General features: G+C 71.7%; 52 protein-coding genes and 2 pseudogenes (1 of these 54 running past the window's edge). 24 read left to right on the forward strand and 30 right to left on the reverse strand.

Annotated features, from left to right (window positions below; all coding sequences use genetic code 11):
* Positions 1 to 120: 120 nt before the first annotated feature.
* Positions 121 to 1326 (reverse strand): glycosyltransferase, encoded by a 1206-nt coding sequence (locus ABT297_RS09640; protein WP_350546763.1) that lies wholly within the window; start codon positions 1324 to 1326, stop codon positions 121 to 123.
* A gap of 256 nt (positions 1327 to 1582) precedes the next feature.
* On the opposite strand from ABT297_RS09640, the gene ABT297_RS09645 reads away from it, so the two are divergent.
* Positions 1583 to 1780 carry a hypothetical protein gene (locus ABT297_RS09645; RefSeq protein WP_350546765.1) on the forward strand — a complete coding sequence of 66 codons (198 nt, stop codon included), beginning with the start codon at positions 1583 to 1585 and terminating at the stop codon, positions 1778 to 1780.
* Between the two features lie 33 nt (positions 1781 to 1813).
* Here the strand turns inward: ABT297_RS09645 and ABT297_RS09650 are convergent, their stop codons facing one another.
* The gene (locus ABT297_RS09650; RefSeq protein ID WP_350546767.1) at positions 1814 to 3058 is read right to left on the reverse strand and encodes a LeuA family protein; all 1245 of its coding nucleotides are present in this window, start codon (positions 3056 to 3058) and stop codon (positions 1814 to 1816) included.
* Between the two features lie 73 nt (positions 3059 to 3131).
* Here ABT297_RS09650 and ABT297_RS09655 point away from each other — a divergent pair, with 73 nt between their 5' ends.
* The 4 genes from ABT297_RS09655 (at position 3132) to ABT297_RS09670 (ending at position 8094) form a co-directional block, all read left to right on the forward strand.
* The gene (locus tag ABT297_RS09655) at positions 3132 to 4460 is read left to right on the forward strand and encodes a citrate/2-methylcitrate synthase (RefSeq protein WP_350546769.1); all 1329 of its coding nucleotides are present in this window, start codon (positions 3132 to 3134) and stop codon (positions 4458 to 4460) included.
* A 102-nt stretch (positions 4461 to 4562) separates the two neighbouring features.
* Positions 4563 to 5195 carry a hypothetical protein gene (locus tag ABT297_RS09660; RefSeq protein WP_350546771.1) on the forward strand — a complete coding sequence of 211 codons (633 nt, stop codon included), beginning with the start codon at positions 4563 to 4565 and terminating at the stop codon, positions 5193 to 5195.
* Positions 5196 to 5239: 44 nt separating this feature from the next.
* Complete coding sequence (locus ABT297_RS09665) at positions 5240 to 7312, forward strand: M3 family metallopeptidase (RefSeq protein WP_350546773.1); 2073 nt, start codon at positions 5240 to 5242, stop codon at positions 7310 to 7312.
* Between the two features lie 92 nt (positions 7313 to 7404).
* Complete coding sequence (locus ABT297_RS09670) at positions 7405 to 8094, forward strand: hypothetical protein (RefSeq protein ID WP_350546775.1); 690 nt, start codon at positions 7405 to 7407, stop codon at positions 8092 to 8094.
* Here the strand turns inward: ABT297_RS09670 and ABT297_RS09675 are convergent.
* From ABT297_RS09675 to ABT297_RS09740, 14 genes are all read right to left on the reverse strand, one after another.
* The gene (locus ABT297_RS09675) at positions 8084 to 8527 is read right to left on the reverse strand and encodes a VanZ family protein (RefSeq protein ID WP_350546777.1); all 444 of its coding nucleotides are present in this window, start codon (positions 8525 to 8527) and stop codon (positions 8084 to 8086) included. The two genes, ABT297_RS09670 and ABT297_RS09675, sit on opposite strands and share 11 nt — an antisense overlap.
* A 52-nt stretch (positions 8528 to 8579) precedes the next feature.
* Positions 8580 to 9467, reverse strand: coding sequence for a methyltransferase domain-containing protein (locus ABT297_RS09680; protein ID WP_350546780.1), 888 nt, complete (start codon positions 9465 to 9467; stop codon positions 8580 to 8582).
* Between the two features lie 59 nt (positions 9468 to 9526).
* A complete protein-coding gene (locus tag ABT297_RS09685; protein WP_350546782.1) occupies positions 9527 to 10354 on the reverse strand; it encodes a phosphatase PAP2 family protein in 828 nt (275 codons plus the stop codon).
* Between the two features lie 55 nt (positions 10355 to 10409).
* Positions 10410 to 11927: an RICIN domain-containing protein gene (locus tag ABT297_RS09690; protein WP_350546785.1), complete on the reverse strand. Its 1518-nt coding sequence runs from the start codon at positions 11925 to 11927 to the stop codon at positions 10410 to 10412.
* A 1-nt stretch (position 11928) separates the two neighbouring features.
* Entirely contained in the window at positions 11929 to 12585 is a 657-nt protein-coding gene (locus ABT297_RS09695; protein WP_350546788.1) for a hypothetical protein, read from the reverse strand.
* Positions 12582 to 14276: a putative Ig domain-containing protein gene (locus tag ABT297_RS09700; RefSeq protein WP_350546791.1), complete on the reverse strand. Its 1695-nt coding sequence runs from the start codon at positions 14274 to 14276 to the stop codon at positions 12582 to 12584. The genes ABT297_RS09695 and ABT297_RS09700 overlap by 4 nt, the downstream gene beginning before the upstream one ends.
* Before the next feature lie 9 nt (positions 14277 to 14285).
* On the reverse strand, positions 14286 to 14843 hold the full coding sequence (locus ABT297_RS09705) for a type 4a pilus biogenesis protein PilO (RefSeq protein ID WP_350546794.1): 558 nt from the start codon (positions 14841 to 14843) through the stop codon (positions 14286 to 14288).
* On the reverse strand, positions 14843 to 16570 hold the full coding sequence (locus tag ABT297_RS09710; protein WP_350546797.1) for a PilN family protein: 1728 nt from the start codon (positions 16568 to 16570) through the stop codon (positions 14843 to 14845). Before ABT297_RS09710 ends, ABT297_RS09705 begins: the two co-directional genes overlap by 1 nt.
* Positions 16567 to 17592 carry a type IV pilus assembly protein PilM gene (gene pilM, locus ABT297_RS09715; protein WP_350546800.1) on the reverse strand — a complete coding sequence of 342 codons (1026 nt, stop codon included), beginning with the start codon at positions 17590 to 17592 and terminating at the stop codon, positions 16567 to 16569. Before pilM ends, ABT297_RS09710 begins: the two co-directional genes overlap by 4 nt.
* A gap of 48 nt (positions 17593 to 17640) precedes the next feature.
* The gene (locus ABT297_RS09720) at positions 17641 to 18465 is read right to left on the reverse strand and encodes a prepilin peptidase (RefSeq protein ID WP_350546803.1); all 825 of its coding nucleotides are present in this window, start codon (positions 18463 to 18465) and stop codon (positions 17641 to 17643) included.
* Between the two features lie 103 nt (positions 18466 to 18568).
* Positions 18569 to 19054: a prepilin-type N-terminal cleavage/methylation domain-containing protein gene (locus ABT297_RS09725; protein WP_350546805.1), complete on the reverse strand. Its 486-nt coding sequence runs from the start codon at positions 19052 to 19054 to the stop codon at positions 18569 to 18571.
* Between the two features lie 254 nt (positions 19055 to 19308).
* Positions 19309 to 20541: a type II secretion system F family protein gene (locus ABT297_RS09730; protein ID WP_350546808.1), complete on the reverse strand. Its 1233-nt coding sequence runs from the start codon at positions 20539 to 20541 to the stop codon at positions 19309 to 19311.
* A gap of 78 nt (positions 20542 to 20619) precedes the next feature.
* The gene (locus tag ABT297_RS09735; protein ID WP_350546811.1) at positions 20620 to 21852 is read right to left on the reverse strand and encodes a type IV pilus twitching motility protein PilT; all 1233 of its coding nucleotides are present in this window, start codon (positions 21850 to 21852) and stop codon (positions 20620 to 20622) included.
* A gap of 77 nt (positions 21853 to 21929) precedes the next feature.
* On the reverse strand, positions 21930 to 23600 hold the full coding sequence (locus ABT297_RS09740) for a GspE/PulE family protein (RefSeq protein WP_350546814.1): 1671 nt from the start codon (positions 23598 to 23600) through the stop codon (positions 21930 to 21932).
* Between the two features lie 198 nt (positions 23601 to 23798).
* Here ABT297_RS09740 and ABT297_RS09745 point away from each other — a divergent pair, with 198 nt between their 5' ends.
* Complete coding sequence (locus tag ABT297_RS09745; protein ID WP_350546817.1) at positions 23799 to 24989, forward strand: M48 family metalloprotease; 1191 nt, start codon at positions 23799 to 23801, stop codon at positions 24987 to 24989.
* 194 nt (positions 24990 to 25183) lie between these two features.
* On the opposite strand, the gene ABT297_RS09750 is transcribed toward ABT297_RS09745, so the two are convergent.
* The 5 genes from ABT297_RS09750 to ABT297_RS09770 form a co-directional block, all read right to left on the reverse strand.
* Positions 25184 to 25423 (reverse strand): NAD-dependent epimerase/dehydratase family protein, encoded by a 240-nt coding sequence (locus ABT297_RS09750; protein ID WP_350546819.1) that lies wholly within the window; start codon positions 25421 to 25423, stop codon positions 25184 to 25186.
* A gap of 31 nt (positions 25424 to 25454) precedes the next feature.
* Positions 25455 to 25757, reverse strand: coding sequence for a hypothetical protein (locus ABT297_RS09755; RefSeq protein ID WP_350546821.1), 303 nt, complete (start codon positions 25755 to 25757; stop codon positions 25455 to 25457).
* Between the two features lie 269 nt (positions 25758 to 26026).
* Positions 26027 to 27229, reverse strand: a complete 1203-nt coding sequence (locus ABT297_RS09760) for an LCP family protein (RefSeq protein WP_350546823.1) — start codon at positions 27227 to 27229, stop codon at positions 26027 to 26029.
* 364 nt (positions 27230 to 27593) lie between these two features.
* Entirely contained in the window at positions 27594 to 27719 is a 126-nt protein-coding gene (locus ABT297_RS09765; RefSeq protein ID WP_350546825.1) for a hypothetical protein, read from the reverse strand.
* 284 nt (positions 27720 to 28003) lie between these two features.
* Positions 28004 to 28792 (reverse strand): 2-oxoglutarate and iron-dependent oxygenase domain-containing protein, encoded by a 789-nt coding sequence (locus tag ABT297_RS09770; RefSeq protein WP_350546826.1) that lies wholly within the window; start codon positions 28790 to 28792, stop codon positions 28004 to 28006.
* A 13-nt stretch (positions 28793 to 28805) separates the two neighbouring features.
* Between ABT297_RS09770 and ABT297_RS09775 the strand changes: the two are divergent.
* From ABT297_RS09775 to ABT297_RS09785, 3 genes and pseudogenes are all read left to right on the forward strand, one after another.
* Positions 28806 to 29012 (forward strand): annotated as a pseudogene (locus ABT297_RS09775) (helix-turn-helix domain-containing protein); the annotation flags it as partial.
* Positions 29013 to 29143: 131 nt separating this feature from the next.
* A complete protein-coding gene (locus ABT297_RS09780) occupies positions 29144 to 29695 on the forward strand; it encodes a Clp protease N-terminal domain-containing protein (RefSeq protein ID WP_350546828.1) in 552 nt (183 codons plus the stop codon).
* Positions 29696 to 29844: 149 nt separating this feature from the next.
* Positions 29845 to 30876 (forward strand): winged helix DNA-binding domain-containing protein, encoded by a 1032-nt coding sequence (locus tag ABT297_RS09785; protein WP_350546830.1) that lies wholly within the window; start codon positions 29845 to 29847, stop codon positions 30874 to 30876.
* Here the strand turns inward: ABT297_RS09785 and ABT297_RS09790 are convergent.
* Both ABT297_RS09790 and ABT297_RS09795 read right to left on the reverse strand, forming a co-directional pair.
* Positions 30857 to 32665, reverse strand: coding sequence for an HNH endonuclease signature motif containing protein (locus tag ABT297_RS09790; protein ID WP_350546833.1), 1809 nt, complete (start codon positions 32663 to 32665; stop codon positions 30857 to 30859). The two genes, ABT297_RS09785 and ABT297_RS09790, sit on opposite strands and share 20 nt — an antisense overlap.
* 53 nt (positions 32666 to 32718) lie before the next feature.
* The gene (locus ABT297_RS09795) at positions 32719 to 33360 is read right to left on the reverse strand and encodes a hypothetical protein (RefSeq protein ID WP_350546836.1); all 642 of its coding nucleotides are present in this window, start codon (positions 33358 to 33360) and stop codon (positions 32719 to 32721) included.
* A 59-nt stretch (positions 33361 to 33419) separates the two neighbouring features.
* Between ABT297_RS09795 and ABT297_RS09800 the strand changes: the two genes are divergently transcribed.
* From ABT297_RS09800 to ABT297_RS09810, 3 genes and pseudogenes are all read left to right on the forward strand, one after another.
* The gene (locus ABT297_RS09800) at positions 33420 to 34214 is read left to right on the forward strand and encodes a phosphatase (protein ID WP_350546839.1); all 795 of its coding nucleotides are present in this window, start codon (positions 33420 to 33422) and stop codon (positions 34212 to 34214) included.
* A gap of 10 nt (positions 34215 to 34224) precedes the next feature.
* Positions 34225 to 34402 (forward strand): annotated as a pseudogene (locus tag ABT297_RS09805) (S1 family peptidase); the annotation flags it as partial.
* Positions 34403 to 34517: 115 nt separating this feature from the next.
* Complete coding sequence (locus ABT297_RS09810) at positions 34518 to 37994, forward strand: AfsR/SARP family transcriptional regulator (protein ID WP_350546842.1); 3477 nt, start codon at positions 34518 to 34520, stop codon at positions 37992 to 37994.
* Here the strand turns inward: ABT297_RS09810 and ABT297_RS09815 are convergent.
* Together ABT297_RS09815 and ABT297_RS09820 are read right to left on the reverse strand one after the other, a co-directional pair.
* Positions 37924 to 38754 (reverse strand): ABC transporter permease, encoded by an 831-nt coding sequence (locus tag ABT297_RS09815; RefSeq protein WP_350546845.1) that lies wholly within the window; start codon positions 38752 to 38754, stop codon positions 37924 to 37926. The two genes, ABT297_RS09810 and ABT297_RS09815, sit on opposite strands and share 71 nt — an antisense overlap.
* On the reverse strand, positions 38751 to 39695 hold the full coding sequence (locus ABT297_RS09820; RefSeq protein ID WP_350546847.1) for an ATP-binding cassette domain-containing protein: 945 nt from the start codon (positions 39693 to 39695) through the stop codon (positions 38751 to 38753). The genes ABT297_RS09815 and ABT297_RS09820 overlap by 4 nt, the downstream gene beginning before the upstream one ends.
* A 373-nt stretch (positions 39696 to 40068) precedes the next feature.
* Between ABT297_RS09820 and ABT297_RS09825 the strand changes: the two genes are divergently transcribed.
* From ABT297_RS09825 to ABT297_RS09835, 3 genes are read left to right on the forward strand one after another with little or no spacing between them, the layout of a single operon-like run.
* Complete coding sequence (locus ABT297_RS09825) at positions 40069 to 40542, forward strand: cysteine dioxygenase (RefSeq protein WP_350546849.1); 474 nt, start codon at positions 40069 to 40071, stop codon at positions 40540 to 40542.
* The gene (locus ABT297_RS09830) at positions 40539 to 40988 is read left to right on the forward strand and encodes a rhodanese-like domain-containing protein (RefSeq protein ID WP_350546852.1); all 450 of its coding nucleotides are present in this window, start codon (positions 40539 to 40541) and stop codon (positions 40986 to 40988) included. Before ABT297_RS09825 ends, ABT297_RS09830 begins: the two co-directional genes overlap by 4 nt.
* Before the next feature lie 13 nt (positions 40989 to 41001).
* A complete protein-coding gene (locus ABT297_RS09835; RefSeq protein ID WP_350546855.1) occupies positions 41002 to 41277 on the forward strand; it encodes a Smr/MutS family protein in 276 nt (91 codons plus the stop codon).
* Positions 41278 to 41422: 145 nt separating this feature from the next.
* Here ABT297_RS09835 and ABT297_RS09840 read toward each other — a convergent pair whose 3' ends face one another.
* Entirely contained in the window at positions 41423 to 41803 is a 381-nt protein-coding gene (locus tag ABT297_RS09840; protein ID WP_350546857.1) for a DUF6401 family natural product biosynthesis protein, read from the reverse strand.
* Positions 41804 to 42012: 209 nt separating this feature from the next.
* Here ABT297_RS09840 and ABT297_RS09845 point away from each other — a divergent pair, with 209 nt between their 5' ends.
* The 3 genes from ABT297_RS09845 (at position 42013) to ABT297_RS09855 (ending at position 46372) form a co-directional block, all read left to right on the forward strand.
* Complete coding sequence (locus ABT297_RS09845; RefSeq protein WP_350546859.1) at positions 42013 to 44502, forward strand: M28 family peptidase; 2490 nt, start codon at positions 42013 to 42015, stop codon at positions 44500 to 44502.
* A gap of 319 nt (positions 44503 to 44821) precedes the next feature.
* Positions 44822 to 45142, forward strand: a complete 321-nt coding sequence (locus ABT297_RS09850; protein WP_350546861.1) for a hypothetical protein — start codon at positions 44822 to 44824, stop codon at positions 45140 to 45142.
* Between the two features lie 567 nt (positions 45143 to 45709).
* Positions 45710 to 46372 (forward strand): hypothetical protein, encoded by a 663-nt coding sequence (locus ABT297_RS09855; RefSeq protein WP_350546863.1) that lies wholly within the window; start codon positions 45710 to 45712, stop codon positions 46370 to 46372.
* A 78-nt stretch (positions 46373 to 46450) separates the two neighbouring features.
* On the opposite strand, the gene ABT297_RS09860 is transcribed toward ABT297_RS09855, so the two are convergent.
* Positions 46451 to 48979 carry a SpoIIE family protein phosphatase gene (locus ABT297_RS09860; RefSeq protein WP_350546865.1) on the reverse strand — a complete coding sequence of 843 codons (2529 nt, stop codon included), beginning with the start codon at positions 48977 to 48979 and terminating at the stop codon, positions 46451 to 46453.
* Between the two features lie 119 nt (positions 48980 to 49098).
* Here ABT297_RS09860 and ABT297_RS09865 point away from each other — a divergent pair, with 119 nt between their 5' ends.
* A complete protein-coding gene (locus ABT297_RS09865; RefSeq protein WP_350546868.1) occupies positions 49099 to 50358 on the forward strand; it encodes a glycosyltransferase in 1260 nt (419 codons plus the stop codon).
* Between the two features lie 314 nt (positions 50359 to 50672).
* Entirely contained in the window at positions 50673 to 51512 is an 840-nt protein-coding gene (locus ABT297_RS09870; RefSeq protein WP_350546870.1) for a SigB/SigF/SigG family RNA polymerase sigma factor, read from the forward strand.
* 23 nt (positions 51513 to 51535) lie between these two features.
* On the opposite strand, the gene ABT297_RS09875 is transcribed toward ABT297_RS09870, so the two are convergent.
* The 3 genes from ABT297_RS09875 to ABT297_RS09885 are packed head-to-tail and all read right to left on the reverse strand — an operon-like array spanning position 51536 to position 53144.
* Positions 51536 to 52285 carry a metallophosphoesterase family protein gene (locus ABT297_RS09875; RefSeq protein WP_350546874.1) on the reverse strand — a complete coding sequence of 250 codons (750 nt, stop codon included), beginning with the start codon at positions 52283 to 52285 and terminating at the stop codon, positions 51536 to 51538.
* On the reverse strand, positions 52282 to 52527 hold the full coding sequence (locus tag ABT297_RS09880; RefSeq protein ID WP_350546876.1) for a hypothetical protein: 246 nt from the start codon (positions 52525 to 52527) through the stop codon (positions 52282 to 52284). Before ABT297_RS09880 ends, ABT297_RS09875 begins: the two co-directional genes overlap by 4 nt.
* A 17-nt stretch (positions 52528 to 52544) precedes the next feature.
* Positions 52545 to 53144: a nucleotidyltransferase domain-containing protein gene (locus tag ABT297_RS09885; RefSeq protein WP_350546879.1), complete on the reverse strand. Its 600-nt coding sequence runs from the start codon at positions 53142 to 53144 to the stop codon at positions 52545 to 52547.
* Between the two features lie 155 nt (positions 53145 to 53299).
* Here ABT297_RS09885 and ABT297_RS09890 point away from each other — a divergent pair, with 155 nt between their 5' ends.
* From ABT297_RS09890 to ABT297_RS09905, 4 genes are all read left to right on the forward strand, one after another.
* On the forward strand, positions 53300 to 53515 hold the full coding sequence (locus ABT297_RS09890; RefSeq protein WP_350546882.1) for a hypothetical protein: 216 nt from the start codon (positions 53300 to 53302) through the stop codon (positions 53513 to 53515).
* 122 nt (positions 53516 to 53637) lie between these two features.
* The gene (gene ddaH, locus ABT297_RS09895) at positions 53638 to 54441 is read left to right on the forward strand and encodes a dimethylargininase (RefSeq protein ID WP_350546885.1); all 804 of its coding nucleotides are present in this window, start codon (positions 53638 to 53640) and stop codon (positions 54439 to 54441) included.
* A gap of 31 nt (positions 54442 to 54472) precedes the next feature.
* On the forward strand, positions 54473 to 55687 hold the full coding sequence (gene rocD, locus ABT297_RS09900; RefSeq protein WP_350546888.1) for an ornithine--oxo-acid transaminase: 1215 nt from the start codon (positions 54473 to 54475) through the stop codon (positions 55685 to 55687).
* Positions 55688 to 55928: 241 nt separating this feature from the next.
* Positions 55929 to 56051 carry the 5' portion of a hypothetical protein gene (locus ABT297_RS09905; RefSeq protein WP_350546891.1) on the forward strand. Its footprint extends 6 nt past the window's final position, so only the first 123 of its 129 coding nucleotides appear in the window; it begins with the start codon at positions 55929 to 55931; the stop codon falls past the right edge of the window.

Genomic DNA, 56051 nt, shown 5'->3' on the forward strand with positions numbered 1-56051 from the left:
GTCGCGCCCGCGGGACCGTCCGCGGCCCGGTCCGCGCCACTGGGTCGTGCCCGCGCGGGCCGCAGGGTCGTGTCCCCGCGCGCCGCGTGGGCCGGCGGCGCCGTGCCGGCCGCTCGGGTGTCAGAGGCGCTGGGGGACCCGCAGGCCCGCCTCGCGGTGGGTGCGTTCGATGACCGTCGCGTACGAGGTGATCATCCGGGTGTGGCTGAACCGCTCGCGGCTGCCCAGCAGTCGCGGGGCGAACTCGGCGCGGCGGTCGACCGCCTCGGACCAGGCGGCGCTGATCGCCTCCGGGTCGGGCGGGGTGATGAGCCCGTGGCCGGCCACGATGGCGGCCGTGTCGCCGACGTCGGTCGACACCGGCACGGCACCGCACATGGCGCCCTCGATGAGGCACAGCGGCGCCGCCTCGCTGCTGACCGAGGTCAGCGCCACCACGTCGGTGGCGGCGTAGACGGACTCCATGTCGGGGCGGATGCCCAGCAGGTGCAGACGGCCGAGATGCCGCGGCTCGTCGTCGAACAGGTCGTTGAGCAGGCCGCACAGCTCGACGTTGGCCGTGGTCATGCCGGCGCCGCACAGCAGCACGTGGCCGTTGGGCGCGCGCTCCAGGTAGCGGCGCGCGGCGGCCAGGAACAGCGGGATGTTCTTCATCGGATCGTACCGGGCGGCCAAGGTGACCACCTCGGCCTTGACCGGCACGCCGAGCGAGCGGCGCAGTGCGGCGCGCCGGCGGGCGGGCACCGGCCGGAAGCGGGACAGGTCCACGCCGTTGGGGATGACCTCGAGCAGGCCGGCCGGGATGCCGACGGCCTCGTACGCCGACCGGGTCGACTCGGCGCAGCAGATCGCGGCGGCCACCCTGCCGTCCGCGACCGCCGCCTTGAACTCGACCAGCGCGCGGCCCTGATTCTGCGGGTCGGAACGGTGCAGGCAGACAATGACCGGCTTGCGCGGGAACCCGGGCAGGTTCACCAGCCGCAGCGGCTGCTCCTTGAGCGACAGGATGATGTCGGCCCGCTCCGCGTGCGCGACGGCGGTGGCGACCTCGGCCGCGCTGAACGTCCTGCGGGCCGCGGTGTCCCCGCCGATGCGGCGCCCGAGCGGGCGCACCTCGACGCCGGCGGCGCGCAGCGACCGGTAGCTGGCGTCGTCCTCCATGCGCTGCAGGATCGTCTCCCGGCGCATGGCGCCGTAGATGCTCAGCACCGCATGATGATGGCTGCCCCCGGAGTGCAGCCCGGCCACCACGGTGGTGTGCAGGGCCCGGGCGCCGCCGGAGAAAAAGCCCTCATAGATCGACATCACGCGCAGTTGGCTGGCCACGGGCAAATCATGACCTGCGGTGCCGGTTCTGTCAGGCCGAAACAGTGGTTCTGCGGTGAACTGTGCGTTTCGGAGAAATCACGGAATGGGTAATGGCCGCGCTCGATGCGCTGCGTGACCGCCGCCGCACGGTGACGCCGTGTTTTGCGCCAGGGTTCTCCTCCAATTGGTGTACGCGGCGTGGTGCGCTTGACGCACCGGGCGGCTCCGGCTGGCCGGGTAGGTGGTGCCGGGCGGCGCGGATAGCTTGACCGCCATGGGGAATGCGCATCGCTGCGGCAAGCATGTCGTCCTGGCCAACCCGGCCTCCCGCATCCCGGTGTGGATGGAGTGCGCCGTGCACCGGTTCACGCCGATGCAGGTGTCGCGCCGTTATGAAGAGCTCGTGACGCTGGAGTTCTCGTACGAGGAGACGCTGCGGCTGGGCTGGATCGTCGAGCACGCGATGCTCTGATCGGCCGGTCGGGTCTGCCGGGCTCTTCGGGTCTCAGGGCCGGTCCAGGTAGCCCGGGTAGAGCAGCGCGAGCTCGTTCGGGTGCGCGGCGATCAGGCGTAGCTCGTCGTCCGTGAGCGGGCGGCCGGTCGCGGCGTTGCACAGCTGGACCAGCTTGAACGTCAGCGCCTCGTCGGTCACCTCGACGCCGAGGTCGTCCATGACGTGACGGAAACCGGCGAGCCCGCCGTACTCGCCGGTGAGCACGATACGGCCGGCTCGGGCGTGCCGCTCCCGCGGGAACGGGCCGAGCAGCTCGTCGTCGTAGAGCTCGTAGTTGCGGTGGTCCTTCAGCGCGCCGTCGGCGTGGATGCCCGACTCGTGCGCGAACGCGTTGGGACCCACGCCGGGCTGGTTGTTCGGCAGCGGCTGGCCGAACGCGTACGACGCCCACCAGGCGAAGCGGCGCGCCCACGTCAGGTCGAGCGGGTCGCCGATCCGCGCACCCTCGGGCACGCCGAACCCGTTGCGCAGCGCCAGGATGCAGGAGACCAGGTCGGCGTTGCCGGAGCGCTCGCCGATGCCGTTGACGCACGTGTTGATCCAGGCGTCCTGTCCGGCAGCCAGGTCGCCGAAGGCTCCGGCCAGCGAGTTGGCGACCGCCATGCCGAGGTCGTTGTGGCAGTGCGTCTCGATGGGCATGCCGACAGCGCCGGCCAGCGTGGCGAACCGCTCGCCGATACGCCCGGGCGTGTCGCCGCCGATCGTGTCGCAGTAGCGCAGCCGGTCGGCGCCCGCCTCCCTCGCCGCGAGCGCGAACTCCGTCAGGAACCCCTCGTCGGTGCGCGAGCCGTCCTCGGCGTTGACGCCGACGGTCTGCGCGCCCGCCGCCTTGGCCGCCCGCACGGCCGCGACCATCTCGCGGATCAGCGCGTCGCGGTCGAGGCGGCCGCGGAACTTGTTCTGCAGCATCTGGTCCGAGGTCGAGATCGACAGGTTGTAGTGGCGCAGCCCGAGCCCCGCGGAGCGTTCGACGTCGGCCGGGACGGCGCGGCACCAGCCGGACAGCCGCAGCCTCCCGAACGCGCCGGCGCGCTCAAGCGCCGCCTGGGCGCGGATGTACGGCACCTCGTGGAACAGGAACGGAAAGCCGATCTCGGACTGCGCCACCCCGAGGCGGCCGAGATAGAAGTTCACCATCGTCTTGCCGAACTTGGACAGCCCGGTCCGGGCCGTCTGCACCCCGTCGCGATTGGTGACGTCGAGGAAGTGGATGCGCGGCTTCGTTGCGGTCGACATGAATCTAGATTGACGATATGGACGAGCATGTGTCAACGTTGACGAAAATCAACGTTGCTGGAGGGGGCTGAGGATGAGCGGATGGATCGGGGCGGACGAGGCGGCGCGGCGGCTCGGGGTCAAGCCGGCGACGCTGTACTCGTACGTGAGCCGGGGCGTGCTGACCCGCCGCAAGGCCCCCGACGGGCACAGCGCCTTCGACCCGGCCGAGGTCGACCGCCTCGCGCGCCGTGGGCGGCCCCGGCGGCAGCCCGGCGGGACCGAACTCGTCATCGAGTCCGCCGTCACGATGCTCGGCGAGGACCGGCACTACTACCGCGGGCGGGACGCCATCGGGCTCGCCGATGGCTGGCGGCTCGAGCAGGTCGCCGGCTGGCTGTGGACGGGGCTGGAACCGCCCGTCGAACCGCCCTCCGAACCGCTCGCCGAGGCGGATGTGCGCGGGGCCGGGAAGCGGGCATCGGGCGGGCAAGCGGCGGCGGGGACGCGGGTAGCGGAGGCGTGGGCGGCGGGAGCGGAGGCCGTCGCGGCGGCCCAGGAGGCGCAGCGTGGGCTCCCCTCCGCGGTGCTGCCGCTCGAGCGCCTCCAGGTCATCGTCACCGCGCTCGCCGTCGCCGATCCCGTGCGGCTCAACCTGGAGCCGGTGGCGGTCGCGCGGGTCGGGCAGGTGCTCGTCGCGGGGATGGTCGACGCGTTGCCGGCGTGGGACGGGCTCGGGGAGCCGGACACGCCGTACGTCGTGGTGGAGCCGGGGGTGCTCGCGCGGGACCGGACCGTGCACGGGCGGCTGTGGCGCAGGCTCGCCGGGGACGGGGCCGACGAGCGGCTCGCCGACGTGCTGCGGTTCGCCATGGTGCTGCTCGCCGACCACGAACTGGCGTCCTCGACACTCGCGGCTCGGGTGGCCGCCTCCGTGCGGGCCGACCCGTATGCCGTGGTCCTCGCGGGGCTCGGGGTCACCAGCGGGGCGCTGCACGGCGGCGCCACGCTCGGCGTCGAGTCGCTGTTCGCCGAGATCGGAGCGGCCTCCCGGGCCTCGTACGCGATGGGGGAGCGGCTGCGCCGCGGGGAGCGGATCCCGGGGTTCGGCCACGCCGTCTACCGCGCCGGGGACGCGCGCGGCGCGGCCCTGCTGGAACGGGTGCGCCGGGCGGTACCGGATCACCCCCGGCTGGCCGTCGCGGAGGCGATGCTCGACGAGGCGCGCCGGACGGGGCTGCCGGCCATGAACGTGGACTTCGCGCTCGGGCTGCTGACCCACCTGGCCGGCATGCCCCGCGGCGCGGGCGAGGCGATCTTCGGCATCGCGCGCACGGTCGGCTGGCTCGCCCACGCGATGGAGGAGTACGCGCGGCCGACGCGGCTGCGGCTGCGGGCGGCGTACACCGGCCCGCTCGACTGAGCGGCGCCACCTGGAACGGCCGCCGGCCGGAGGGACCGCCGGCTCGCGTCGATGTGGCTACCATCAACGCCGCGGGATCGTCATCGGGGGAGGCGAGGCGGCATGAGCAGGCGGCGGCGATGGGCCCTGGCCGGGCTGCTGTGCGGCGTGACGGCCGTCGCGGTGACCGTGCCCCTGGTCGCCTGGTGCAATCCGTGGCACTACGTCCACCTGATGCCCTACGGCCGGCCCGGGGTGATGGTTCCGGCGCTGGTCCTGGCGCCGCTGCTGGTCGCGGCCGCGGCCTGGCTGATGGTGCGCGACTGGGTCTCGCGGGGGGTCGTGCTCGGGGTCGCGGTCCTGCTGTCGCTGGTCGTGTGGGTGGGCGGGACGCAGTATGCGGCCGTGGTGGAGCTCTCCGACTCCGCCGCACCGGCGGGCGCCACCGTCGTGGCCGTGGCGCCGGGCGGGCGGTTCGAGCTCGTGCGGCTGGAGTACCGCCCCTTCCTGACGCTGAGGAACGTGGTGCGCGTCCGATCGCGGGCCGGGCTGCGCAGCCGCGAGTCGCGACAGAACATCGCGTGCTTCACCCATGCCATCGACGGCTTCCCGGCCCCGGAGCGCGTCTTCGGCGCCGCGCGGTTCGTGAGCGACAACGAGATCGAGGTCACCGGGGGCGACGGGATCGCGTGGCGCACGGCGTTCGACCCGCGCACGATGCTCACCGCCCAGACGCTCTCGCGCGGCTGCGGCTGATCCACTGATCCGCTGGAGCGGCCGGGGGCCGATACAGTCGGTGGGTGACCACGGACAACCCGTTCTTCGTGCCGAGCGACCTGCCGTACCAGTTGCCGCCGTTCGACCGCATCGAGGTCGACCACTACCTGCCGGCCTTCGAGCGGGGCATGGCCGAGCAGCGCGCGGAGGTCGCGGCCATCTCCGCCGACCCGGCCCCGCCGACCTTCGACAACACGCTGGTGGCGCTGGAGCGCTCCGGGCGCGTCCTGCAGCGCGTCTCGGCCGCGTTCTTCACCGTGACCGGCGCCGACACCACGTCGCGGCTGCAGGAGATCGAGGCCGAGGTCGTCCCGAAGCTGTCGGCGCACGGCGACGCCATCATGCTCGACGCCGGGCTGTACCGCCGGATCAAGACCCTCTACGAGCACCGCGACGAGCTGGGCCTGGAGCCCGAGCCGGCGTGGCTGCTGGAGCGCTACCACACCGAGTTCGTGCGTGCCGGCGCCGAGCTGTCGCCGGAGCAGCACGTGCGGCTGCGGGAGATCAACGCCGCGCTGGCGGGCCTGGCGACCGAGTTCGGCAACCTCGTGCGCGACGAGATGAAGGCCGGCGCCGTCGTCGTCGACGACGAGGCGGAGCTCGAGGGGCTCTCCGCCGACGCGATCGCCGCCGCCGCGGTGGCCGGGCGCGACCGGGGGCTCGACGGGAAGTACGTGCTGAATCTGATCCTGCCGACGGCGCAGCCGGCCCTCGCCTCGCTGCGCGACCGCGCGCTGCGGGAGCGCCTGCACACCGCGTCCGTCAGCCGCGGGTCCCGCGGCGGCGAGCTCGACACCACGGCGATCGTGCTGCGCATCGTCCGGCTGCGCGCCGAGCGGGCGCGGCTGCTCGGCTTCGAGCACCACGCGGCGTACAATATCTCCGACAACACCGCCCGCTCGGTGCCGGCGGTCGAGGAGATGCTGGCCAAGCTCGTGCCGGCGGCGATGGCCAACGCCTCGGCCGAGGCCGAGGACCTGCAGGCCGCCATCGACGAGGCCCACGGCGACGCGGCGTTCCCGCTGCGGCCCTGGGACTGGGCGTACTACACCGAGCGGATCCGCCGCGAGCGCTACGCGATCGACGAGGCCGAGCTGCGCCCGTACTTCGAGCTGGAGCGGGTGCTGCGCGACGGGGTGTTCTTCGCCGCCGGCCGGCTGTACGGGCTGCGCTTCGAGGAGCGGCCGGACCTGCGGGCGTACCATCCCGACGCCCGGGTGTTCGAGGTCTTCGACCGCGACGGCGGCCCGCTCGGGCTGTTCATCGGCGACTTCTTCACCCGCGCGTCCAAGCGCGGCGGCGCCTGGGCCAACGCGCTCGTGGCGCAGTCGCGGCTGTTCGGCACCGCACCGGTCGCGGTCAACAACCTCAACATCAACCGGGCGCCGGACGGCGCGCCGACGCTGCTCACCCTGGACGAGGTCCGCACCCTCTTCCACGAGTTCGGCCATGCCCTGCACACGCTGTTCTCGCAGGTGCACTTCCCGAAGTTCGCGGGCACGCGCGTGCCGCGCGACTTCGTCGAGTACCCGTCACAGGTCAACGAGGTGTGGATGCTCTGGCCGGAGGTGCTGGCCAGCTACGCCCTGCACCACCAAACCGGGGAGCCGCTGCCGCAGGAGGTCGTCGACCGGCTCCAGGCCGCCGAGCGCTTCAACAAGGGGTTCGCCACGACGGAGTACCTGGCGGCCACCCTGCTCGACCTCGCCTGGCACACGCTCAGCGTCGAGGACGCGGCGGCGGTCGACGACATCGTGGCGTTCGAGGAGGCGGCCCTGCGACGGGCCGGAGTGGCGACGCCGTTCGTGCCGCCCCGCTACCGCACGCCGTACTTCGCGCACATCTTCAGCGGTGCCGCGTACAGCGCCGGCTACTACTCGTACATCTGGAGCGAGGTCCTCGACGCGGACACCGTCGACTGGCTGACCGAGCGGGGCGGCCTGCGCCGTGACAGCGGCGACGCGTTCCGCGACGGGCTACTGGCCAAGGGCGGCAGCGCGGACTCGATGGAGGTGTATCGCGCGTTCCGCGGCCGCGATCCGCTCATCGAGCCGTTGTTGAAGCGGCGCGGGCTCGCGGGTGTCGTCGAGCAGTGACGTTGCGTGACGTTCCTTAGTTTTTCCTAAAGCCAGCATTTATCCGGGGATCCCGCCTTTCGGTACGGGCGCCACGTTCGTAAGCTGTCGCGGTGCGTGGCGCCACCCCCCGGCGCAGGCGCGCTGCCGCACGTCGTCTGCACATCAGCAGATTGGCGCTGCTCGCCGCGGTCAGCCTCGTCGCCTCGTTGATCAGTGTCGGTGTTTCCTGGGCGATCTTCCCCGCGCAGCCAGCGGCGGTCGCGGACGACACCAGCTTCGACGCCGCGAAGTTCTACGAGACCCATGTCCGGGCCAATGCGGCCCGCGGCGCCGCCCAGGCGGCGCTGCCGGGGCAGTCGCTGGTGCCGAAGCCGGTGGCCGGGCTGACCCAGGAGCAGACCAACAACGCGTTCATCGTGGTCGAGGTGGCGCGGCAGATGAACCTGCCGCAGCGGGCGATGGTGGTGGCGATCGCGACCGCGCTGCAGGAGACGTATCTGCGGAACCTCGCCAACCCGAAGGTGCCGGAGTCGATGAAGCTGCCGCACGAGGGCACCGGCACGAACTACGACTCGGTCGGGATCTTCCAGCAGCGGGTCAGCATCTGGGGCACACCGGAGCAGCTCATGGACCCGGCGTTCGCGTCGGCGAAGTTCTACACCAAGCTGATGAAGGTCAACGGCTGGCAGCAGATGAGCGTCACCAACGCCGCGCAGGCGGTCCAGCGCAGCGCGTTCGCCAGCGCCTACGCCAAGCACGCCACCAACGCGCAGAAGATCGTCGACGAGCTCACGGCCTGAGCCCGGGCGGGCACTCGACGGCACCGTCGGCGGGGCGCGGCGGTCGGCGCCAGGGTCGTGCCAGTGCCGCCGCAAGACCCGCGCCGGCGGCGTTGACGAGCACGTCGTCGACGGCGGTGACGCGGCCGAGGTCCAGAACGTACTGCAGCGTCTCGAGCACGGCCGAGCCGAGCGCGGCCAGGCCGGTCACCGCCCAGGCGTTCAGGCGCCAGCGCATCGGGCCGAACACCCCGAACGCGGCGAACACCGCCAGGTTGCCGCCCATCTGCACGATCGCGTCGCGCGGGTCGCCGGTCAGGATGTCGGCGAGGCCGCGAACCGGGTTCCAGTTGACCCGCCGCGGTGCCGACGTCGGGAAGAGGATCATGATCACCCACGGCGCGGTGCCGGCCAGGGTGCCGATGAGACCGAGCCGGCGCCGATCGATGCGCATGCGCCGAGGGTAGCGGCGCGCCGTGTGGAAACCGTGTGTCGCCGGTGGGGATTCAGTGCACGTGGCCGGGGACTCCGGCGCGCAGGCCGCCGGTCAGGGCCGGGATCTCGTCGCCGGGCGCGTACTCGAAGCGGATGCGCACCTCGTCGCCGGTGCGCACCTCGACGGGCTCCGCGATCGGCACGACGAGGTAGTTCATCGTCCAGTCGACGCTGCCGGGCGGGTCGTACGTCAGCGCCAGCAGGTTCTTCGTGACCAGCCGGACGGCGTTGACCAGCGCGGGTCGCTCGGCCACGAACGTCAGGTCGGCCGCGCACCGGGCCGGCAGCGGGTCGCAGTAGAAGAAGTGCTGGAACACCTGCGGTGGCGCCACCTCCACGGTGCGCGGCTGTGCGCACTCCGGTAGCTGGAACACCGGCACCGGGACGGTGTAGCCGCGGTACGTGAAGTCCTGCTCGACCGGCTGCGCGGCCTGCACGCACGCCTCCGGCAGGAACCTGGGCAGCGGCCCGCCGATGTGGCGCAGATACCGGCGCTTGAAGCCGTCGATCACCTCGACCTGGCGCTCGCGGAGCAGCCCGACGTGCAGCATCTCGCACAGCACCAGGTCGACCGGCCCGTCGGGCAGGTAGTCGCGGGCGTCGGCGTGCAGCACCCGTACCGCGTCGCCGGTCGCCGCGCGCAGCGCCGTCCGCGCGGTGGCGAACACGCGGGGCTCGCGCTCGATCGCGGTGACGGTGGCGCCCTGCCGGGCGGCGAAGTAGCTGAGCACGCCGGTGCCGGCGCCGAGGTCGAGCACGCGCATGCCGGGGGCGACGGCCTGCGCGATCGCCTCGGCGAAGGCGCTCATCCGGCGCTCGTCGGTGAGCAGCAGCGCCTGGTACTGCAGCGGGATCACGTCGGCCGGGAACCGCGTGTGGTCGATGTCGAGGCGATCCATGCGCAAAGGGTAGTCGTTCGCCAACGCAGCGCGACCATTTTCGGCCAGGTCAATGCGGTTCAACGCAGATCTAAGCCGTCCCAGCCGGCATACCCGCGCAGGGCGGCGGGGCGGCGGCGGGCCCGCAGATACAGCCAGCACGCCCCGGTGATCGCGGCGCCGGCGAGCACGTCGACGAGGTAGTGGTGCCCGGTCAGCACGACCGAGGCGGCCATCAGCGCGGCGAGCCCGGCCCCGGCCGCCCGCGCCCAGGCCCGCCCGGCCGCCGCGGCGACGGCCAGCCCGACGACCAGGTCCCAGCCGGCGTGCAGGCTCGGCAGCGAAGCGAACTCGCCGGCCGGGCCCGGCGGCGCCACCGGGAACACCACGAACACGAACAGCGCGGCCGCGGCGGTCAGCAGCATCGCGTCGCGGGCCCGGTAGTAGATCTCCGGGTGGCGGCGGGCGAGCCAGACGAGGACGGCGCCGGCGACGAGCCAGTGGCCGTAGGTGTACAGCCACTCGAAGACGCCCGTCACGAACGAGTTCGCCGCGAGGCGCTCGCGCAGCCAGTCCTCGCGCGGCAGCCCGGCGGAGCGTTCGAGCCCCGCGACGGCGCGCGCGTTGTCCAGCGCCCGCCCGTCGTCCACCCCCACCGCGCCGCGGACGAGCAGGTACCCGACGACGGCGGCGAGCCCGATGCCGGCCTGCCGGGCGAGGGACACCGGCGCGGACGGCGTCCGCCGCCCCGCCCTGCCGGTGCCCGCCGAGCCCGTCCGCATCGGGTCCGCCGCCCCCGCCTGGGGAGCGGTCCCGGCAGCGCGACGTGGCCTGGAAGGCGCCTCCCACGGGATGGTCATGCCGTCAGCCTCGTCCTCGCCGGCCGCGCTGCCATCCAGGCGACGCACCGACCCGACCCTGAATTCCGCGCCGGCCGCCTCAAGGCCGACCCCTACGGGACGATCACCGCTCGCCGACGTTCTTCAGCGGCGACGGGTCCTCGATGTTGGCCGGGGCGTTCCACTTCTGCAGCTTCGAGCCGTCGCAGGCGGCCACGGTGAGCTTGCTGACCGTCGTGCTGCCCTTGAAGATGTCCGAGGCCGGCAGCTTCGGGTCGTCGAGGTTCGTCGGGGTAAGGCACCTGCCGTTGTGGTCCTTGATGACATAGCTCGCGCCGTACGTCTTCTCCTGGTACGAAACCGTCCACAGCGTCGAGGCGTCGGTCGTGGCCGGGCACACCTTCACCGTCACGAACTGCGATGCGGCCCCCGGCTGCGCCGTGGTCAGGCAGTAGGTCTTGTACGTCTTGGTGTTGTCGTACGTGCTGATCTGCCCGGTGATGCTGCCCAGCCCAGTGCTCGTGGCCGGGATGCTGTACCGCTGGTTCCAGCCCACGTTGAGCGGGTTCGGCGCCTGCTTGCACGGCCACACGATGAGGAACCCGAGCGTCGTGTCGAAGTTCGTCACGTCGACGCAACGGCCGAACTGCTTGAAGTTGACCAGCTGATACGGCGGGCCGGCCGCGCCCGCGCCGACGGACGCCTCGGGTGCGAACGTACGAGTGTTGTCCGCGGCGCCGCCGCAGGGGGCGAGCTCCACGAACGCGCCGGGGGTGCTGCCGGACCTGGCGTGGAAGCACAGGCCGCCCAGGCTGGTGCCGTTGGACGCGGTGCTCTGGAAGTTGGAGCTGTCGTTGATGCTCCACCGCTGGTAGTACGGGATCGTGGGCGAGCCGCACGCCTGGAACTGCACGAGCGTGCCGCTCACCGGGTTCGCGCCGGAGTCCAGGCACATGCCGAGCGGGTTCGCCGCCGTCTTCGACGAGACCAGCTGCAGTGTGAGGTTCTTCGTGTACGCGAACGTCTGCCGCGCGCTGCCCGTGTTGCATGGCTGGGTGGTCACGTTGGTGCCGACCGCCGGCGAGCCGGAGCCCGCGTCGAGGCAGTAGGCGCCGCCGTAGAACCTGACCAGGCCGCCCTCGACGTTCTCGTTGGTGAGCCGGAACACGTAGGTGGCGGTCAGGGTCCGCGACGCCCTCGGGTCGAACGCCTCGCCGCTGTCGCCCCGCGCCGAGCCGGTCGCGGTGATCACCGCGTAGGAGGGCACGCTGAGCAGGTGCGAGCTCCTCGTCGCGCAGGCCAGGTCGGTCTTCGTCGCGTCCTGGAACCGCACCGAGACGCGGTACCGGCCGGGCAGCCCGGCGCCGACGACGCCGAGCAGCGGGTCGGCGGCCGGGAGGCACCGCAGGTTGGCGAGCGTGCCCGCCGAGGCGCGGATGCTGCCGACGACGACGTCGATGCCGGCCTGCGCGGCGTGCAGCGCCTTGGCCCGGTTGACGGTCTCGGCCGTGTCGCGCAGCTGCCTGATGACCACCGGGACCATCAGCGTGCTCAGGGAGGTACCGACGAGGGCCAGCATCATGGCGAGCGGCAGGGAGCCGTCGTCCCGCCAGCGCAGCGCGTGGAGGATGCGCCGGATCACGTCACGACCTCGCTTCCGGGCAGATGGTGCTCCCGTCGGTGCTGGCCCTGCTGTTCAGCGCGGTGAAGGTCAGGTCCGTGGTCGCCTCGGTCCGGCCGCTGCCGGGGTTGGTGGTGACGACCAGCACCACGCGCAGCCGCTGGAACGCCGTGTTCTCCGACGGCGCGGCCAGCGTGAACGAGCTCTTGGCGACGTTGACCTGCGATGCCAGTACCGCCCACCGGTTCTGGGGCCGCTGACCGGACTGCTGCGGCCACACCTGCCGGCGCAGGGTCCTGCCCGCCGCGTACAGCTCCAGCTGGGCGCACTCGGGCGTGCCGCTGGCGGTGCCCGTGTTGACGTACTCGACGAAGACGTTGCCGTCGGTGTCGGTGTGCACCGGGCCGAAGCCGGCGGCGTAGCGCAGCTCCCGGTCCAGCCGCAGGAACGCGTTGTTGAGCTGCGCCTGGGTGAGCGCGACCAGCTCGTTCTTGTTGCCGGCCCGGAACAGCTGCACCACGCCGGTGGTGAAGATCGCCATGACCACGGACATGATGCCGGTGGTGACCGCGAGCTCCGCGAGTGTGACGCCGCGGTCGCCGCCGCGGATCGCCGCGCGGAGTCGTGTTCGCAGCCGTGCTCGCAGCCGTGCTCGCAGCCGTGCTCGCAGCCGGTTCATGAGATCTTCCAGACGAACATGAACACCGACCTGTCGCCGCCGTTCTTGTCGGTGACGGTCAGGGTCACCACATAGGTGCCGGTGGCGGTCGGGGTGCCGGTCATCACGCCGTTGTTGTTCGAGGTGGCCAGCGTGATGCCCGGCGGGAGGTTCGCCGCCGACCAGGTGTACGGCGTGGCGCCGCCGGTCGCCGTCGCCGTCTGCTGGGAGATCGCGGTGCCCTTCGTGCCCGTCTTGTCCGGCGCGGCCGTCGTCGGCGCGGTGACGCGCAGCCCGGACGTCACGGTGACGTGGACGGGCACCAACGTCGAGTTCGTGGCGCCGAGGCTGTCGGTGACGTTGAGGGTCACCAGGAACCGCGTGCCGCTGGTCACGACGCCGCTGATCAGGCCGGCGCGCGTCATCGTCAGGCCGGGTGGCAGGTCCGGCGAGGAGAAGGTGTACCCGCCGGAGCCGCCGGCGGCGCTGACCGAGCCGGAGTATGCCTCACCCTTGGTGAGCACGATCGGCGCCGAGGCGTTCGGGTACTGCACCGCGACCCTGGTCCTCCACTTGAACGTGGCACTGGCGGTCTTGCCGTACTTGTCGGTCACCGTCGCCCGCACCGTCGCGACCGCGTCCGCGCCCGTCGCGGTGGTGCTGCCGGTGACGACGCCGGTCGTCGGCGACATCGACAGGCCCGCCGGCAGGCCGGTCGCGGTCCAGGCCAGCGGCGGGGTGCCGCCGGTGACCGGCACCTGGTACGACACCGCGGCCCCCGCGTCCCAGGTCTGGTCGGGCGGCTGGGCGATCGACGGCAGCGGGTTGACGACCCAGTTGAACGAGGCGTCGTTGGTGCTGGCCTTGTCCTTGACGATGACGCGCACGACGTAGGTGCCGGCGGCGGTCGGGGTGCCGCTGACGACACCGGCGTCGTTGATCGAAAGGCCCGGCGGCAGGCCCTCCGCCGACCACGTGATCGGCGGGTATGCGGTGGTCGCGGTCAGCGCCAGCGGGACGATCGGCACGCTCACCTCGCCGACCTGGTTGCCGGGGTTGTCCGGCAGCGGCTGGGTCACCGTCACGCCCGGGTTGAACACCGGGTCGGTGGCGGCGGCGGCGACCAGCGTGTCGGTGACGTAGGAGCACTCGCCGCCGGCGCAGGCGCGCGAGTTCTGCCAGGTGACGGCGACGACGACGCGGTAGAACGACAGCGGGTCGGCGATCAGGGACGACACGGTGCAGGGCGCGTCGCGCAGGGCCGGGTCCATCACGCAGGTGCCGAGGAACCAGTGCCGCCGGAACGTCGCGTCGTTGATCTTCAGCACCTCGGGTACCACCGGCAGCACCGGGTTGACGCTGCTCGCGTTCGCCGCCAGGGCGGTGTCCACCGCCGGGGTCATGGCCTGCCGTAGCGCGGTGAGGTCCAGACTGGGGACGCGGTCGGTGTCGTACTGGCGCTGCACATCAATCGCGCTGCGGCCGGTGACGAGGCCCGGGCCGGGCAGCGAGCGCACCAGCTCGACGCCGTCGTGGGCGAGCCGGATCGCCATCTGCAGGCCGCGCTGCTTGTTGATCGTGTTCGTCGCCGACACGAAGAACGTGGTGAGCGCCGTCATCACCACGCCCATGACGGCGATCGAGGTGAGCGTCTCGACCAGGCTGAAGCCCTCGTCGCGGGTCCGCCGCAGCGGCGTGTCGGTCGCGTGCATCGGGAACCGTCAGGTCAGCGAGGCGTAGAACGCCTGCAGGTTGATCGTGACGTTGGACCGGTCGAGGCTGGTCGCGCTGCTCGGGGCGAAGTTGACGCTGCTGATGAGCACCGCGCGGGGCTGCACCTGCTGCAACTGCTCCAGGAACGGGTTCATCTTGGCGGTCGGACCGGCCACGGTGAGGCTGACCGGCAGCGCGTACACGTCGTAGCCCACCAGCGCCTTGAGGCCCACCGCGGTGCCGACGGTGACGCCGCTGACCGTGACGCCGGCCAGCTCGCCGGCGCTCTGCAGCTCGCGCAGCAGATCCGACGCGGAGTCGGTGGACGGCAGCGCGGCCCGGTCCCCGGCCAGCCGCGCCCGGTACTCGTCGATGCGCTGGTACTGCCGGCTCAGCTCGGCCAGCTCGTGCCGCTGCTTGGTCACCTCGACGTTCGCGTCCCCCGTCTGGTTCTTGATCGACTCCGTGTCGTCGTCCTTCGGCAGGATCAGGAAGTAGTAGCCGAACGCGACCAGGACGATCGCGCACAATGCGCCGCCGAGCAGCCACAGCCGGTCGTGTCGCATCACTTGCTCCCGCTGGGGCTCGCCGAGGGGCTGGTGAACCGGCCGCCGAGCGCGGCCCTCGTGATGTCCATCCGGATCGTGAACGCCACGCCGCCGTCCTCCTGCATCGCGTCCGTCGGGAACGGGTTGGCGATGCCGTCGACGTTCGACAGGGCGTCCACGTAGGTGGCCACCACCGCCTTCGACGGCGCGGTGCCGGTCAGCGTGATCAGGCCGACGGTGTCGCGGTTCGCGGGCGCGGTGCCGGTCTCCTGGCTCAGCGAGCCGGTGATGCCGGTGATCTTGACATTCTTGGCGGCGGCCGTCTGCCGCAGCGACGCCAGCACCTTCGACCACGACAGGTCGCGGTCCAGCAGCTTCTGGAGCCGCTCGTCGATCTTCTTCGAGTCGCCCTGGATCCTCGTCAGGTCGTCGTACTTCCGGTGCCGCTCGCGGGTCAGGTCCTGCTTAGTGTCCAGGACCCCCCGCAGCTCCTGCTGCGCCTGCGTGTGACTGTGCACGGCGATGCCGTACCAGCCGACCACCAGCGCGGCGACCAGCACCACCCCGGAGATCACCAGGCGGCGGAGCCGGCGCACGTGCCGGGTCTCGGAGATCTCCAGCGGCAGCAGGTCCGCGGCGATCGGCAGGATCCGGAACGTGTGGGCCGTGGCCTCCGGAAACGCCGGATGCGGTGTACCCGCCCGGCGAGAACGGCTTTCCGGATTCGGTACCGCGGGATCCGCGCCCCGCCCGTCCGGCGTCGCAACGCTCGGCTGCGGAGGGGAGGCCTGGGTCACGGGAAGCCGGGCCGTGTCCTGCACCTCGGGCAGCTCCGCGGGGCGTGGTGGCACGGCGGGCTGCGGCGCCCACGTGGCGGCGGCCGGTGCCGGGTCCGCCGGGGGGCCGGTCACCGGCTCGACCGTCGCGTACTGCGGTTCCGGCGGCACGGGGGCTCGCTCCCGGTCCTGGCGCGCTCGAGGGTCCGATGTGGACGGCTGGGCGGCGTGCAGGTGGGCACTCAGGGCGTCCACCGGAGCGGTGAGCGGGTCGAACGCGGCGGGTCCGGCCCGCTCCGGGACCTCGGGAGGCGTGGCGGGGTGCGGGGCCGGGGACGCGTCGGCCGGGAGTACGAGTTCGCCGTGGATGTAGCGGGGGAACTCGCGGCGCGGCCGGGCCAGGACCGCCGGCGTGGCCGGTTCGGAACCTGGCAGGCCGGGGCCGGTTGCCGAGGTGGAGTCCAGAGGCGGCCACGCCGGGGGAGGGCCGGACGGGACCACGCGGACCGGGGGGCCCGCCGGGCCGGCCGGGGTGTGCGCGAGGTGCGTGTAGGGGACGGCCCGGGCGACCGTGGCGTGAGCGTGTGGTTCGTCGTGGTCGGGCTCGGTGTGGTCGGGTCGGGCGTGGCCGGAGTGGGTGTGGCCTGGATTGGTGTGGTCGGGCCGGGTTTGGTAGGAGGGGGTGTGGCCCGGGTCGGTGTGGTCGGGCCGGGTTTGGTGGGAGGGGGTGAAGCCGAGGTTGTCGATGCTGGGTGGCTGAGGGGCGTTCACGGACGGCGGTGCTTGGGGGTGGGAGGCGCGCGTGCGGCGGTCGCGTTCGACCTCGTCCAGGTCGTCGGGGTCCTCCGGGTCGTCGAACGAGGGCAGCACGATGCCGGTCATGCGGCGCTCGGGCTCCGTCCAGCCGGGCTGGTGCCAGCCGGCCTCCTGCTGCCGGTCGGGCGACCGGTCGTGCCGTGGCGCGGTCATGCGCCGGCTCCCAGGGCCAGGCCGACCGAGATGGCGGCGGAGGCGCGGACCTGCTCGAGGCTGCCGTGGCGGACGCGGCGCAGGCCGCGCACGCGCATCACCGGGTCGACCGCGATCACCTCGACGCCGAGCTGGCCGTGCAGCGCGTCGAGCAGGCCGGGCAGCATCGAGCCGCCGCCGGACAGCGCCAGGCGGCTCACGCGGGCCTGGCGGCCGCCGGCGGTGAGGTACGCGAACGAGTTGCCGATCTCGTTGATCAGCGGGCGGACGGAGTCCTTGAGTGCCGAGGCGCTCGCCGGGTCGGTGTCGGAGCGCAGGCCGACGCGGCACTTGAGCTCCTCGGCCTCCTGCAGCGGGATGTCGAGGCGGTCCGCGACCGTCTTGGTGATCTCGTTGCCGCCGCGGGGGATGGTGCGCACGATGAGCGGCTCGCCGTCGTGGTGCACGACGACGCTGGTCGCGTGCGCGCCGATGTCCACGAGGGCCTCGACCTGCTCGTCCAGGCGGGACGCGGCGCGCAGCAGCGCGAAGGAGGCCAGGTCGACCCGCTGGACGTGCAGCCTGGCCGCCTCGACGGCGCGGATCGCGGCCATCACCGGCTCCTTCGGGGCGGCGATGAGCAGGCCCCGGACGGTGCCGGCGGAGCCTGGGTCCTCGAGCGGGTAGAAGTCGATGAGCGAGCGCTCGGGCGGCAGCGGCAGCGCGTCGCGGACCTGGAACGGCAGGGCCCTGCGCATCTCCTTGGCCGGCAGGTTGGCCACCGTCGTCTCGCGTACCACGATCTGCTGGTGGGTGACCCCGAGCGCGACGTCGCGGCCGCGGAACTTGAACGTAGACCACAGCTGCTTGAGCGCCCCGGTGACGGCGGGCTCGTCCTGGACCGCGCCGTTGCGCACGACGCCCGGCGGCAGCAGGACGTGGCCGAAGTTGCTGATGACCGGCCCGTCCTTGCTGTTGCTGGTCTCCGCCGCGCGGATGGACATCGTCCCGATGTCCAGTCCGATCAGGTTGACAGCGGCCATCGTGCTCCTTCGAAGTGACCCCGCCCGGCTCGGCGCGGGCGGCGCGGCTTACGCGGGGACGAGCAGGTTGGTGTACCAGTCGGTGATCGGCGCCGCGGCGAACAGCGCGAGCAGGGCGCCGGCCAGCATCGACGGGCCGAAGGGCAGCGCGGTCTTGCGCCCGGCGCGGCCGGCGGCCAGCAGCACCAGGCCGGCGGCCCCGCCGAGGACGAACGCGGCGAGCGTGCCGACGGCGACGGACGACCAGCCGAGCCAGCCGAGGTACAGACCGAGGACGCCGGCGAGCTTGACGTCGCCGAAGCCCATGCCCCCGGGGTACACGATGGAAAGCAGGAAGTAGAACGTCCACAGCGCGGCCATCGCGAGCACGCCCCGCAGCGCCGCGGCCCAGTCCCGCTCGACGAGGACGGCGGGCAGGAACAGCAGCGGGGCCACGACGTACGAGGGCAGCACGATCGCGTTGGGCAGGCGCAGCATGTCGAGGTCGATGAGGGCCAGGGCGACGGCGATCGCGGCGAGGTACAGCCAGGCGGGCATCTGCAGCCACGACGGCCCGGCGGCGTCGCTCGCGCCGCCCCGGCCCGCGGGCCCGGTGCAGCGCATCGCCACGGCGACGAACAGCGCGGCGGTGCCGAGCTCGACGAGCGGGTAGCGGATGCCGATCGGCGTGGCGCAGTCGGCGCAGCGGCCCCGCAGCAGCAGCCAGCCGAGGACGGGGACGTTGTGCCACGGGCGGACCGGGGCCGTGCACTGTGGACAGTGTGACGCAGGGCGCAGGAGCGACTCGCCGCGGGGGACGCGGTGGATGACGACGTTGAGGAAGGAGCCGACCGCGAGCCCGGCGACGCCCACGACGATGAGTACGAATGTCATGTCGTGGTCCTTTCGGTGCTCGCTGGCTTCGGGGTCGTGGTTGTCACCGCGGTGGCGGCCCGCACTCGGTTGCCCGGGCGCGGGCCGCCACGACGGCGTGGGATCAGCCGACGCAGTCGGCGAGGTTCTTCTTGTCCGACTTCTTGACCGAGCCGCCGGTGGCGCTGTCGTACAGGTAGACCGCCTTGCCGTCGGAGTTCATGGCGCAGATGCGGTAGCTCGCGCCGTCCGTCGCCTTCTTGTACTGCATGCTGTTGCCCGGCGACAACGTGGCCGTCTGGGGGCTACCGCCGGTAGCCGACTCACCACTCGTACCGGTGCCGAACACGAGCTTTTCGGCGGCGCTGGTACCGCTCGTCGGGTACGAGTTGTTGTTCTCGGTGTAGAACTGCTCGATCGCGCTGACCGCCGCGCGCACGTCGGACTCCGCCGACTTGTTGGCCGCGCCCTGGCGGTAGTTCAGGTACATTGGGACGGCGATCGCGACGAGCACGCCGATGATCACGACTACGACGAGCAGCTCGACCAGCGTGAATCCGTCGTCTCCGGCAGCACGCTTCTTCTGCATCCTGCGCAGCGTCTCTTGCATGGGTGAGCCTCCTGCTCCTCTGCCTGGGGGTGTGGGTAGTGGCGAGGCTCCGCTGCCTGGCGCCAGGTTTTTGTGCCACCGGTGTTCGGTGTGTGAGTGGTTCGGTGTGTCAGGTGGTGCTCTCAGTACGGGATGCGCCGGGTGTGGCGGCGGTGCCGCCTCCGTTGTCGTTGCGGTGCGGGCCTTCCGCGGGCATCGCGCCCGGGCGGCCGCGCGGGACAACGGTTGTGCTGCGCATCGGTTGCTCTGGATGTTCAGTTGCTCTGGATGTTCTGGTAGATCGAGAACATCGGCAGGTACAGGCAGACGATCATTCCGCCGACCACGCCGCCCATGACGAGCACCATGATCGGCTCGATGGACGCGGTCAGCGCCTCCGCCGCACTGTCGACCTCTCGGTCGTAGAAATCGGCAACCTTTTCGAGCATCTGACTGATTTGGCCGCTCTCTTCGCCGACCTCGATCATCTGGACGACCATCGACGGGAAGATCTTGTGGTGTCCGAGTTGGGACGACATGGGTCGCCCCTCGCGCACCGCCTGCTGCAGGTCGGTCATCGCCGCCGTGACCACGCTGTTGCCGGTGGTGGCGCCGACGACGTCGAGGGCCTGCAGCACCGGGACGCCGACGCCGAGCAACGTGCCCAGGTTGCGCGAGAACCGGCTCAGCGCGATCTTCGTGAACAGCGGGCCGAACACCGGCAGGCGCAGTTTCACCTTGTCGAACCACAGCCGCACGGCGGGATTGCCGGCCATGATCCGGCGGAACGCCACGGTGGTGACGATGGCGACGATGATGAGCACCGGCCCGAGCCAGAACAGCGTGTGGCTGGCGGTCACGATGATCCGGGTGGGTAGCGGGAGCTCGCCGCCGAGCTGTTCGAACATCTTCTCGAAGATGGGCACGATGAAGATCAGGACGGCGCTGATCATCACGACCGTGAAGAGCAGGACGATCACGGGGTACGTGAGCGCGCTCTTGATCTTGCCGCGGAGCGCCGCGTCCTTCTCGAAGTTGGTCGCGATGCGGTCCAGGGCATTGTCGAGGAAACCGCCGGTCTCGCCGGCGCGGATCATCGCGACCATCAACGTCGGGAACACCTTGGGGTGCTTGCCCAGGGCGACGGAGAGGGACATGCCGCTCTCGATGTCCAGCCGTACCTCGCCGAGCGCCTTCTTCAGCGACGGCTTCGGGGACTGGTCCTCCAGCACCGCCAGCGAGCGCAGCAGCGACATGCCGGACTGGGTCATCGTCGCGAACTGCCGCGCGAACACCGCGAGATCCTTGAGTGACGTACGGTGACCGAGGCCGGGCACGCGGATCTCCCGCCGCATCAGCGTGTCGGCGCTGGTGATCGCGAGCGGCGTGAGGCCCTGCTGACGCAGCAGCTGCGCGGCGGCGAGCTCGTTCGACGCCTCGATCTTGCCCTTGGTGCGCTTACCGTCGTGGTCGATCGTCTGGTAGTCGTACGTCTTGGTGGCAACCATCTCTTACAGCGCCCTTTCCCGCGTTGCGTGTCGCCCGCTGCCGGCGGTCAGGTGGTTCGGCCGGCGCGCGCCGCGTCCTCAGGTGCGGCCGGCCAGGCGGCGGAACTCCTCCGTCGAGTGGCACAGCTCGAGCGCCGTCTCGTAGGTGACGAGCTGCTGGCGGACCCGCTCGGCCAGGTGCTGGTCGAACGAGAGCATGCCGTCGTTGCCGCTGGACTGCATGAAGGACGGGATCTGGTGGTTTTTGCCCTCCCGGATCAGGTTCCGGATCGCGGGCGTGGCGAGCATGATCTCGGTGACGATCGTGCGGCCCTGCCCGTCGGCGCGCGGCGCGAGCGCCTGCGTCACCACGCCCTGCAGCGCGTTGGACAGCTGGGCGCGGATCTGCTGCTGCTGGTGCGGCGGGAAGATGTCGATGATCCGGTCGACGGTCTGCGCCGCGCTCTGCGTGTGCAGCGTCGCGAGCACCAGGTGGCCGGTCTCGGCCGCGGTCAGGGCCGTAGACGTGGTCTCCAGGTCGCGAAGTTCGCCGACGAGGATGATGTCCGGGTCCTGGCGCAGTGCGTGTTTGAGCGCCATCGCGAACGACGCGGTGTCGGCGCCGACCTCGCGCTGGTTGACCAGGCATCGCTTGTGCTCGTGGAGGAACTCGATCGGATCCTCGATGGTCACGATGTGCGACGAGCGGGTGCGATTGGCCAGGTCCAGGATCGCCGCCAGGGTCGTCGTCTTGCCCGAGCCGGTCGGGCCGGTGACCAGCACCAGGCCGCGGTGCAGGTGCGCGAAGCGGGCCACCTGCTCCGGCACGCCGAGCTGGTCGAGCGGCTTGATGTTGTGCGGGATCGCGCGGAACGCGGCGCCGTAGGAGCCGCGCTGATGGTAGAGGTTGACCCGGAAGCGGGAGACGCCCTCGATCGCGTAGGCGAAGTCGAGCTCCCGTACCTCCGCGAACTGCCGCCACTGACCGTCGTTGAGCACCGCGGCGCGTACCAGCATCCTGGTGTCCTCGGGCGTGAGGTCGTCGTAGCCGGGCAGGTACCGGAGGCCGCCGTTGATGCGCACCGTGGGCGGGGCGCCGACGGTCAGGTGCAGGTCGGAGCCGCCGACGCGGACGAGCGAGACGAGCATCGCGTCCAGCGACGCCCGTTCGTCGCTGGTGGGGATGCGGGTCGCGAGGGCGTCGGCCATCGTCCTGTGCGCCGCGCCGGCCGTCGTCGCGTGCGCCGCGCCGGGAACGGCTCCCGGCGTCGCGCCCGGGGCGGCTCCGTGCGCCGGGCCCGGCCGGCCGGCGGGTGCTGCCTGTGTGGTCACGGGGGCTCCTTGCGGTACCGATGCGGCGGAAAGGACCTCATGAGCGCGATCGGCAGGGCTGTGCGGGAGCTGAGGATTCACACGGCGACGCGGACGACCTCGGGGATCGAGGTCTGGCCCGCCGCCGCCTTCGCGAGGCCGTCGATGCGCAGGTCTTGCAGGCCCTCGCGGTATGCGACTGCCTGGATCTCGTGCGCCGACGCGCGGTCGACCGCGAGCTTCTCGATGTCGGGGGAGACCGGCATGACCTCGTGCAGCGCGATGCGGCCGCGATAGCCGGTGTTGGCGCAGGAGCGGCAGCCGACCGGGCGCCACAGCGTGTCCGGCGTGCCGAGCAGGTCGTAGGGCCAGCGGGCGCCGCTCAGCTCCGCCTCCGTGGGCTCGTACTCGGTCTTGCACCAGTCGCAGAGGCGTCGCGCGAGGCGCTGGGCGAGCACGCAGTCGACCGAGGAACCGACCAGGAACGGCTCGATGCCCATCTCCACGAGCCGGGTGACAGCGCTGGGGGCGTCGTTGGTGTGCAGCGTGGAGAGCACCAGGTGGCCGGTGAGCGCGGCCTCGACGGCCAGTTGCGCGGTGGTACGGTCGCGGATCTCGCCGATGAGCACCACGTCCGGATCGGAGCGCAGGATCGCCGGCAGCACGGCGGCGAACGTCAGCCCGGCCTTGACGTCGACCTGGACCTGGTTGATGCCCGGCAGGCGGTACTCGACCGGATCTTCGACGGTGATGATGTTGACGGTGGGCTTGCTGATCTCGGCGAGCGTCGCGTAGAGCGTCGTGGACTTGCCCGAGCCGGTGGGGCCGGTGACGAGCAGCATGCCGTGCGGCTTGTTGAACGAGTTCGCGAACCGGTCGTAGTTGTTCTTGCTGAAGCCGAGCTTGGCCAGCTTGAGGTCCATGCCGCTGGTGTCCAGTACGCGCAGGACGATCTTCTCGCCCCACACCGTGGGCAGGGTCGCGGTGCGCAGGTCGACCACCCGCTGGTTGATCTCGACCGTGATGCGGCCGTTCTGGGGCACGCGGCGCTCGGTGATGTCGACATTCGACATGATCTTGAGGCGGGAGAGCAGGGCCGACTGCACGTGCTTAGGCACCGTGTCGACCTCGTGCAGCACGCCGTCGATGCGGTAGCGCACCCGCATGTTGTGCTCGCCGGGCTCGAGGTGCAGGTCGGAGGCGCGGTTGACGATGGCCTGCTCGAGCAGCGAGTTGACGTACCGGACGATCGGCGCGTCCTCGCTCACGGCCGTGAGGTTGGACACGGCCGGTGCCGCCTCGGCGCGCAGGCTCTCGGCGACCTCGCCGAGGTCGTTCTCCTCGCGCTTCAGCCGGTCGATGATCTTGCGCAGCTCGGAGCGCGCGACGACGACCGGGCGCACCGTGAGGCCCGTCGCGGCGCGCACGTCATCCAGGGCGAGCACGTCACCCGGGTCGGTGATGCCGACGGTGATCTCGTGCTCGTTCAGGGCGATGCCCAGGACCCGATGTTTGAGCACCAGGGCCATCGGGATCTTGGTGACGGCGGCCGGGTCGATGGGGTAACCGACGAGGTCGAGGGTGGCGATGCCGTACGCGTCGGCCGACGCGGCGGTCAGTTGCTCCTCGGTGACGATGTGGTCGTTGATGAGCACGGCTCGGATCGATCGGCCGGTGCGCTCGGCCTCCTCGGCCGCCCGGTCTACGGCCTGCGCGTCTGCCCCGCGTTGTTTCAGCGCGTCCAGTAGCGGCCTGAACGTCTGGTACATCTCACCCCCGTGTCGCCGGAGGACTCATCGGCGGCTATCCGGGTGACTTTCGGGTTTCACCCCTGGCGCGTGTGCCGGACTCGTTGACGCGTCGCGGTGCCGTCGTGAGGATGCTTCGCTGTGTCGGTTGCCGTCGTGGAAGAACCCAGAAGCGGATTGCCCGGCAATATCAGTATTTGGCGGGCGCGGTGGTTGCTGATGCGCTACAGTGGCCGCGATCCCGGGGAGCCGTCGTACCCGGGAGTGCCGGCGGCGGCCCAGGCCGAGCTGCTGGACCTGGTCGCCGAGGTGGCGGCCCGGGTGGGGGTGGCGCGGCCCGATGCCGTGCTGCTGACCGGGTACGGAACGATCCGTTCCTGGGCCAGTCGCCGTCGGCGGCTGTTGCTCGTGGGGCTGCCGCTGCTGCAGTGCCTCACCGTCGACGAGGTACGGGCGCTCGTCGCGCATGAGCTCGCGGTCGTCGACCATCGGCGGGCGCATCTGGTGGTGCGGCTGCGGGCGCTGTACGAGGAGGCGGTGGACCCGCTATCGGTGGTGCCGTCGTCACGCTCGGAGTCGATCGCGAAGGCAACCCGGGAGTTCGCCGCCGCGCTGGAGCGCAAGGCGGACCAGGCGGCCAGCAGCGCCTCCGGGCTGCACACCGCGGCCCGGGCGGTGGTCAAGGCCGACCTGGCCGCGTTCGAGTTCGCCGACTTGGCGTTCGACGTGGAGGAGCAGGTGTGGCAGCGCACCAGCGCCGCGGTACAGGATCTGCATGCCGGATGGCGGGAGGCGGTCCGGGCGGGGGCGGTGATAGCGTCGCTGGACGAGGACACGCGGACCGCGCTGATGGCGCGCCACCCGAGCCTGGCCGGGGCGATCGCGTCACTGTCCCCGGCGCACGTGGCGTTGCGGACTGTGGATTCGGTACCGCTGATGCCGCTGCCGCCGGACGTCGAGCGCGAACTGGCACGGCAGGTGCTCAAGCGCGACAGCGGGCAATGGGTCACCTTCGCCGCCGTACCCGACGACGAGTGGCCGACGTGGCTGGCCCGGCAGGCCCGGGTGGTGACCGATCAGGTGGCGACGCTGCTGCGGCGGCCGCCGATCGGGCCGGCCGAGGTCGTGGAGGTGCTGCTGATGCGGCTGGACGAGCTGGTGGCGGCGAACTGGCCGGCGCAGCCGGAGCCGCCGGCCGAGCCGGAGGAGCTGGACGGTACGCCATCTGTGGTGGTGGTCGCCGAGTCGGCGCTCACCGCGCGCGGGTGGCGGCGGGTCCATCCGGCGGCCGCGGGGGTGCTGGTGAGCCCGGACGGGGAGCAGCACAACCTGACGCTGCTGGCGCGGGCGGCGCTCGATTCGCCGGCCGCCCTGGCGGTACTGCTGGAACTGCTGTCACGCGAGCCGTGAGATCTCGTGTCCGGCCTGCTTCTGGTGTACGGCGTGATGTTGGGGTACGGCGTGATGGTGGGTTACGGCGTGATGTTGGGGTATGGCCTGCCTCCGCGTTGCGGGCGTGGCTTGTCGCCGCACGGCGGCCGCGGCGGGTGACCCCGGTGGCGAAGCTCCGGGGGCGTTGCCTGTCGCGGCCGGCCGCTGGAGCGTCAGTGCGCGACGTGGTCTCGCCACTTGTTGGCCGGGGTGTAGCCCAGGACCTCGCTGGCGCGGTCGATCGACAGCAGGGTCTCGAACTCGCCGAGGTCCTTGCGGATCGGCACGTCCGGGAACACCTCGGCCATGAGGCTCGCCGACGAGCGGTTCATGACTGTGTCGGCGGCGGCGATGACGAACGACTGGGCGCCCTCCATCGGCGCGTCCAGCGAGAGCCGGCAGGCGGCGGCCACGTCGCGGGCGGTCGACGTAGCCCCAGAGGTTTCACTTCCGTGCGTGCATGTCAGCCCAGTGGCCGGGCACCGCAGCGTAGTCGCCGGGGGCGCGGCCCGTCGACGGTGTGCACATTGGACAGGCGCAGGCCCGCGAAGGGGATGCCGCTCCAGCTGGAGATCTCCGGGCGAGGGTCTCGCCGACGACCTTGGACAGGGCGTACGTCGTGGTCGGGTACGGGAAGTGGCCCTCGTCGACCGGTGCGTACCGCGGCGGCGTATCGAACGGCAGGCCGAGGGTCGTCACACGCCAGGAATGCCAGTCGGACGGGCGTGGCGCGTTCACCGTGCTCACCGAGCACGGCATGGCGGATACTGCGGGCGGCCGCGCCGGGACACGTGGCGGCGGTTCCGGGAGCCTTTCATCGACCTGATGACCCGAGGCGCAGGTGCGGGTCCTCGGCGAGATCACCGGGACGGTGCTGGAGCACCTGCGCAAGCATGTGGGCTAGCGGCGGCCGGGAGGCGCTCTTGTCAGCTGCCTCCTCGCTTCACGCGCGATCGTCGCCGTGGGTATGGCTGCGCGGCGCCGGGTTGTGACCCGGTGCGGTACGAATAGCGGATTCAGCTCCTGCTCACGAGTCCTGCGTGGGACGACAGGAACGTCTCCACGGTGTTGGTTCGGACCGCCTCGAGCAGCGCCAGGGTGTTGTCGTCGAGCGCCTCAGCCCCGGGCTGCTCCGACGACTCGTAGAACGTGCCGTTGTTGGACTTGACCGTGAGCAGGTTGTCGCCGCCGATATTCTTCATGGCGAAGATCCAGTCCTGGAGATCGATGCCACCCGAGTCTATGGTCATCGACTGGCCGACTACGTCCAGCACCTTTCTGAGCTTTCCTGGGTCGGTCAGTACGTCCCGGCTCGCGATCTCCTTGAACAGCGCCTTGATGAACTGCTGCTGGTGCCGCTGGCGGTCGTAGTCGCTGTTCGGCAGAGTGTCGCGCTGGCGCACGTAGTCGAGCGCCTGCCACGGCTCGAGATGCTGGTAGCCGACGTGATACGTCTGCGGGGTGACCCCCGAGACCGGGATGAGGTCGGTGCCGCCCGAGCTGTTGAAGCGCTGGGTGTACGGCACCTTCGTCTTGCCCTTGGCGTCGTGGCCGATGTGCACGGACCGGGTCTCCTGATCGACGTACATGTCCACGCCGCCGAGCATGTCGACGACTTTGGTGAAGCCGGTGAAGTCCACGATCGCCGCGGCGTCGAACGAGATGCCCCAGTTCCTTTTGATCGTGTCGGCGAGCAGCGACATGCCGTATCGGCGCTGGTCCTTGCCGGTCAGCTTGATGCCGCCTTCGGCGAACGCGGCGTTGAGCTTGTCGTGGCCACCGTCGTACCTCGACCTGCCGTTGTCGAAACGTGGGATCTCGACCCAGGTGTCGCGCGGGATCGAGATCAGGTACGCCGACCGATGGTCCTCCGGGATGTGCACGACGATGATCGAGTCCGACCGGATCGTGTCCGACGGGTCCTGGTTCGGCCGTGGGTCGATGCCGACCAGGAGAACCGTCTTCGCCCCGCTGATCGTCACGTGGCGGCCCTGCTGCTCGGCGGCGGGGACGATGAGGTTGTCCTGCTGGACGCTGCTCGTCACGTATCCGATGAGCATGCTCTTCGCCACGAACGCGCCGCCCGCCAGCATCATCATGACCGCGCCGACCGCCACCAGCCTATGCGCCCACTTGGGGTCGCGGCCGTTCCTGCCTGATGCCGATCCGGTGCCCCCGGCAATGGTGGCGTCGGGGCCGGCGACGGGCCTGGAGGGCATCGGCCGGCGCGATGTATCGTCGGCCGGCCGATCGGGTTCCTCGTCGAAGGGCTCGTGGCGTCCAAACACGTCTCGTGGCTCCTGTTCGAGGTGCGCTGCGTTCGTTGCTGGTGTGCGGTCCATGTCCGGTCTGCGGCCGCCCGTGCTGGCTCGGGTCCGATGCTGGCTCGGCTCGGTGCTGGCCGTCCGGATGCGTCTGGTGGGTTGGCCGGGTGTGGATCTCGGCGCCCGTCTGGCGTTGACTCGGTCTGGCTCTGGGTCTGTTGGGCGGCGGTTCGGCCCGCCGTCCGGCGGACTATTCGCGGCCGCTGCTCGGCGTCGTCGCCGAGACGTCGGTCTCGGCGTGCCACCCACCGCCGGTCTGTCAGGCGCCGACGGCGATCACGCCGATCACACTGAGCAGGACGACCGCCGCCAGGAACAGCAGCATGCCCTGCTCGCTGTCGAGCTTGGTGAGCTTGCGGGTCGTGGTGGTGGTCGGGGTGGCCATCGTCGCCTCCTGTTGCGGTGTGGTGACTCATACGCTAGGAACACCGCGGACAGGTTTGCTCCCGTCATCGTGCCACGTGCCCGACCTGCTGGAACGGCTCTTCGAACCCTTCGTGGGTTCTACGATCCGAACCGCCGCCGGGTAACGGGTACCGCCTCTGTAGCCGCCCCGGACCGCCTTGCCGGTCCGTGTCTCCGGGCGGCCCCGGGACGCAGTTCGAAACGGCCGGCGGGCTCAGGTCGTCGGGCCGATGCCGGTTGTGGTGCCGCTCCCGACGTCCGCGCTCAACTCCGGAAACACTTTGCCCACCTTTCGCACGAGATATTCACCGTAGACGCCGGCAAAAACCTCAGGTTCTGACAGTCCCACCGCCGGATGCCGGCGGAGCCATCGGTGGCGGCCCGGCCGGGGCAGCGGTGGGACCGACCTCCGCGGTGAAGTCCGGGTCGAAGAAGAGCGGGAACGACAGGCGTTCGTTCCCGCTCGCGTTGCGGACCCGGTGTGGCGTCGAGCGGTACCGCCGTCGGTCGTCCGATCGAGCATGTCGTCGATGTTGCGCATGAAGGTACCGGGCATCGGTGGGGTGTCGAGCCACCTTCCGGGGTGATCGTCCGTGCGGGTGCGATCCGTCGCGGCGCTGGAAGGGTCCCTGGCCAGTGGGCCGATGTGATCGGCGGCCGGGTTCGTCGGACCGGCGTCGACAGAGCCCTCGTCGTCCGGTCCCGCAGATGGATCGCCGGTTGGCCCGCCCGCCGTGGGCCATCGCGATCTCGAGCTTGTCGGCCTCGGGCGGGGGCAAAGAACGCACGGACGCCGCGGTCCAGGCGGGCGATGAGTCCGGGATTGACGCCGTGGCCGGAGACGTAGAAGAACCCGCTGGCCCGGCATGCCGAATCAATCTCGTTTGCGGCTCGTGTGTCCTCGCCGTGTGTCCTCCGCCGTGACGAATCACGTTGGTGACGTCGACGACGGGGAGGTCGGCCTGAGGTGGGCTCACGCTCGGAAGCGTAGGCGTCCGGGTCCGTTGGGTTCCGCGTGCTGTCAACTATGGTTGACGAGGTGTGTGATGTCAACTAAGGTTGACGCATGACGGAGGCAAACGACCTGGCGGCCGCGGCGGCAAGCCCCGACCCGCGCATAGGTCTGCGGGCTGCGGTGGCGCTGCGCCGGCTCGCCGACGCACTGGAGGTCCTGCAGGTCGACAACGCGCGCCTGCAGGGCTGGTCCTGGCAGGAGATCGCCGATGCCCTCGACGTGTCGAGGCAGGCCGTGCACAAGAAGCACGCCGGTCGGGTACCGACGCGGCCGACGGCCACCCCCAATGCGTCGCGAGCCCCTGCGGCTATGGAAGCCGAGGCGCCGACTACCGCAACACCGACCACCACAGCGCCGGGACCGGCGCACATGCCGAAAGGGGAGTATTGATGTTCGAGCGGTTCACCGATCATGCCCGGACCGTCGTGAAGGTCGCGAAGCAGGAGGCCGACGAACTCGGCCATCAGGCGATCGGCACCGAGCACATTGTGTTGGCGCTGCTGCGTGACGACGGCGGAGTCGGGCAGACGGTACTGCGTGCGTGCGGCATCGAGTACGACGAGATCCGGGCCAGGGTCGCCGCCGGAGACGACGCGGCGGCATTGCGCTCCATCGGTATCGATCTCAACGCGGTGCGCGCCAGCGTGGAACAGACCTTCGGGCCGGGTGCTCTGGAACGCGCCGAGCCTGCCGAGCGCGGCGGTTTCCTGTTCCGCCGTTCGAAGCTGCCGACCCGATTCAACAACGGGGCGAAGAAGAGCCTGGAGCTGTCGCTGCGGATCGCGCTGTCGCTCAAGCACAATTACATCGGTACCGAGCACATCCTCCTGGCGGTCCTCAAGGAGGAGCGGGGTTCTGGCGGGCGGCTGCTGCGAGAGCAGGGCATGACCTATGACCGCACGATGGATCTCGTGCTGACCGCATTGAAGAACGCCGCATAAGCGTAAGAACGCGACCCAAAGGCGGCCACTCGAGCGACGGCTGGACGGGCTGGACGGATCGATGATCGTGGTCCGGCCGAGCAGCGCGGAGTCGAGCTGTGGAATGGCCGAGTCCAGGAGCTGGGCGAGGGATCGTCTACGGTTCCGGTATGGAGCGGACCCTTACTTGGCGCGACCTCAACCGGGCGCTGCTTGCCCGCCAGATGCTGCTGGAGCGCGTGTCGCTCGACGTTCCTGAGGTACTGCAGCGGATGGGCGGCCTCCAGGCGCAGTACGCGCCGTCGATGTACATCGGTCTGTGGACCCGCATCGAGGGCTTCGAGCGTGACGAGCTGACCCGGATGCTGGAGCGCCGCGAGGTGATCCAGGCGACCCTCCTGCGTGCCACGATTCACCTGGTGTCCAAGGCCGACTACTGGCCGTTCGAGGTAGGCGTCAGATCGGCGCGCCGAGACCTCTACCTGCGGGTGGCCCGGGACCGGCCAGAGCCCGATGCGATCGACGACGCGGTAGCGCGGTTGCGCGCACTCCTGAGCGAACGCCCGGTGCGCCGGACCGAACTCGACGAGCTGTTCGGGCCACGAATCCGGCAAGCCATAGGCATGTTCCTCGACCTGGTCCGTGTGCCGCCGTCCGGCACCTGGGCGCGGCGCCGGGCCGACCTGTTCGGCGCCGCTGAGGATTGGGTCGGCCCGCCCGACGTGACCGAGGACGACGCGCAGGACCTATTGATCCGGCGGTACCTTGGCGCGTTCGGGCCGGCCCACCGCACCGAGATCGCGGACTGGGTGGGCCTGCCCGTCTCCGTGGTGGCGAAGGTGCTAGCCCGCCACGAGCTGCGCACGTTCCGGGACGAACGCGGCCGGGAACTGGTCGACGTGCCCGACGGCCCGCTGCCGGACCCGGAGACCCCGGCGCCGGTGCGGTTCCTGCCAACCTACGACGCCACGCTGCTCGTCCACGCACGGCGCACGCTGATCCTGCCCGAGGAACACCGCTCGAAGGTGTTCCATGTGCGCATGCCGCAGTCGATCGGCACGTTCCTCGTCGACGGTCAGGTGGCCGGCACCTGGGCGCTGAAGGCCAACCGTGTGGAATGGGACGAGTTCGCGCCGCTGCCGGCACGGATCCGCCGCCAGGTCAACGCGGAGGCCGATCGGCTCACGGCGTTTCACGGTTGACACGCCGCTGTTCGTCCCGCCCGCGTCGCGCCGACCCTGCACGCCCCGGGCCGGACCGATCCGCCGGGGCGTTCGGCGGTGCCACGGGCGCGTCCGTTGTCGCGCTCGGCGCGGTTGACGGCGCCATCGGCGTCGCTCGCGGCCGAGCCGCCGGCGGGCCTGCCGGCGGAAGGGCCGCCGGCGACGGTTCTGTCGGCGATGACGCAACCGCTGGCGACGCGACCGCTGGCGACGCGACCGCTGATGACACGACCTCGGGGGGCACGACCTCGGGGGACACAAAGGTTTGCGAGGCCACCGCTGGTGACTCAAACGCTGACGACACGGCCGGCTGTGACGCAGTCGATGTCGCCACGTCCGGCGCGGACGCTAGCGCCGCCGGTGAGCCCGATGGCCCGGCCGTCGAAACGCCATACCCACGATGTCGTCCCGGCGGCGGGTCCCCGCCTCGACTCCTGGGCGGCGCTCCATCAACCCGCGGCCGGCTGGGCCCGAGCTCGTACCGCCGCCCGTCCGGGCGCATGATCCAGATCCAGCCGCTGCGCGGCTCCCGGAACAGCCGCCAGCCCCGCTCGTGCATGCACATGTGGTGATACCGGCACAACAGCACGAGGTTGTCGACATCGGTCTCGCCGTGGTCCCGGATCCACTCGCGCAGGTGATGGCTGTCGCACCAGTTTGCCGGTATCCGGCAGCCCGGCCATCGGCAGTACGGGTCACGAGCCGCGAGCGCTCGCCGCAGCGGCGGCGGCGTGTTGCGGTATGCGCGGCCGAGCTTCAGGGGTACCCCGTTCTCCGGATGCAGCCACAGCTGCTGCAGCGTGGCATCGCAGCTGAGCCGCGCGGCTAGCGCATCGCTCACCGGCCCCCACCCGGCCATTACCGCGGGCCCGTCGCGTTCGCCACCGTCGGGGCCGTCCGCAACGCCGTCGCCGCTGACGGAGCCGGCGCCGTCCGGGCCGTCGTCGAGAGCTGTCTCCTCCGCATCGGTACCGTCGTGGTCGTGTACCCGCAGATAGCGGTAGACCGGCATCAGTAGTCCGATGCTGGGCCGTCCCCCGGCGACCTCAGGCGTCTGCCCCGAGCGCAGCACGGCGTTGAGCATGTCCGCGGTCGCATCGTGCCGCCGCTGCGCCGGGCTGCGATCGTCCCCCTGACCGGGCGGCTTCGTGAATGCGTCCAGGGCAGTGCCGAACAGCGCACCGGTCTCGGTGTCGAGGACGCCGCGCAGGCGCCACATGTCGCCGAGCCGCGTGAGCGTGACACCCCTCCGCCGGTACTGCTCCTCGGACGGCGTGTTCTTGTCCGCCAGGGCCAGGTCCCGTAGATGGCCGCACGCCTCCTGCAGGTGCTCCGGGTTGGCGTTCCGCGCGAGCTCGACCAGTGTGTGCTCGGCCTGCTCGATGACCTCGTCGCCGACCTCCTCGGCGGTCAGCCCGATCCGGTTGACGTGCTCGGCGCTGACCTCGCCGGCGTCGAACGCCTGCGCGAGCTCGGTGAGCAGCCGGGTGACCTCGGTGGCGCGCATCCGCCCGCTGGCGGCCGGTCCCGACAACCGGCCGAAACCGACCAGCCACTGCTTCGTCGTTCCGAAACCGTCGCGGTGGCTCAGCCGGCGATCGTCGAAGACCCCCACGAACCTGCCGATGACCGCATCGAGCCGATGCTGGCAGCTCAGCAGCGCCAGCAGTGAGTCCCGCACCGCCGCGTCGTCGAGCGTGTCAGGATCGAGCGCGGCGAGCGAAACGAGCGCCTCGGTGAGGGGCTCCACCACCCCCGTCGCATCCACCCCCCGACCGTAACCACCCCCACCCCCAACCCACGCATTCCCGATCTCCTATATCACTCTGAGCGATCCTCCATCTCCCACAAGTGATCGAGCGCGTGCCAGACGAACCGCCGCGCCGCGTACCGCGCCGTCCACCCGTTGCCGGTGAGCGGTTCGCCGTCTCGGGGTTGGCCCAGCGCGGCGATGACGTCCGCACGCAGTGCCTCGATCGCGGCGCGGTCGTCGATCGAGGGCTGCCGGTGCTTGACGCCGATCTTTCTGGCGTACGCGGCATCGGTCCCGACGACGTGGTCGATCATCTTGTCGCGGTCCCGGCCGCCGCCGCGCGGCCCCTTGCGCAGGGACTCGGGCGCGGTGGCGGCGTACGCGTCGAACGCCGCCCACGCGGCTCGCAGCAGCCTCGTGTGCCGGGCGGCGACGGCGGCGGTGACCGGCGTCCCGTCCGCGGCGGGTCGCCCGTCGGGCGCGCCGAACTCGGTGGTCGCCGTCCCGGGCACCCGCTCCACGACGTTCAGCCGGGGAACGGCGGGAAAGCTGAACCCGGCGGCGGTGGCGATCGGCGCGTACCGCGCGCCGTAGACGGCGAGCGCCTCGATCGCCTCCTCCTCGGTCTTGCCGAACCGTCCCCAGCCGGGCCAGTCGAGGCTTCCGGCGAAGACCTTCTTCTTGCCTGTCTCGAGGTAGATGTTGGCCATATTGTGACCTTAAGCCGCATTCCTCGGCGGTGCCGGGCTCCGTACCTACCATGGTTCATATGTCTGAGCTTGTGAGTTATCTTCGCGAGGCCCTGCTTGCCGGTGATGTCGAGACCACCCGGGACTCCAATCACGGCAACGCCGCCGCCTTCGCGGAAGGGCGCGAGGGCTACGTTTTTGGCCTCGTACCGCTCAAGACATGGACGCTTCCGCAGGTGCTCGCGGTCATGGCGGAGCGCGTCGGCATCGACCCGAATCCGGAGCGGTCGACGGGCACCGATGTCATCGACCCTCATAAGACCGTCCGCGCGCTCGAGCGCATGCGCGACCGCTTGCGCTTGGCCGCGCGGCGCCGCGAGCGGGTGGTCGTGGCGACCGGCCACCCGGCCGGCATTATCGAGGTACACCTGGCGATCGCCGCAGCGCTGCGCGCGGCCGGGTGCGAGCTGCTGCAGCCGGCGCCGGGCGCCGTGTTCGACGCCCCGGGCCACTACGCCGGGCGCGAGTTCCCCCTCGCGGTGCGGTACATCGGCGGCGTGGCGGTCGCAGCGGAGCGGGGCATGGCGTTGTGGCACACCCACTCGCCGGACGGCATGCGGGCCATGCTGGCCGAACTCGAGTGGCGTCGTGAGGCACCTCCGGGCCTGGTCGTCGCCGACCACGGCTTCGCCGGCGCGGCCGCGGCCGCCGGGCTCGACGTGGTGTCGTTCGCGGACAGCAACGATCCGGCCCTGTTCATCGGCGAGACTGAGGGCCGGGTATCCGTGACGGTGCCGATCGACGACAACGTCCAGCCGCAGCTGTACGGCCCCGTCAGCGAGTTCCTGCTGGAGGGGGTAGTGCCCGCCTCGTGACCCCCAGCGGGCCTTTCCCGGCAACGGCTACGGCATCGTGCGCTACGCCGCCGGCGTCTCGCACCCCCGGCAACGTCTCGCTGGCCGGTGGCGAAACGCAGGACATCACCACGGCAGCCAACGCGTACGTCGGCGAGACGGTACGCCGCAGCGGCGGCACCACCGGCGTACACAGCGGTACTGGCACGTAGCTCAAGACAGAGCGGGGCGGACGCCGGCACGGAGGATCAGCTCACCTGTGGGGATCGGCGCGGGCGCCGCCCGGTCCCGTTTTTTGTCGTACCCGGATGGCAGAGTTGAGGCATGCGCGTCGGGCTGCTCGGACCACTCACCGTCGAGGTCGACGGCCGGCCGGTCGAGGTCGGTGGGGCCAGGCTGCGCACACTGCTCGTCCGCCTCGTCCTTGAGCCCGGCCGGTTCGTTCCCCTCGACCAGCTCGTCGACGCACTGTGGCCCGACGGCACGCCCGGGGGCGGCTCCGGTGCCCGAGGCGGACAGGCGCCGGTCGATCCCGCCAACGCCGTACAGTCGCTGGTGTCGCGGCTGCGCAAGACGCTCGGTGGCCATCCGGCGCTGGAGTCGGGCCCGGGTGGATACCGGCTCAACATCGCGCCGGGCGACGTAGACGCCTGTCGTTTCGAGCGTCTCGCCGCCGAAGGGCGCCGCGCGCTGCGGGCCGACGACCCACGCAGCGCCACCCGGCTGCTGGGCGAGGCATTGGACCTGTGGCGCGGCCCGGCGCTGGCCGACACCGGCGAGCACGGAGCGGTCGTCGCCCGCTGGGACGAGCTGCGCCTGGCCGCGACCGAGGACCTCATCGAGGCGTCCGGCCTCGTCGCCGAGACCCGGGCCGGGGCCATCGCCGAGCTGCACGAACTCATCGTCGCCAACCCGCTGCGTGAGCGGCTGGTGGCGCTGCTGATCCGAGCCCTGCATGCCGACGGGCGGCAGGCGGAGGCGCTGGCCGCGTTCGAGGAGTGCCGGCTCCGCCTCGCCGACCAACTCGGCGCCGATCCCTCGCCCGAGCTGCGCGACGCGCACACCGCCGTCCTGCGGGCCGATGCCCGCCCGCCCCGCATCGGCAACCTGCGGGCGCCGCTGACCAGCTTCGTCGGGCGTGCCGACGACGTCGAACGGCTGGCCACGCAGGTCGCCGACAGCCGTCTCGTCACGCTTGTCGGCCCCGGCGGGGCCGGCAAGACCCGGCTCGCCACCACGGCCGCCGCGGTGGTGGGGCGCCAGCTGTCCGACGGGGCGTGGCTGGTCGAGCTCGCCCCGGTGGCCAAGGCCGCCGAGGTATCCGCGGTCGTGCTGCGCACGCTGACCGCCGGTGGCCTCGTCCAGCCGGAGAGCGCGATGCGTTCCCGCCGTGTCGACCTCCTGGATCAGCTCGCGGAGGCGTTGACGCTGCCTGGCGTACTGCTGGTGCTGGACAACTGCGAGCACGTCGTGGACGCGGCCGCGAAGCTCAGCGAGGAGCTGCTCGGCCGGTGCCCGAAGCTGCGGATCCTGGCGACCAGCCGGGAGCCGCTGGGCATCCTCGGCGAGACGCTGTTCCCCGTCGGCCCGCTACCCCTTCCCGACCCGCCCGCGCCCGGGCTGCCCCCGCCGCTGGCGTCCCTGCCCGGGCATGACCCGGCAACAACGGGCGACCCGGCAAGTGCGCTCGGCCCGGCGACGACGCGTAACAAGGCGACAACGTTTGACCCGGCGACAACGCATGACCCGGCGGCGGCGCGTGACAGGGCGATGACGGACGGGCCGGAGACGGCACGCGATCAGGCGATGACGGCGGCCCGGGCGAGCGCGTCTCCCGCGGTACAACTGCTGAGGGATCGGGCGGCGGCCGTGCGGCCCGGCTTCAGGGTGACCGACGACAACGTCGGGGCGGTGGTCGAGATCTGTCGCCGGCTCGACGGTCTGCCGCTGGGCATCGAACTCGCCGCGGCCCGGCTGCGTTCGTTCACACCCGAGCAGCTCGCCGCGCGCCTCGACGACCGGTTCCGGCTGCTCACCGGCGGCAGCCGGACGGCCTTGCCACGGCACCGCACCCTGCACGCGGTGGTGGCGTGGAGCTGGGACCTGCTCGGCCCGCAGGAGCGGGAGTTCGCCGAGTCGCTCGCGGTGTTCCCGGGCACGTTCGACGCGGACGCCGCGGCGGCGGTCAGCGGCGCCGCCGACCCCGAGGCGCTGCTCGACGTCCTCGTCGACCGGTCGCTGCTGCAGGTGGCCGGAGGCGGCCGGGTGCGGTATCGCATGCTCGAGACGATCCGCGAGTTCGCACTGGAGGAGCTCGGCCGCCGCGGGGGAGCGAACCCGGCCAGAGCCGCGCACGCCGCCTATTTCCTGGCCCTGATGGAGGAAGCGGAGCCGCACCTGCGCACCGGGGCGCAGCTGGAGTGGCTCGACCGGCTGCGCCCCGACCGGGACAACCTGCACGCCGCGGTGGCGCACGTCTGCGACGCCGGCGACGCACTGAGCGCGTTCCGGCTCGGCGCCGCCAGCGGCTGGCTCTGGACGTTCGAGGACAACCCCGCCGAGGCGGCGCTGTGGCTGAGGCGTGTCCTCGCCGTGGCGGACAGCGGGCCGGATCCGGTGCCGGCGGACCTGCGGCTCGTGGTTACGTCGATGTATGTCGTGAACAGCGGGTTCGCGGGCGACTTCCAGGTCGCTCCCGAGCTGCTGGACGAGCTCCTCTCGCTCGCCGCCGCCGTGCCGCCGGGCGGGCACCCGTTCGTGGAGCTCATCGAGCCGGTGGTGCTGCTGTTCCAGGACGACAGCGAGCGCGGCGGCGAGGTCATCCGGCGCCGTCTCGACGGCTCGGTCGACCCCTGGACGCGGGCGATGCTGCTGTCGATCCTCGGCCTCCTCCACGAGAACGATGGCGACATCGACGGTATGGTTCGCGAGCTCAACGCCGCCGTGGCGCAGTTCCGCCGGGTCGGGGAGCGCTGGGGTCTGGCGATGACACTCGCGTCCGTCGCCGACGCCTGCACCCGCCGGGGCGATTTCGCGGCCGCGATCACGCACCTGGAGGAGTCGATCGAGCTGCACTCGCAGCTCGGCGTGCACTCCAGCGGTGCGTATCTGCGGATCAGCATGGCGGCGCTGCGCCGGCACACCGACGGACCGCAGGTGGCGCGGGCGCTGCTGCGCGCGTTCGTCGAGGACGCCCGGCAGCCGGCCCGTGACGTCTCGCGCGCGATGCTGGAGCTCGGCCATCTCACCCGGGCCGAGGGCGACATCGACGAGGCCGACCGGCTCTACCTCGAGGCGTGGCGGCTGCAGCAGCAGTCGCTGTTGGTCGCCCCGCAGTACAAGGCGATCGTGCTGGCGGCGCGCGCCGAGGTCGATGTGGCTCGCGGCGAGCACGACCTGGCGCGGGCACGGCTGGCCGAAGCGCTCGACCTGGCGCTGGCGGCCCGGGACATGCCGGTCGTGGGCCGGCTCGCGGTCACCTTCGCCGGTCTCGTCCGGGCGCTCGGCGACCACGTGCGGGCCGCGGAGCTGCTCGGTGCGGCCGAGCGGCTGGCCGGCACCCGCGACGCGGCAAACGCCGACTGGACCGACCGCCTGGCCCAGCTGCGGGCCGACCTTGGCGCCGCCGCCTTCGACACGGCCCTGGCCCGCGGCATGAGCATGCCGCGGGCCGAGGCTCTGGAGCTGATCATACCCAGACCATCACGCCGGCCGATGGCCGGCCCTGTCGTCAGGCCTTGCGGCGATAGGCGCGCACCGCGAGCGGCGCGAACACCAGCAGGACCACCACGGACCAGATGAGCGTCTTCAGCACCGGCTCGAACACCGGCGCGTTGCCGACCATCAGCCCCCGCGCTGCCCCCATCGCGTCGGCGACCGGGTTGATCTTCACCCACGCCTGCAGCCACCCGGGCAGCGTGTCCGTCGGCACGAGCACGTTGGTGCCGAACGTCAGCGGGAACATGATCACGAAGCCGAGGCCCTGCACCGCGCCCGGCTCCCGGACGATCATGCCGAGCAGCACGAACATCCAGCTGAAGCAGAACGCCATGAACATGACCAGCAGGCAGGCGGCGACCGCCTCCGGCACCGAGGTGCCGATCCGGAAGCCCAGCAGGTACCCGAAGCCGACCATCACCACGATCGACACCACGAACCGGATCATGTCGCCGAGCACCCCGCCGATCAGCGGCGCGGACCGTCCGATGGGCAGGCTGCGGAACCGATCGAAGACCCCCGTCTTGATGTCGGTGTTGAGGCTCACGCCGGTCGGCGCCGACGCGAACAGCACGTTCTGCACCATCAGCGCCGGCAGCAGGAACTGCAGGTAGTCGTGGCGTGACCCGGCGATGGCCCCGCCGAGGAGGTACACGAACATCACGATGAAGATGATCGGCTGCAGCGTGACGTCGAGCAGTTGCTCCGGCGTGCGCATCGTCTTGATGAGGCTGCGCCGTGCCATGACGAGGCTGTGCCGCACCAGCCCGAACGGGCGCGCCGGGACGGCCGCGATGAACTGCGTGCCGTCGGCCGAGGCCTCGCGTGTGGTCGTGGTCGTCATGCCGCCACCTCCTGCCGTTCGCGGGTCAGCGTGAAGAACACCTCGTCGAGGCTGGGCAGGTGCAGCGACAGCTCGATGACGCTGATGCCCGCCTCGTCGAGCAGGCGTACGACGGCCGTCATCGCGCTGTCGCTCGCGACCGGAACCGACATCACCCCGCGCCCGTGCGACTCCGGCTCATTGCCGGACACCTTCGCCAGGATCGTCGCGACCGCGTCCAGGTGCGCCGGATCGGCCGGCCGCACGCTGATCGTCTGACCGCCGACGATGTGCTTGAGCTGCGCCGGCGTGCCGTGCGCGATGACCTTGCCGTGGTTGATCACCGAGATGTTGTCGGCGAGCGCGTCGGCCTCCTCGAGGTACTGCGTGGTCAGCAGCACCGTCGTGCCCTCCTGCACCTGGGCGCGCACCATGTTCCACACGTCCTCGCGCTTGGCCGGGTCCAGGCCCGTCGTGGGCTCGTCGAGGTAGACCACGGCAGGCCGGCCGACGAGGCTCGCGGCCAGGTCGAGGCGGCGGCGCATGCCGCCGGAGTACGTCTTCGCCGGCCGGTTCGCCGCCTCGCTCAGGTCGAACTCGGCGAGCAGCTGCGCGGCCCGCGCCTTCGCCTCCTTCGCTCGCAGGTCGAGCAGCTGGCCGATGAGGACGAGGTTCTCGGTGCCGGTCAGGTCCTCGTCGACCGACGCGAACTGCCCGGTCAGCCCGCTGATGCGGCGCACCGCCGCCGGCTGGCGCAGGACGTCGTACCCCCCGACGACCGCCCGCCCCTCGTCGGGGCGCAGCAGCGTGGCCAGGATGCGTACCGCGGTCGTCTTGCCGGCGCCGTTCGGGCCGAGGACGCCGAGTACCGTCCCCGGCTCGGCGGCCAGGTCCACCCCGGCCAGCGCGGTGGTCTTGCCGAAGCGCTTGACCAGGCCGGTCGCCTGGAAAGCGAAGCTCATGGCGTGTCCCCCTGTGAATGTCCTTCCTACGTAGTGCAGCATGCCCGGCGCCGCTGTCAAACCACGCACATCGCCCTGTCATTCGCTGACCGGCCGCTGTCCCACCCGACGACCGCCCGCTTCCCGTATCGTGGACGCAAGTTGACGATGTCGCGAGCGGCTCGGCAACATCGACTCCATGGGGCGTGAAGGCGCGCTGCTGACCCAATGTCTGGTGGTCGACCTGGTTCGACACGCCAGCGCGCGCTGTACCCGCTAGAGCTCCCGCTCGCGGCGCCGTTCCGTTTCACCCGATTTCTGTGGCCGTGGCTTCGCCCACGGAGCCGCATTCTCTGCTTTAATTCCTATCTAGTACGTGCGAATAATGGAGAACATGCCCATGTCTGTCGTCACCACCGTCACCCGCGCGACGGACCTGTTGTCGCTCGCCCGCGCTTACGCCGCAGCCCCCGACGACTGGCCGTTCGCGCCCCGCTTCGATCCCGCGCGGCGCTGGTACGGCCGCCTCGCCCTCGCCGACGACCACGAGGTCTGGCTGCTCACCTGGCTGCCTGGGCAGGCCACCGACCTGCACGACCACGGCGGCTCCGCCGGCGCGTTCACCGTCTTCTCCGGCGCGGTCGTCGAGCAGACCGTGCACGGCGGTGAGCTGGCGAACACGGTCCACGCCACGGGCGAGGGCCGCCGCTTCGGCGCCCACCACGTCCACCGCATCGTCAACAACGGCACCCGCCCGGCTGTTACCGTGCACGTGTACGGTCCGGCGCTGACCGCGATGACGAGGTACCGGCTGCACGACGGCCGGCTCAGCGTCGAGTCGGTGACGAGGGCGGGGGCGGACTGGTGACAGTACCCACCACCGAGCCGGCCGCCGAGCGGGCGACCCGTCGCGACCCGGGCCGGGGCATCGACGCCATCCTGGCGGAGGCACGTGCCCGGCTCCACCGCCTCGACGCGGACCAGGCCCGCCTCGCCGCCGCGGAGGGAGCCGTGCTCGTCGACATCCGCCCCGCCGCGCAGCGTTCCGCCGAGGGGGAGATCCCGGGCGCGCTCGTCGTCGAGCGCAACGTCCTGGAGTGGCGCTTCGACCCGCGCAGCGACGCGCGGCTGGACATCGCCGACCGGTACGACCTGCCGGTCGTGGTCTTCTGCTCCGAGGGCTACACCTCGTCGCTGGCGGCGGCCTCGCTGCAGGATCTCGGCCTGTACCGGGCGACCGACCTGGCCGGCGGCTTCCATGCGTGGAAGGCGGCCGGGCACCCGGTCACCGCGGGAGTGACTAAGCGGGAGTGACTAACCTGAGAGGGTGAAGCTCAAGCTCGACCTCCACGACATCTTCAACCGCAGCGGCGACATCGACCGCGCCCTGCGCGGGATCATCGACGAAGCGGTGGCCAAGCGGGCCACCCTCGTCGAGATCATTCCCGGCAAGGGGTCGGGCGCCCTGAAGAAGCGGGTGCTGCGCTTCCTCGATCAGCGCGAGATCAAGGCGCTGTATCACCGCATCGAGAAGGACTCCGACAACTTCGGCCGCCTGTTCGTGCACTTCCGCTGGAACGAGTCCTCGGGCCGCCGTCGCTGATTTCGCAGTTGTACCTCATGTGCCCCGCCCGGCGCCGCGCGCGCCCCGAGGGCGGGATTTTCCTGCGGCCTCGATCGGCATAGAGCGCGCCGGCCCGGGGCCTAGGTCCGGGTCTGGGTCCCGTTAGCACGGCATCGGCCGGCGGTCAGAACGCGTCGGCGGCGTCGGCGAGGTGGCAGACCGCTACCAGCCGCAGCACGGTCCAGTCGGCGTCCGACCAGTCCACGCTCTCCGGCGTCGGCAGCGGACGGCCGTGGCGCTCGTGCGCGGCGATGACCGACCGGGCGTACGAGGCCAGGGAGATCGGGTCGATCGCCTTCCCGGCCGCGATCAGGCTCTCCCGGACCGCTGCGGCGTGCTGGTCGACCCGCGCGAGCAGGAACGGCTGTGCCAGGGCCTCGACCAGCCCGTCCACGCCGATCATGGCCATGACCTGGTCGAGGTGGAACCGGGCGTCGAGCTCGGCGGTCGCCAGGTACCCGGCGTCGAAGGCCACCGGGACGGCGGGGGTGAGTTCGTTGTTCATGGACGATGACGCTAGGCAGTCCGAGGCCCGATTTGGTCGTCAACAACCGACCGGCACCCGTTCATGAACCGGAGCACTCCGTTCGGACAACGTCACGCTCCGAAATCGGTCCGCCCCGCCGGCCGGGAAATGTCGGGGGTGGCGTGCAGAATGTCCTCACCGCGCGCCGGGCCACCCCGCCGGCACCCCGCTCAGGAGGACCGAAGACCGTGTCCGACCACACCCCCGACAGCGACTCGGGCAAATCCCCAGCCCCCGAACCGTCCGCCGGCTCGCCCATCGGTTCCGGCCACGGCCAGGGCGGCGAGCGCACCGCCGCGTTCCCGAGATCGTCGACCGGTCCTGAGGAACATCCCGGCGGCGGGGCTGCTGCCGACCGTGGCTTCGCAACCCCGCCACGGCGTCCGCTCGTGGCCGCCGCGGCTCTTGTCGTCCTGGCGCTGATGGCCGCGCTCGGCATCGCCGACGTGCAGCCGCCCTCGCCTCGTCCCGCCTCGGCCCCTGCCGGCGAGTTCTCCGCCGGCCGCGCCTTCGAGCATGTGCGGCACATCGGGCAGGAGGTGCACGTCACGGGCAGCCCGGCGGCCGACCGGGTGCGGCACTATCTCATCGACGCCCTCACCGGCTACGGGCTGCACCCCGAGGTCCAGGACACGGTCGGGGTCAACGCCGGCAAGTTCGGCGAGGGCGCCATGGCGCACGTGCGCAACGTCGTCGCGGTGCTGCCCGGCACCTCGTCCACCGGCCAGGTCGTCCTCATGGCGCACTACGACTCCGTCCAGGTCAGCTACGGCGCCAACGACGACGGCGCGGGCACCAGCACCCTGCTCGAGGTCGCCCGCGCCCTCACCGCAGGTGGCGGCGCGCGCCCGCGCAACGACATCGTCTTCCTGTTCACCGACGCCGAGGAGGCGTGCCTCTGCGGCGCCGAGGCGTTCGTCAGCCGGCACCCGCTCGGCCAGAAGCAGTCGGTGGTACTCAACTTCGAGGCCCGCGGCAGCAGCGGCCCCGCGGTGATGTTCCAGACCTCGGACGGCAACGCCGACCTCATCGACGTCTACGCCCGCACGCCGCACCCGGTCGGCACCAGCCTCGCCGTCGAGGTCTACCGGCTGCTGTCCAACGACACCGACTTCACGCCGTTCCTCGCGCAGAGCCGCTTCACCGGTCTCAACACCGCGTACATCGACGGATCCTCGGTCTACCACAGCCCGTTCGACCGGCCCTCGACGATGGACAAGGCGAGCCTGCAGCACCACGGCGACAACGCCCTCGCGCTTGCCCGCGAGTTCGGCCGGGCCGACCTGCCGCCGCTGATGAAACCCGCCTCCGGCGACGCGGTGTACTTTCCGTTCGCCGGTCTGCTGGTCCGGTACCCGGCGGCGCTGACCTGGCCGATCGCCGTCCTCGCCCTGCTCGCCGTCGCCGCGCTGGTGTTCCTCGCCCGGCGTCGCGGCCTGACCTCCGTCCCGCGTACGCTCGCCGGGCTGGGCCTGGCCCTGGTCCCGCTGATCGCGGTCGCGGTCGCCGCCCAGGTGCTGTGGGCGCTGCTCGTCACGATCCGCCCCGGCTACGGCGAACTGCTCGACCCGGCCCGCCCGACCTGGTTCCGCTTCGGCGTCGTCGCGCTGACAGCGGCGATCCTGCTGTGCTGGTACGCGCTGAGCCGCCGCCGGTTGGGTCCCGTGCCGCTGGCGACCGGCGGCCTGGCCCTGCTGGCGCTGCTCGGCGCGCTCTTCGCAGCGGCCATCCCCGGCGGCTCGTATCTGGTCGCCATCCCCGCCCTGGTCGGTGCCCTGGCCGGCATCGGCGCCCTCTACGCGCGTCCCGCCCTGGCCAAGGTCGCCGTCCTCACCGCCGGCGCCGCCGTGGCCACGCTCATCCTGGCGCCGACCGTGGCCCTGTTCTTCCCGGCGCTGGGCCTGGCCACCGGCGCCGCCGCGGCGGTGTTCGCGATGCTGCTGGGCCTGGCGGCGCTGCCGGTGCCGGAGCTGTTGTTCCGCCCGCCGCTCGCGGCGCGTCACCGCCGCCTCGGCGCCGCACCCGCGGCCGCGGCCCTGGCGGTGTCGCTGATCTGCACCACGACCGGCATGGTCGTCGACGACTGGGACACCGGCCACCCCGAGCCGACCCACCTCATGTACGCGCTGGACCGCGACACCGGCACCGCCGAGTGGGTCAGCCTGGAGCGGTCCCCGGGCGGCTGGACGTCGGGCTACGTGCGCAACCGGCAGGAGCTCAACCGGCTGTTCCCGGTCCTGCCCGAGGGCATGCTCTCAGTCGGCCCCGCCCGGCCCGCCGATCTGCCCGCCCCCGAGGCGACGATCCTGTCCGACGACACGTCGGGCGACCAGCGCACCCTGCACCTGCGCATCACCTCGAAGCGCCAGGTCCGCTTCCTGTCCTTCTACGGCGAGGTCGGCGACCACCGCGTCGTCTCGGCCACCGTCGAGGGCCGGGAAGCCACCACATATGTCACCGAGCAGAACCGCTTCGGCGTCGTCTTCCACGGCCCGTCGTCCGGGGGCTTGGAGGTCACCCTGGTCCTGAATGGCGCCGGCCCGTTCAAGCTCCGGCTGGTCGACGGCAGCGATGGCCTGGATGGCCTGCCCGGCTTCACCCCGCGGCCGCCCACGGTGGGTGTCTTCGGCAGCCACTCCAGCGAGCTCCTGGCCGTGGCCGCCACCCAGACCCTCTAGCCACGGAGCCGCCGAACTCCTGAGCCGACCGAGCCAGTATTCGTCCGCACCCACCCGACGGCAGAACGGGGCCTTCCGTTCCGAACTGGGAAGGTCCCGACGCCAAGGCCCGGAACCTGAAGGCGCCGAACCTGAAGGCCCGAACCTGAAGACGCCGCGCGGCGCCGGCAAGAGCGGATGCTCCGGACCAGAAGATCCATAACGGAAGACGCGGAACGAACGGCGCGAGAGGAGGCAAGCGGGAACGCGGGAAGCGAAGTTATCCACAGGAAGAAATTTTGGTGGCGGTACGTCGTGTGCCGTTCTTATCGTCGAAGGCATGACGGTCGATGTGGCGATGCCGTCGGCGTTCACCGTCGACGACCTGTGGCGGGTGCCGACCGCTGTGGCGCGCCGGGCCGGCCGGGCGGCGCTGGACGCCCAGCGCGCACTGACCGCGATCCTTGAACGCGTGGAGGTCCCTGTCCTGCTCCGCGACGACGGCCGCCTCACGTTCTTCCCGCACGACCCGACGGACGTGGCAGCGATCCGCGCCGCCCAGTCCGCGGCCCGAACGGTCCACGCCCACCTGCTCGGCGTCCTGCGCACCCCACGCGCCCCTGACCGACCCACCCGCTCCGGCCCGATCCCAACTCCTTGAGGACCTCGGCGGCGTGATGCCCTGACCGACCGTCTCCGTGCGCAGCCTGACTTCGTCCCTCCTCGGCCCCGCACCCGGGGGTGCGCGCGAGGGGATACCCCGGCGTGGTGTCGCTCGACGACGGCGCCCCCACTCGCGAGGTGTAGGTCCCGGTCAGCGACTGACGCCTGAGTGGTGCGGCCGGCTGGTGGCTTGTGCCGTCAGCCTGCGGCCACATCTGCTCCTGCGGCCACGTCTGCTGCCGCGGCTGCTTCTGCTCCAGCGGCGGTCTCTGTCCCGGCGGCGACACCCGGACCCGGTAGCGACCTCCGCCCCGGGCGCGGCTTCCGGCGTATTCGAAACATCCCGCTTGTCGGCAACGGGCTCCTCGTCACGCGCGTCCGCGGCCACCGACGATGGCTGTTGCGCATGCGGAGGGTCATCGGTCGGCGCCGCGCCTTTCGCACCGTGTCATGGGCTGACGCCAAAACGGCGAATTTGCGCCTTTATAGACATTCGAGGTTGCCGGAATTCTAGGTTCTGATCGCAGCCGGCGACGTTGCTGGGGCAGGCGGCATCATGGTGCCCGTGTACGAGTTGGACGTCGTCTCGCCGAGCAGCCTTGGCCGGTTCGTCTATCGCTGGTACGGCCCACCCGATCGCCCGCCGATGCCCCTCGACGACCCCGGCGTGCCCGCGCCGCTGCTCGAGTGGCACCGTCTGGCCGCGCGCTACACGTACCCGCTCAGCCGCGACCACGCCATGCTCCCGCTTACGGGTCGCGACGTGAATGAGCATGATGTGACCGAGTGTGACGTGACCGAGCGCGACAGGAACGGAACCGTCCGTTTCTGGCAGGGTGCCGACGACTGGTATTCGTACGATTGTGGTGCATTCCGCGCCGGTATCGCCGATCCCGAGGTCATCGAGAACGACGAGCTGCCGACCGGTCTCACGCTGTCGCGCTTCCTGGTGTATGCCGCCGTGTACGAGGCCACGTACGCCCCGCTGCACGGGCTCGTCTACATGAACCCCGAGCCTGAGGAGCTGCGTGCCGTCAAGGTCCGGCTCCGCGAGCTCGAGGACAGCCTCTGGCGGTGGCCCGATCCGCAGGTGGTCTACTACGGCGACGACGACCTGCTCGGCCACCTCGGCCCGGACCGCATCGTGCTCGCCGGCCGCCACCGCGACGCCCTCGGCCGCTTCGACGGCCTCGCCCTGCCCTGGGACTGGGACACCCGCACGCTCTGACGAAGCGCCGAGGCTCCGCGAACCCATCAAAGCCGAGCCTCCGTGTACCCATCAACAAGGAGCGGCGAACGAGCCGGCTCAGGACGCGTGCACCAGCAGCGCGCAGACGTCCTCGTCGTCGGGCACGTTCAGGCTCGTCACGAGGTGCGCCACCACGGCGTCGAAGTCGGTCAGGTCGATCGTCTCGCCGGCCCGCCGGACCATGTCGAGGCCGCCGCCGCGGCGACGGTCGGCGCGCGGCCGGCCGCCCGCGTGCTGGCCGTCGGCGTAGAACAGCACCCGGTCGCCCGGCTCCAGGGTCACCACCGTGTCGGTGTACCGCATCTCCGCGACCTCGCCGAGCGGCAGCCCCAGCGGCCCGGACAGCACCGTGCCCCGCCCGCCGGGGTCGTAGCGGACCGGCGCGACCTGCCCGGCGGCGGCCCATCGCAGCTCGCGGGTGGCGGGGGAGTACCGCGCCACGACGAGACAGGCGGTGTGCTCGGCCTCCATCGCGCACAGCATGCCGTTGACCGCGGTCAGGATGTCGCCCGGCGCCATGTCCAGCGTGGCGTAGGCGCGCACCGCGTACCGCAGCCGCGCCGCCGTCGCCATCGACGACAGGCCGCGCTCGTCGACGTCGCCGAGGACCAGGATCGTGCCGCCGCCGGGGACGGGTGCGGCGTCGTACCAGTCGCCGTCTACGGTGCCGATGCGCTCGGTGGAGCGGCACCGCCCGCGGATCCGCACGCCCTCCAGGCGCCCGAGCTCGGGGCCGGTGGGCAGCAGCGCCCGCTGCAGGGCCTCGGCCGCACGCCGCTCGTCAGCGAGGCGGTGCCGCTGCGCGGCGAGGGCCTCCTCGGCGCGCCGCAGCCGGGCCTCGGTCGCACGCTCCTCGGTGACGTCCTGCACGGTACCGCGGACCGCCGTGACGTTGCCGGTGTCGTCGAAGATCGGTTCGGCGCAGAGCCGCAGACGCCGGCCGTTGACCGGGCCGGCGCCGCGCACCTCGGCCAGCAGCTGCCTGCCGTCCTTGATCGTGCGGCGTACCGCGTCCTGCGCGGCGAGCAGATCGTCGGGGTGCACGGCGGCGGTAATCTCCTCGACCGGCACCCGGGCCGCGTCGCGCCCGCCCTGGCCGCGGGTGACCTGGCCACGGGTGACCTGGCCGCGGTGGAAGAGCCGGACGAGCTCGGGGGAGCATTGCGGCTCGGGGTCGCGCAGCTCCCAGCGGAACGAGCCGATCCCGGCGATCCGCTCGGCCTGCAGCAGCTGGTCGTACAGCAGGTCGGCCTCGGTAGCGACCCGCCACACCGCGAACACCCGGTCCCACAGCCGCACCGCGTGCACCGACAGCGTCTGCGGGCCGGGCACCCCGTCGGTGCGCGGGTCGGCGCGCAGCCCGTCGAGCCGGCGCGGCTGGCCGTCCTGCAGCACCCGGGCGAACTCCGGCAGCAGCGTCGAGCTGCCCAGCGCCGGGTACGCGGCCAGCAGTGTCGCCTCGTCCGGGTCCACCCGTGCGCCGGAGAAGATCTGCCGGGCCGGGCTGTTGGCGTACTCCACCCGGAAGTCGACCAGCTGACCGTCCTCCTGCACCGGGGCGAACAACACACCCGGGTTGTGCAGCGCGTCCATGACGGTCGGCAGCCACACCTGCGCCGGCGCCGCCTGCCCGATCTCCTCGCCGGCCACGTCGAACCAGGCGCTGGCGATGTCGTCGCCGATGAGCGCGTCGACCTGCCGGGCCACCGGCTCCAGCAGGGCGGCCACGTATCGGCGTAGCTCCTCGCCGTCCGGCAGCCCGTCCGTCCAGGTCAGCAGGATGCCGCCGATGACCCGCTCGCCGCAGATCAGCGGCGAGGCGAGCAGCGCCTCCCCGCTGAACGGCGGCTGGCCAAGCACGGGGAAGCGGGCGGGGAGGCGCCGCGCCGGCTCGGACGGCGAGCGCAGCCAGAGCGTCTCGACGTCCTGCACGGCCACGACCAGCGGCACCCCGGGGTCAGGCGGGATGCGCGACCATCGGCTGCGCACCTCGCCCGGCACCCCGCACGCGCCGACCCCGCGCTGCGCGCCGTCCGGGTCGAGCAGGGTCAGCATCACCGAGCTCGGCGCGGGCCAGTTGGTCGGCGCGGTGCAGAGCACGTCGCAGATCTCGTCGTAGCTGCGGGCCGCCGCGATCCGGGCGCTCAGCAGCTGGTGCTGCGACTGTAGCGCCTCCACCTCGGGCGTGCGGCTGGCCCGTCTGCGGGCATTTTGCGGTATTGTATCCGGCTTTTCCGGCTTTTTGCCCTCCGCCCGGCGGTGCGCCACGTGCTGGCGCAGCTCGTCGTCGATGAGGTTCACCACGCCCGGCGCGTTGGGGTCCGGCGAGGTGGTCCCGACGATCGCCGCGGCGACCTCGATGAGCTTGATGTTCGTGCGCTGGGACAGCCGTACGAGCTGGTCGAAGCCCTGGTCCGGGGTGATCCCGAGCCGCTCCACGAGCACGCCCTTGGCCTGCTCGATCACGGCGCGGTTCCGCATGGCGGTGCGTACCCCGGTCAGCTCGGCCCGCAGCTTCGCGACCAGCGCGGCGAGCGCCTCGGCCGGCTCGGCGCTGCCGCCCTCAGCGGGGGCCCTGTCGACCATGCCTCCTGCCTCTCCGGTCCGTGCGCGCCGCCCATCGGCTCGCCCGTTGATGTTTACCACCAACCGGCCCGGGTAGGGGCGAACCGGTCAGTGCAGTCGGCTCGGTGGAGGTCGGTGTTGTGAGGATCGCCCTGGTCTCCGCCCAGGCCAGCCCGCTCGCGTTGGGCGGGCCGGGCGCGGAAGGGCGGCACACACACGTAGCGGCCCTCTCCCAGGCGCTCGGGCGCCTCGGGCACGAGGTGGCCGTGTATGTGCGGCGCGAGGATCCCACGGTCGCCGACGTGGTCGAGTTCGTGCCCGGCGTCACCGTCCATCATGTGCCCGCCGGCCCCGGCCGCCCGTTGCCGCCCGACGACCAGCTGTCCCTCATGGGGGACTTCGGCCGCGCGTTAGCCGCCCGCTGGGCTGAGCGCACCCCGGGCCCCGACGTCGTGCACGCCCACTACTGGCTCTCCGGCCTCGCCGCGCTCACCGCCACCGCCGAGGACCGCCGGCCGGTCGTCGTCACCTATCACGGCCTCGCCGCCGCCGAGCGCCGCCACCTGCCCGCCGGCCGCAAGGCCAGCCCCGGGCCGCGGGCTGGGCTCGAGCGTACCCTCGGCTCGCTCGCCGACCGGGTCGTAGCGCAGAGCGAGGACGAGGTCACCGAGCTGGGCCGGATGGGCGTGCGCCGATCCGGCACCGTCGTCGTGCCGTCCGGCGTCGACGTGGAGAGGTTCATGCCCGGCGGCCCGGCCGCCGAGCACCGCCGCGCCGGCCTGCGCCGCATCCTCAGCGTCGGCCCGCTCGTGGAACGCAAGGGCTTCGCCGACCTCATCGAGGCGCTGCGCCGCGTCCCGGGCGCCGAGCTCGTCGTCGTGGGCGGCCCCGACCCCGCCGGCATCGACCGCGACCCGGAGGCCCGCCTACTGCTGCAGCTCGCCGAACGGCGGGGCGTCGCCGACCGCCTGCGCTTCGTCGGCGCGGTCGGCCAGGACGAGATGGCCGCCTGGTACCGCTCCGCCGACGTGCTGGCCTGCGCGCCATGGTACGAGCCGTTCGGCCTTACGTCCCTGGAGGCAATGGCCTGCGGCGTGCCGGTCGTGGCGTACGAGGTCGGCGGGATCGCGGAGAGCGTCATCGACAACGTCACCGGCGTGCTCGTGCCGCCCCGCGACACCGCCGCCCTGGCCGCTGCCCTGCGCAACCTGCTCGGCGACGAGGTGCGCCGCATGAGCTTCGCCAGCGCCGCCATCGACCGGGTCCGCTCCCGCTACACGTGGGAGCGCACGGCCGCGGAGCTGGAGCGCGTCTACCGCGCGGTGACCGGAGGCGACCCGGAACCGGGCGCCGCTGCCGAGGCCGACGAGGAGGACGAGGCACTCTCCGAGGTTTCCTGACCCCGGATGTCGTACCGCGGGAGGGTGCCCCGTTCGTGCGCGCACGCTTGCCCGTGGCGTGTGCCTCGCGGTACGTTGGTCAGACCGCATCGTCCGAACGGCCGATGGTCGATCCGCCGGTCATCCGACTGATGGATGCTGACGGATGGATGCGGATGATCCGGGTCATCCCCGGACCAGCCCGGCGGGTCGTCAAACAGCCGCGACCCCGCCGCCAGGCCGTGCCGGGCGCCCGAGATCAGGGCGCCGACCGGCCGACTCTCAAGCCCGGGACACCGCGTGCCGCAGTCCCCGGCAGGCAGGGGGATCCCCTCATGACCGTCACCGCCCGTTCCCGAAGCACCGCACCCGCCCCGTCCGTGTCCGGCCCATCTGTATCGGGCCGGGCGGGCGGCAAGGAGACCGAGGCCGCCGCGCAGGCGCTGGTCACGCTGCTGGCCGACCTCCCGGCGGATAGCCCCGACCGTCCGCGGATCCGGGCCCGGCTCATCGAGCTGTACCTCCCGCTGGCCGAGTATCTGGCCCGCCGCTTCCGCAACCGCGGCGAGCCCCTTGACGATCTCACCCAGGTGGCCGGCGTCGGCCTGATCAAGGCCGCCGACGGCTACGACCCGGCGCGCGGCGCCGTGTTCACCAGCTACGCCATCCCGATGATCGTCGGTGAGCTGAAGCGCCACTTCCGGGACAAGGGCTGGGACGTGCGCGTACCCCGCCGCCTGCAGGAGCTCCGCCTGGCTATCGCCAAGGTCTCCGGCGACCTGGCCCAGAAGCTCGGCCGCTCCCCGACCGTCGCCGACCTGGCCGCCTGCCTGGGCGTGGGCGAGGAGGAGATCATCGAGGGCCTCGAGTCCGGTCACGCGTACCGCGCGCTGTCCATCAACGCCCCCGCCGGCGGCGAGGAGTCGGGCGCTGAGCTGGCGGACCTGCTGGGCGGCGCCGACCGGGCCCTGGAAGCCGTGGACGACCGCGAGTCGCTGCGCCCGCTGATCGCCCGCCTGCCGCTGCGCGAACAGCGCATCATCGCCATGCGTTTCTTCGGCAACCTGACCCAGACCCAGATCGCCGAGCGCCTGGGCATCTCCCAGATGCACGTGTCCCGCCTGCTGGCGCACGCCCTGACCTTCCTCCGGGGCGAGCTGGTCGAATCCCCCTGACCCGCATGTCCTGGAGAACGACGTCAGGCCGGCATCAGCACCGACGAGAGCTGGTACACGTTGTACGCCTGCTTGATGACCGGGTGCGCCACGTTGCGCACCGGCACCCCGCCCGGCGTCGCGCCCCGCTCCGAGCCGGCGTGCGCGTGCCCGTGCACCGCCAGGCCCACCTCCGGGGCGGCGTCGATGGCCTGCGCGAGGTGGTACGAGCCCAGAAACGGGTAGATCTCCAGCGGCTCGCCCAGCAGGGTCTCGGGGACCGGCGAGTAGTGCGTCAGCGAGATCCGCACGTCGCAGTCCAGCGCCGCCAGCGACTCGCCGAACCGGGCGGCCAGCTCGCGGCCGTGGCGGGTGAACTCCTTCATCTCCGGCTCGCCGAACTCGCTCGCGCACGCGCCCGCGAAGCCGCCGCCGAAGCCCTTCGTGCCCGCCACGCCGACGCGGACGCCGGCGCAGTTCACGACGGTGCCGGTGCATTCCAGGACGGTGATGCCGGCGTCGCGCAGTACCGCCGCCACCCCCTCCTGCTGATCACTGTGGTAGTCGTGATTGCCGAGGATCGCGACCACCGGCACCGGCAGGCCGCCGAACTCCCGCGCTACGCAGCGGGCCTCCTCCTCGGTACCGTGACGGGTCAGGTCGCCGGCGAGCAGCAGCAGGTCGGCCTTGAGACCGAGGTGGTCCAGCGCCGGGCGGTACCGGCCGACGACGTCGGCGTCCAGGTGCACGTCTCCGACCGCCGCCACTCGCACGCAGCCTTCCTCGGCCGTCACAGCTCCTCCACCTCTTCCGGCTCGTGCACGCGCGTGATGCCGATGTTGCACTGCACCGGAAGGTCCGGGAACGCCTCGGCGACCGCCTGGCAGATCAGCGCGCGCCGCTCGGTGCTCTCCACCTCGCCGACGAGGGCGATCCCCGACCCGGTGCGCACGAACCTGATGCCCTGTTCCGCGATGCGTCCGTCCTCGGCGAGCAGGTTCTGCAGCTCGCCCTCGATGTACTGGTCGGTGGTCATGGCGTTCTCCCTCCCGGCTAAACGGCGGCCGACAGCGCGCTGGCCTCGGCCAGCGACATGACGCCGAGGCGGTCGATCAAGAACAGGAAAGCATGGGCATACGGCGAGTGGGCCGTTTCGCGGTACACCCGCGGCCAGTCGATCTGCTCCCGCAGCGAGCGGGCCACCGGCAGCCCCCGGGCGAAGTCGCAGTAGTGCGCCGACCAGGTGAGCACCTTGTGGATCATCAGCTCGGTCGCCGAGAGCACCGGCATGTGGCAGGCGTTGACCGCGATGATGTCGGTGGCCTGCAGCGTCGCGTCGGTCACCGGCCGCTGTACCGGGCAGAATATGAAGTCGATGAGCAGGTCCCCGTGCTCGGTGGCGTCCCAGGCTTTGACCAGCCAGCCCTCTGTCGGCACCTCGCAGCGGAAGCCGACCTCGGACAGCGAGGTGAGCACGCGCTGGGCGTCCGTTTCCTTGATGAGGAAGTCGATGTCGTGGTCGACGGACTCGCCGCCGCGCGCGTACACCGCGAAGCTGCCCGCCAGGCAGAACGGGATCCCCGCGTCCTTGAGGTGGAACGCGGCCTTCTTGAGGGTGGCGATCAGCGGCTGCCTGTCCTCGGAAACTGCCATGAATAGCGGTTTACCCGCCGAATCATTCCGTTACACGCGCCGATCCGAACAGGGCGCCGGGCCCGGGCGGCCTGCTGACCCGCCGCGGATGAATCCCGCTCGATGTGGGCGGGTCGCCCTTCCACAGGGTTGGCACATGTGTTCGAATACCCCTCATGGAGCGCAGAAAGCACTGGTGGAACGGCACCTGGGGCCGGCTGGCCCGCCGCGACGTGTATCTCTTCGAGGACGCCGGGCTCTGGTGGGTCGAGTCGCGGGAGGGCGGCGCCGACGGTCGCGGCCGGCGCTACGAGTTCACCGACGAGGACCGCGCCATGGACTGCGTATCCGGACTGCTGGCCCAGCCCGGCAACTGGCGCGAGATCAAGTAGGAGCGCTGCTTCTCGGTAGCCGCAACGAATCACCGATTTTGCTGCTCAGCACACAAGGAACGTGCGCCGAGAAGCACCGAATCGCAATGGTTCGCCGCGCCGTGCGGTCGTAGGTTTTACCTATGAGTCGTCGCTACCTCATGTGCCGCCCCACGTACTTCGCGGTGGACTATGCGATCAACCCGTGGATGGACCCGACCGCGCCGGTCGACGCCGAGCGGGCCGTCGCGCAGTGGACGACCCTGTACGAGCTGTACCTGTCCCTCGGCCACACCGTCGAGCTCATCGACCCGGTGCCCGGCCTGCCCGACATGGTCTTCGCCGCCAACGGTGCCACGGTCGTCGACGGCCGGGTGTACGGTGCGCAGTTCCGCCACCCGGAGCGCGCCGACGAGGGCCCGGCCTACCTGGAGTGGTTCGCCCGCAACGGCTTCGACGTGCACGCGGCGAAGAACGTCAACGAGGGCGAGGGCGACCTGCTGCTCGCCGGCGACGTCATCCTGGCCGGCACCGGCCTGCGCACCGAGCACGCCGCGCACGCCGAGGCGCAGGAGCTGTTCGGCCGGCCGGTGATCACCCTGCAGCTCGTCGACCCGCGCTACTACCACCTGGACACGGCGCTGGCCGTGCTGGAGCACACGGGCACCGCCGGCAACATCGCGTACTACCCCGGGGCCTTCTCGCCCGGCAGCCAGGAGGTGCTGCGCCGGCTGTACCCCGATGCCGTGCTCGCCACCGCCGAGGACGCCGCCGTGCTGGGCCTCAACGCCGTCAGCGACGGGCACCGGGTCGTCCTGCCATCCGCCGCCACCCGCCTGGCCCGGGAGCTAGCGTCGAAGGGGTTCCAGCCGGTGCCGGTCGACGTGTCCGAGCTGCACAAGGCCGGCGGCGGCCCGAAGTGCTGCACCCTGGAGGTGCGAGCGTGATCGCCCGGAGCGAAGCGGAGGTCCGAAAGGAATGACAAGCGTTGCGAACCTTACGGACCCCGCGGTCGAAGAGGCCGAGCGGTACACCGCGCACAACTACCACCCGCTGCCGGTCGTCATCGCCGAGGCGGAGGGCGCCTGGGTCACCGACGTCGACGGCCGGCGGTATCTCGACTGCCTCGCCGGCTACTCGGCACTGAACTTCGGCCACCGCCACCCCGACCTGATCGCCGCCGCGCGCGAGCAGCTCGACCGGGTCACGCTGACCAGCCGGGCGTTCCTGCACGACCAGTTCGGCCCGTTCTGCCGCGACCTGGCCCGCCTGACCGGCAAGGACATGGTCCTGCCGATGAACAGCGGCGCCGAGGCCGTCGAGACCGCGGTCAAGGTGTCCCGCAAGTGGGGGTACAAGATCAAGGGCGTGCCGGACGGGAAGGCCACGATCGTCGTCGCGGACGGCAACTTCCACGGTCGCACCACGACGATCATCAGCTTCTCCACCGACCCGGAGGCCCGCGCCGACTACGGACCGTACACTCCCGGCTTCCGCGTGGTGCCCTACGGCGACCTCGACGCGCTCGCCGCCGCGGTCGACGAGACCACGGTGGCGGTACTGCTGGAGCCGATCCAGGGCGAGGCGGGCGTCATCGTCCCGCCGCGCGGCTACCTGCCCGGCGTGCGCCGGCTGTGCTCCGAGCGCGACGTGCTGCTCGTCGCCGACGAGATCCAGTCCGGCCTCGGCCGCACCGGCGCCACGTTCGCCTGCGACGACGAGGGCGTCGTGCCCGACATGTACATCCTGGGCAAGGCCCTCGGCGGCGGGATCGTGCCTGTCTCCGCGGTCGCCGCAGGCCGCGAGGTCCTCGGCGTGCTGCGCCCCGGCGAGCACGGCTCGACCTTCGGCGGCAACCCGCTGGCCTGCGCGGTGGCCCGCGGCGTCATCGCGCTGCTGGAGACCGGCGAGCCGCAGGCGCGCGCCCGCGAGGTCGGCGCCCACCTGCACCGCCGCCTCGGCGGGCTGATCGGCCGGGGGCTCACCGCGGTCCGCGGCCGGGGCCTGTGGGCCGGCATCGACATCGACCCGGCGCTGATGACGGGCCGGGAGGCGTGCGAAAGGCTGCTGACCCGCGGCGTGCTGGCCAAGGACACCCACGACTCGACGCTGCGCCTGGCCCCGCCGCTGATCGTCACCCACGACGAGATCGACGGCGCGGTCGACGCCCTGGCCGAGGTGCTCAAGGGCTGAGCCGGCCCAGGCGTCGCGGCGGACGCCGGGTCCGCGACGATCCGCCGCCAGCACCGCCCCACCGTCCCACCGGCGCGGCGTGCGGGCTCAGCGCTGCGGCGGGCGGGCTCAGTGGCGCGGCGGGTGGCCGGGCCGGCCCCGGGGTGCTGCCCGGGCATGACCGTGGACCGTCCTCGCCCTGTGACGTTCCGCGCTCCTGTGGGCGGACCGGTTCAGCGGCGCGGCGTGCGGGCTCAGCGCCATGGCGGCCCAGCTCAGCGCCATGGCGGACCTGCTCAGCGCCGCGGCGGACCTGCTCAGCGCCGCGGCGGGTGGCCGAGCCGGCCCGGGGTGCTGCCAGGGCATGACCGCGGACCGTCTCCGC

Source organism: Dactylosporangium sp. NPDC000555, from assembly GCF_040300025.1.
Lineage (GTDB): Bacteria > Actinomycetota > Actinomycetes > Mycobacteriales > Micromonosporaceae > Dactylosporangium.

Bases quoted from the DNA above. Each gene is read 5' to 3' on its own strand.
- ABT297_RS09645 (WP_350546765.1), top strand. From the start codon at position 1,583: ATGGGGAATGCGCATCGCTGCGGCAAGCATGTCGTCCTGGCCAACCCG.
- ABT297_RS09650 (WP_350546767.1), bottom strand. From the start codon at position 3,058: ATGTCGACCGCAACGAAGCCGCGCATCCACTTCCTCGACGTCACCAAT.
- ABT297_RS09655 (WP_350546769.1), top strand. From the start codon at position 3,132: ATGAGCGGATGGATCGGGGCGGACGAGGCGGCGCGGCGGCTCGGGGTC.
- ABT297_RS09660 (WP_350546771.1), top strand. From the start codon at position 4,563: ATGAGCAGGCGGCGGCGATGGGCCCTGGCCGGGCTGCTGTGCGGCGTG.
- ABT297_RS09675 (WP_350546777.1), bottom strand. From the start codon at position 8,527: ATGCGCATCGATCGGCGCCGGCTCGGTCTCATCGGCACCCTGGCCGGC.
- ABT297_RS09680 (WP_350546780.1), bottom strand. From the start codon at position 9,467: ATGGATCGCCTCGACATCGACCACACGCGGTTCCCGGCCGACGTGATC.
- ABT297_RS09695 (WP_350546788.1), bottom strand. From the start codon at position 12,585: ATGAACCGGCTGCGAGCACGGCTGCGAGCACGGCTGCGAGCACGGCTG.
- ABT297_RS09700 (WP_350546791.1), bottom strand. From the start codon at position 14,276: ATGCACGCGACCGACACGCCGCTGCGGCGGACCCGCGACGAGGGCTTC.
- ABT297_RS09705 (WP_350546794.1), bottom strand. From the start codon at position 14,843: ATGCGACACGACCGGCTGTGGCTGCTCGGCGGCGCATTGTGCGCGATC.
- ABT297_RS09710 (WP_350546797.1), bottom strand. From the start codon at position 16,570: ATGACCGCGCCACGGCACGACCGGTCGCCCGACCGGCAGCAGGAGGCC.
- pilM (WP_350546800.1), bottom strand. From the start codon at position 17,592: ATGGCCGCTGTCAACCTGATCGGACTGGACATCGGGACGATGTCCATC.
- ABT297_RS09720 (WP_350546803.1), bottom strand. From the start codon at position 18,465: ATGACATTCGTACTCATCGTCGTGGGCGTCGCCGGGCTCGCGGTCGGC.
- ABT297_RS09725 (WP_350546805.1), bottom strand. From the start codon at position 19,054: ATGCAAGAGACGCTGCGCAGGATGCAGAAGAAGCGTGCTGCCGGAGAC.
- ABT297_RS09730 (WP_350546808.1), bottom strand. From the start codon at position 20,541: ATGGTTGCCACCAAGACGTACGACTACCAGACGATCGACCACGACGGT.
- ABT297_RS09740 (WP_350546814.1), bottom strand. From the start codon at position 23,600: ATGTACCAGACGTTCAGGCCGCTACTGGACGCGCTGAAACAACGCGGG.
- ABT297_RS09745 (WP_350546817.1), top strand. From the start codon at position 23,799: ATGCGCTACAGTGGCCGCGATCCCGGGGAGCCGTCGTACCCGGGAGTG.
- ABT297_RS09760 (WP_350546823.1), bottom strand. From the start codon at position 27,229: ATGCCCTCCAGGCCCGTCGCCGGCCCCGACGCCACCATTGCCGGGGGC.
- ABT297_RS09765 (WP_350546825.1), bottom strand. From the start codon at position 27,719: ATGGCCACCCCGACCACCACCACGACCCGCAAGCTCACCAAGCTCGAC.
- ABT297_RS09780 (WP_350546828.1), top strand. From the start codon at position 29,144: ATGTTCGAGCGGTTCACCGATCATGCCCGGACCGTCGTGAAGGTCGCG.
- ABT297_RS09785 (WP_350546830.1), top strand. From the start codon at position 29,845: ATGGAGCGGACCCTTACTTGGCGCGACCTCAACCGGGCGCTGCTTGCC.
- ABT297_RS09795 (WP_350546836.1), bottom strand. From the start codon at position 33,360: ATGGCCAACATCTACCTCGAGACAGGCAAGAAGAAGGTCTTCGCCGGA.
- ABT297_RS09800 (WP_350546839.1), top strand. From the start codon at position 33,420: ATGTCTGAGCTTGTGAGTTATCTTCGCGAGGCCCTGCTTGCCGGTGAT.
- ABT297_RS09810 (WP_350546842.1), top strand. From the start codon at position 34,518: ATGCGCGTCGGGCTGCTCGGACCACTCACCGTCGAGGTCGACGGCCGG.
- ABT297_RS09815 (WP_350546845.1), bottom strand. From the start codon at position 38,754: ATGACGACCACGACCACACGCGAGGCCTCGGCCGACGGCACGCAGTTC.
- ABT297_RS09820 (WP_350546847.1), bottom strand. From the start codon at position 39,695: ATGAGCTTCGCTTTCCAGGCGACCGGCCTGGTCAAGCGCTTCGGCAAG.
- ABT297_RS09825 (WP_350546849.1), top strand. From the start codon at position 40,069: ATGCCCATGTCTGTCGTCACCACCGTCACCCGCGCGACGGACCTGTTG.
- ABT297_RS09840 (WP_350546857.1), bottom strand. From the start codon at position 41,803: ATGAACAACGAACTCACCCCCGCCGTCCCGGTGGCCTTCGACGCCGGG.
- ABT297_RS09850 (WP_350546861.1), top strand. From the start codon at position 44,822: ATGACGGTCGATGTGGCGATGCCGTCGGCGTTCACCGTCGACGACCTG.
- ABT297_RS09860 (WP_350546865.1), bottom strand. From the start codon at position 48,979: ATGGTCGACAGGGCCCCCGCTGAGGGCGGCAGCGCCGAGCCGGCCGAG.
- ABT297_RS09870 (WP_350546870.1), top strand. From the start codon at position 50,673: ATGACCGTCACCGCCCGTTCCCGAAGCACCGCACCCGCCCCGTCCGTG.
- ABT297_RS09880 (WP_350546876.1), bottom strand. From the start codon at position 52,527: ATGACCACCGACCAGTACATCGAGGGCGAGCTGCAGAACCTGCTCGCC.
- ABT297_RS09885 (WP_350546879.1), bottom strand. From the start codon at position 53,144: ATGGCAGTTTCCGAGGACAGGCAGCCGCTGATCGCCACCCTCAAGAAG.
- ABT297_RS09890 (WP_350546882.1), top strand. From the start codon at position 53,300: ATGGAGCGCAGAAAGCACTGGTGGAACGGCACCTGGGGCCGGCTGGCC.
- ddaH (WP_350546885.1), top strand. From the start codon at position 53,638: ATGAGTCGTCGCTACCTCATGTGCCGCCCCACGTACTTCGCGGTGGAC.
- rocD (WP_350546888.1), top strand. From the start codon at position 54,473: ATGACAAGCGTTGCGAACCTTACGGACCCCGCGGTCGAAGAGGCCGAG.